Genomic DNA, 57,179 nt, shown 5'->3' with positions numbered 1-57,179 from the left:
CAGCTTGTTCTAAAGCCTCTAAATGACGACGGCGTGCCAAGAAACCGCCTTCCATACCGGTTTGATAGCCCATCGCCTGTTTTAAATGCTCACGCAATAAATCCACCCCTTGCTGGGTTTTCGCCGACAAATTCACCACCGTATAACCGTTATCCTCGTACAAACGCTCCGCTTCGCCGCTTAAATCCGCTTTATTACGGATAATCGTTACCGGAATATGATTAGGTAATTTCGCCAGAAATTCCGACCGCACTTTTGCCAGATCTTGCTCGCTGTCACTACTATCCAACATTAATAAAATACGATCCGCCTGCTCGATTTCGTGCCAAGCGCGGGAAATGCCGATGCGCTCTACTTCGTCGGTGGCATCGCGCAACCCGGCAGTGTCAATAATATGCAGGGGCATACCGTCCAAATGAATATGTTCGCGTAACACATCGCGCGTCGTCCCGGCAATGTCCGTCACAATCGCCGCATCCCGCCCGGCAAGGGCATTCAACAAACTGGATTTGCCCGCATTCGGGCGACCGGCAATCACCACTTTCATGCCTTCGCGCAAAATAGAACCTTGTTTGGCTTCGGCACGAACCTTATCCAGCTGCGCGATAATATCGTTCAAGTGCCCTTCAATTTTGCCGTCCGCCAGAAAATCGATTTCTTCATCGGGGAAATCAATGGCAGCTTCCACATAAGTGCGCAAATAAATCACCGAATCCACTAAGTGATTTACTTTATTAGAAAATTCGCCCTGCAAAGATTTCAGTGCCGAGCGCGCAGCTTGTTCAGAACTGGCATCAATTAAATCGGCAATGGCTTCCGCCTGTGCCAAATCCAGTTTATCGTTCAAAAATGCCTGTTCGGAAAATTCCCCCGGGCGCGCCAAGCGAATGCCGTCAATCTGCAAAATGCGTTTTAACAGCAAATCCAATACGACCTGCCCGCCATGTCCTTGTAGCTCCAACACATCTTCCCCGGTAAAAGAATTCGGGCCTTTAAAATACAGAGCAATGCCCTGATCCAAGACCGTTCCGTCTGGATCCTTAAACGGCAGATAATCCGCCATGCGCGGTTTCGGGCACTTACCTAATACGGCTTGCGCCACCTCGACGGCTTTCGGGCCGGACACCCGCAAAATACCGATACCGCCACGTCCCGGCGCGGTAGCTTGTGCTACGATTGTTTCTTTCATAAACCTATTCTCAAAACGTTTTATTTTGTGACCGCACTTTATGACTCAAAAGTGCGGTCGTTTTTTCATGTGTTTTTTTAACCTAAAATAAAAGGCACAAAAACGTGCCTTTTAATGAGAGTCGATTCAATTATTTTTTATGACGGGTATGTAACCCTTTCTTCTCTAAACCACGATAAATCAGTTGTTGCTGGATAATCGTGATTAAGTTGGAGACCAACCAGTAAAGCACCAAACCTGCCGGGAACCAGAGGAAGAACACCATGAAGATCAACGGCATGAAAGTCATCACTTTTTGTTGCATCGGATCGGCAACCGGGGTCGGTGACATTTTTTGCAACAGGAACATAGACGCGCCCATTAAAATCGGTAGGATGTAATACGGATCCTGTGCAGACAAGTCTTGAATCCAACCGAAAAACGGCGCATGACGCAACTCAACAGCTTCCATAAACGTCCAGTATAAGGCGATGAAAATAGGCATTTGTAACAATAACGGTAAACAGCCGCCCAGCGGGTTTACTTTCTCGTCTTTGTACAGTTTCATCATTTCCTGACTCATACGTTGACGATCTTCACCGAAACGTTCGCGCATTTCCTGCAATTTCGGTTGCAACATACGCATTTTCGCCATGGAGGTATATTGTGCTTTGGTCAACGGATATAAAATCGCTTTCACCACTAAGGTGACACAAATAATCGCCACACCCCAGTTATGCACCAATTGTTGAATGAAGGTCAGCAACCAGAATAATGGCTTCGCAATGAACCACGCCCAACCGTAATCAACGGTTAAATCCAAATGATTCGCCACTTGTCCCATTTCATTTTGTAATTTCGGACCGGTCCATAATTTACTGGTTAAAGTTTCCGTGGTATTCGGCTGAATAGCAACCACAGGACCGCGATAACCGATAGAACCGATGTTATTGGCTTTATCCGTTAAAGTATAAAGTTGGTTGTCAACATCTTGATTCGGAACCCAAGCGGAAACAAAATAGTGTTGTAAAATGGCGACCCAACCGGCTTTGGTGTTTACCGATAAGTTGGCATTTTCCATGTCGCTGAAACTGTATTTTTTGTAATTCGTTTCAGAAGAAGAATAAGCACCGCCGGTGTAAGTCGGCATGGCAACGCTACCGGAGCTATCCACCAAGGAATGTCTTAATTGACCATAAGGCTCCACTTCAATAGTTTTATCGCTTTGGTTATTGATTTCGTAGTTGACGGCAATATCATATTCGCCACGTTTTAATGTGAAGATTTTACGATAAGTCACACCGTCTTTTTGATAAACAAGAGGCACGCTTAATTCGTTTTGACCTGCGGCTAACGTGAAGTTATCGCCGTCCACTTGATAATCCGCACGACCGGCTTTGGTATCAATGCCATCTTTACCGATTAAACCGCTTTGCGCGATATACACGTGTTGCGGCGTGTTTTGCAGTAACACGAATGGCGTATTGGAATCTAACTCGGCATCGTATTTCAGTAATTCGGAACCTACAACATCACCGCCTGACGTATTGATTTTCAAGCGAAACACATCGTTTTCTAAGGTGATAATTTTGCCTTTTGCTTGTGCATCTGCTGCGATAACCGCATTGTTTCCATTAGAGGAAGCCGGCACATCGGATGCAGATGTGGCGGTTTGCTCGGTTGTTACAGGTTTTGGCGTGTGATAATCAAGTTGCCATTGCTGATAAACAATAAAAGACATAAAGAGTAGTGCAATGACCAACAGGCCGCGTCTTGAATCCATTATTTATTCTCTGTTTTGTTATTATTGATCTTCGGTGGAACGGGATCGTACCCACCCGCATGTAAAGGATGACATTTTAATATACGTTTAAGCGTAAGCCAACCACCTTTTACCACCCCATGCGTTTTTACCGCCTCAATGCCATAGCAGGAGCAAGTCGGGGTAAAACGACAGCGCGGACCAATTAGCGGGCTGATAACGATTTGATAAAAACGAATTAATCCGATGAGGATTTTTGCGCCAAACGAATGTGTCGTTGCCATAATTTATCCAGCGTTTGCCATAAAGTGCGGTTGTCTAACGCGCCGATTCCCGCTTTTGCCACAATCACAAAATCATAATGCGGTAACGCATGTTGCGCCAAACGAAAAGATTCACGGCATAACCGTTTGATACGATTACGATCATGGGCACGTTTTAAGTGTTTTTTCGCTACGGTTAAACCTAAGCGGGGATGCTCAAGATGATTTTTGCGGGCAAGAATGGTAATTTCAGGTGAACTGGCGCGGGACGGCTGTTGGAAGACGTATTTAAAATGTTCGGGAGTTAACAGACGTAACTCCCTGGAGAAGTTTAACTTAACCACATTGATATGCGATTATGCAGATAAACTTTTACGACCTTTAGCACGACGACGGGCTAAAACTTGACGGCCATTTTTAGTCGCCATACGGGCACGGAAACCGTGAGTACGGCTACGTTTTAATACAGAAGGTTGAAATGTGCGTTTCATTATAATGTACCTAAGTCAAATGGTTTAAGTAACTGTTTCTATTTTAAACGTTTAAAAAACATTTAAATAAACAAAGATTATGGAAAATAGGGAACGGAATTGTAATCGTAAATTCAACGTTCGTCAAATGAGATCAGGGAAAAAACGCGACAAACCGCTCAATTTTCCACCACTCACGGCATTTAAAAGCGTAGCGATTATACGGTTTTGATTAAAAATGGCAAGCAACCTTTTTTGCTTTTTTTAGAGGCGGATTGAAGATCTTTTTTCTCCTTTATTGTAAAATGACCGCCTTTCCAACCGCACTTTATTGCCGATAATTTGCGCGATAAATAATTAATACCTATGAAAAACAATGAGATAAAAGGTTGGCAAAGTAATCTAGGGAAAACCATAAACCAATCAACAAGGGATATATTAACGTGGAAAACCAGCCGAATTCTCTGTGGCAAAATTGCCTGCTGCAACTACAAGATAAAATTCCTGCGGACGATTTTAAAATCTGGCTCTATCCGTTACAGGCCGACGTAAACGCGAACGGCGTGTTGCTTTATGCCTCAAATGCGTTTGTGCAAAAATGGGTGATTGACAATTATCTTCCTTTAATCACCGACATTGCCCGTCAAACCAGCGCCAATCCGAATCTTAGCGTATCCGTTATCGAAGGCATTAAACCTGCCGGACCGAAAACGGAAAAACCGGCGAAGAAACAAAGTGCGGTTGGTTTTTCCGAAGAAAAAAATGCCGGCAAAACGCCTTACAATTCTAATTTAAATACCAAATTAGTCTTTGAAAATTTCGTTGAAGGGAAATCCAACCAACTGGCACGTGCGGTGGCGCAAAAAGTGGCGGATAATCCCGGCGAACAAACCGCCAACCCACTTTTTTTATACGGCGGTACCGGCTTGGGTAAAACCCATTTATTACACGCCATCGGCAACGGCATTATCGCCAATAATCCCAACGCCCGCGTGGTGTATATTCACTCCGAACGCTTTGTGCAACAGGTTGTGGCGTATATTCGCGATAATAAAATGGAAGAATTTAAGAAGTTTTACCGTTCGTTAGATGCCTTATTGGTGGATGATATTCAGTTTTTCAGCGACAAAGAAAAAACCCAAGAAGAATTTTTCCATATTTTCAATACCTTATTTGAACGTGGTCGCCAAATTATTCTTACCTCCGACCGTTATCCACGTGAAATCGAAAAAATTGAAGAACGCTTAAAATCCCGTTTCGGTTGGGGATTAACCACCGCGATTGAACCGCCGGATTTAGAAACCCGCGTGGCGATTTTAATGAAAAAAGCGGAAGAAAATAACGTGGATTTACCCCATGATGTGGCATTTTTCATCGGTCAAAAATTACGTACCAATGTGCGGGAATTAGAAGGCGCATTAAACCGCGTGAAAGCCATGCAGGAATTTAAAGGCGAACCGATCACCATTGATTTTGTGCGTGAAACCTTAAAAGATATGCTGGCGTTACAGGATAAACTGGTCACCGTGGATAATATTCAAAAAGTGGTTGCCGAATACTATCGCATTAAAGTATCTGATTTGAAATCCAAAAACCGCTCCCGTTCGGTGGCACGTCCGCGCCAAGTGGCAATGGCACTGGCAAAAGAACTTACCAACCGTAGTTTGCCGGAAATCGGTAAATCCTTCGGCGACCGCGATCACACCACGGTTTTACACGCCTGCCGCACTATCGCAGGTTTCCGCGACACCGATCCGAATATTCAAGAAGATTGGGCGAACTTAATCCGAATTTTATCCGTATAGGAGTCACCAGATGCAATTTATTATTTCCCGAGAAAATTTGTTAAAACCCTTACAACAAGTGTGTGGCGTGCTGAATAGTCGCCCAAATATTCCCGTTTTAAATAATGTTTTGTTGCAAATTGAAAATAATCAATTAAGCATCACGGGGACGGATCTGGAAGTAGAATTATCCACCCAAACGCCTTTACTCCATGCGGAACAAGACGGCAAATTCACCATTCCGGCGAAAAAATTCTTGGATATTTGCCGCAGCCTGCCGGACAACGCGGAAATTACCGTCACCTTTGAAGAAGATCGCGCCATTGTGCGTTCCGATCGCAGTAAATTCAATTTATCTACCTTGCCGGCCGAAGATTATCCGAATCTTACGGATTGGCAATCGGAAGTGGATTTCACCCTTGAACAAGCGACGTTGCGCCGTTTAATTGAAGCCACCCAATTTTCCATGGCAAACCAAGACGCCCGTTATTTCTTAAACGGTATGAAGTTCGAGACGGAAGGTAATTTATTACGTACCGTAGCGACGGACGGTCACCGTTTGGCCGTTTGTACTATTCCGTTGGAACAGGATTTGCAAACCCACTCCGTGATTTTGCCGCGCAAAGGTGTTTTAGAACTTGCCCGCTTGTTGGAACCAAGCGACCAACCGGCGCGCTTGCAAATCGGCACCAATAATTTACGTATTCAATTAAACAACATCACGTTCACGTCAAAACTCATTGACGGACGTTTCCCGGATTATCGCCGCGTATTACCACGCAATGCGACCCGCATCGTAGAAGCCGGCTGGGAAACCTTAAAACAGGCTTTCGTGCGCGCCGCCATTTTATCCAACGAACGTTTCCGCAGTGTGCGCTTGCAGCTAAGTGAAAACCAACTGAAAATCACTGCCACCAACCCGGAACAAGAAGTGGCGGAAGAAATTATCGACGTGTCTTACAACGGCGAAGAAATGGAAGTGGGCTTTAACGTAAGCTACATTCTGGACGTGCTCAATGCCCTTAAATGCAATCAGGTGCGTATGCGCTTAACCGATGCCTCTTCCAGTTGTTTAATCGAAGACTGCGAAGATGCCAGCGCAGAATATGTGATCATGCCGATGCGTTTATAATGTATGGCGATTTCACGTTTAACCGTCGAAAATTTTCGTAACATACAAGCCGTGGATCTGGAATTAGATCACGGCTTTAACTTTTTAGTCGGCAATAACGGCAGCGGAAAAACCAGTTTATTGGAAGCCATTTTTTATCTCGGGCACGGACGTTCCTTCAAAAGTGCGGTCAGTAACCGCATCATTTCTTACGATCAACCGCACTTCACTCTGTTCGGACAAATTCAAGAACAACAACATGAATGGTCGGTGGGGTTACAAAAACTACGCCAAGGCAATACGTTGGTGAAAATCAATGGCGAAGACGGCAATAAAATTTCCGATTTGGCACACCTGCTTCCCATGCAAATCATTACGCCCGAAGGCTTAAACCTGCTCAACGGAGGACCAAGCTATCGCCGCGCCTTTCTGGACTGGGGCTTATTTCATCATCATGTCAGTTTTTATACGCTGTGGGCGAGCTTAAGCCGTTTACTCAAACAACGGAATGCCGCGTTGCAACAAACCACTTCTTATTCACAAATGAAAATTTGGGATGTGGAACTCGTCAAACTCGCTGAACAAGTTAGCCAGCTTCGCGCCGAATACGCCCAAGCCTTGCAGCCTGAAATCGAACAAACCTGCCGCTTATTTTTACCTGAGTTGGACATTAGCGTCAGTTTTCATCAAGGCTGGGAAAAAGAACAGCCATATGCAGAATTATTGGAACGCAATTTTGAACGGGATCGCACGCTTGGCTACACGGTTTCCGGCCCACAAAAAGCGGATTTTCGCTTCAAGGCGAACGGTTTGCCGGTGGAAGATATTTTATCGCGCGGACAGCTAAAATTATTAATGTGCGCCCTACGCCTCGCCCAAGGGGAACACTTAATGCAACAAAAACAGCGTCACTGCATTTTCCTTATCGACGATTTCGCTTCCGAACTGGATCAAACCAAACGTAGTCTTTTGGCGGAACGCCTGCAAAACAGCGGCTCGCAAGTTTTCGTGACCGCCATCACCCAAAACCAACTCAACGAAATGCAACCGAAAAAACACCGCACTTTTAAGATCGAAGCAGGCAAAATAGAATTGTTATAAAAAATTAGGGCAGGTTATAAAACCTACCCCAATGACATCGTTACTTCTGACTACACACCGCAATAAAATGCAATTTATGTTCCGGATCATTAAAGGTCTTAAACATTTTCTTAAATTGCTCGCGATTTTCCGCTCTCATGGCGTTTTTCACGATTTTTAACGCACCTAACACGCCTTCGTCGTAAATCATGCCCTTCGGTGAAAGCAACGTCATCTCGCCGGAAAAGGTTTCGATATTGCGGAATCCGCTATCGGCAAAAACCTTTTTCCAACCGTCTTTGGTTAACGGCGTGACCGTGACATTAATGGCATCACGCATATTGTTCAAAATGGTCTGATGATCTTCTCCCACCAACATCACATCATGAGTCAGCAGAAAACCGCCCGGTTTTAACACGCGGAAATATTCGGTAACCGCTTTCATTTTCGCTTCCACCGGCAACATGGTAAGCATGGCTTCGTTAATCACAATATCAAAGGTATTATTGTCAAACGGCAGTTTCATGGCGTTAGCACGTTGTACATGGATTTTATCCTGCAAATTGTTTGCCGCGATATTGGCTTTGGCTTTTTCCAACGCATTTTCATCCAAATCTACACCTTCAATGTGGCACCCATATTGCTTCGCCAAACCGATTGCCGTGGTACACATATTGCACGCCACTTCGAGAACTTTTTTATTTTGATTAAAATCACCGCTGGCAATCAACCAATCCGTCGCTTTACGACCGCCCGGACGCAAACGGGTTTTGCCTAAACGCGCTAAAAAATTATGACCGACTTCTTCTTTGCCCATTTTGCTTTCTCCTTAATAACCGACAAATTAAGTACATTATAAATAAATCTGATTTTTATTAAAAATAAAAAAATTAACGAATAAAAATAGCAAATAATTTTAATAGCCAATATCTTTAATAAAAACATCGGTTTTCCGCTTAATTTTCGTTAGAATGGCGAAGATTTTTAACCTCAACACAAAGGAGATCATCATAATGAAAATAAAAACGCTTTTAGCCGTGACAATCGGCATGATCTGCGCTGCAGGTATCGCGAACGCGCATGAACACAAACACGACAACATGGCGCCTACCGGTGCCTCCATTGAAGTAAAAGTGCAACAACTTGATCCGGTTAACGGCGATAAAGATGTGGGTACGGTCACCATTACCGAATCAAACTACGGCTTGGTGTTCACCCCGAATCTGAAAGGCTTAACCGAAGGTTTGCATGGTTTCCACATTCACCAAAACCCAAGCTGTGAACCTAAAGAAAAAGACGGCAAACTCACTGCAGGTTTAGGCGCAGGCGGTCACTGGGATCCGAAAGACACCAAACAACACGGCTACCCATGGCAAGATGATGCGCACCTAGGCGACTTGCCGGCACTCACCGTATTACACGACGGCACAGCCACTAACCCGGTTTTAGCCCCTCGCATTAAACATTTAGATGAAGTTCGTGGTCATTCCATCATGATCCACGCCGGTGGCGACAACCACTCCGATCACCCTGCTCCACTTGGCGGTGGCGGTGCACGTATGGCCTGTGGTGTGATTAAATAATTTGATTTTTGAGAGATGAAAAGTGCGGTCGATTTTGACCGCACTTTTTTCGTTTATTTAGTTCACCACTTCCGCCGTATATTTCAACTTATGAATGGCTTCAAATAATTGTTCATTCGTCACTTTGGGATCTTCCACCACGGTCACTAAACCATCTTTAATAGATGCTTTAGTCGAAATCACACCATCAATATTACGCAACTCTTTGTTCACTAAATAAGCGCAAAGTTGGCAGTTCATTTCTTTCACTTTTAGCACGATTTGTTTGGTTTCATTGGCTTGCGCAAAAGACACGGCAAACCATGAAAGCAAAAGTGCGGTTAATAATTTCTTCATTTTTTCGTTCCTAATTAGCTAACTCTAAAATCCACGGCAAAATCGTCGGATAGGTTAAGAAAAATAGCATCACAATAAACACAATCCAATAAAGCACTACGAGTTTTTTGCGGGAAATATATTTGCTGCAGATGATCTTCTTGGAAAACATCAACAACCAAAAGCCGTAAGCAAAGGCGCATAATGATACAATGAGCATAGGAATGCGCAAATAATCGTACTCGCCCAAGCCAATCAACCAGGTGGACGACACGCCGAACACCAGATAAATCAACGGCGCAATGCAACACAAGGTCGAAGCCACCGCGGCACTCAGCGCGGTGGCAATCGCAACCCAAAAGGATTTATTAGAGCTTTTTGGAAACATAGTCATATTTGAATTCTTTCGGATCGAAGGAATTTAACGGATCACCACCCACTTCTGCATACGGATAGCCAAAGTTATTGATTGGCGCAAGTTCCGGTTGTGGGTATAAATCAAAGTCGCGCGCGTGGTTAAAGCCCACCCAGTTTGCTTCCCAGTTGCCGAATAAATATTTCGCCACGGCTTGGGTATCTTTATCTTCAACAGATTTTTTCTCCGCTAAACGCATTTTTGCTACATCCGCTGAATCCACCGGCACCCAACCAAAACCGGCAAGATAGAATTCTGCACGGCAATGCTGACCACCGCTCACATTCGCCACGCCATGTTCGTCCGCGCTACCAAATGCGCCTTTGGAATATTTGCCCATTTTGTCGGCAGCACCTAAACGAATACCGAAAATTTCACGCGCCGGAATGCCAGCTGCACGAGCAAGTGCCACAAAAACGGAGTTAATATCGGTACATTTACCTTTCAACACGCCGGTTGTAAGGATTTTTTCCACATCACCATCGCCACAGCCCAACACAGAATTATCACGTTCCATATTGTTCACGATCCATTGGTGAATTAACTCGGCTTTTTTCAATGGATTGATTTCCGCGCCCACAATTTTGTCGGCAAATTGTTTCACAATACCGTCGGTTTTAATGTGTTGCGTCGGCTTCAAATATTCCTGCACATCCACAGAATATTGAATCTCTTTCGGCGGTGTGTAATTGTCTAAGGCACCTTTTACCATCGGCTCGCGGTCTTTGGTTTCAATCACCATAGTGACTTTCAAATCGCGTTTTGGCGCGTCTTTATCCCAAGTGGCAAATAAGGTTTTCGCGCCGTATTTATTGTTTTCCGTCACATAAGCATCGGCATAATTGCCTTCAAAATGCAGGGATTTCACTTGTTGATATTCGCCATTAAACGGCAACGGCACCCACAAATTGGTTTGCCCTTGCGAGCCTTTCGGCACGACTAAATCATAGGTTTGCGTGAATTCGTAAAGATGGGAATCGGTGTTGTAGTTTGGCAGAGAAGTGTTGGCATAAGCCATTGCGCCACAAGAAAGCAACGCCGTTGCGATAAGATGCTTCATCCAGAAGACTCCTTAGTTAGATTAGATTGGTAGTTAAAACTTAACATCAATTCACCGAAGTGAACGGCACTATACTAATGAATTTGAGGTGTCAGCTCAATGTATTCCAACATTATTTTTTCAATAGAAAAAAACACTTGAAATTCTGACCGCACTTTTCTTTTGAAATTGAGAGAAAACATATAACGCCCGTTAATTCAATTTGTTATCGACTTCACGCAGGTTATAATGGTGACAAAAACGGAGAAATCATGGAATTTGACGGAAAACTCTTATTCAGCGTCATTGTATTCGCGCTTTTGGCAGTTTGTTTGCGTTTAGGCTGGCAACCTTATACCGAAATCGTGATTGCTGATTTTAATGATTTAAAACTGGAAGGGATGTTATTTTTCGGTACATTAGTCATCCAACTTTATTTAGCCGGCAGAAACCGAACCAATCCCTTTGACATCATCACTTTCCAAATTGAAGGGCGGGTCGTTTTTCATATTGCTTGTCTCCTACTGCCGTTTGTGCTCACCGCCTTCGGATATTTTACTAAACTTCATTATGTCATTCATCACGGCGAGGACGTTAAACCCGCTATTATGCAGGTAATAGGGAAAAAGTTTACACCGAGATCAAGAAGGGCATCCCCCCAATATACCACCTATTTCAAGCCTATCAGTGATTATAAGCCCTACCTTACAGCGAGTCAGCATCAAGACAGAAACCTGATTTCCGGCTTTCTATCAGGTGGGTTGTTTTATCACTCAAAAGAGGGAGACAACATACCAAAGGGCACCTTTTCTTACCGACAAACCGGGCCTGACATCAACTATAAACGTCATTTAGACATTCAAAAATTTTACGTTGATATGCCCGTGGGCGCGCTTGTTTCCTTTCGGGCAAAATCCATTCCGTGGCTCGGCTTTGTGGTGATGGAAGATGATGTGAATTTGGTGAAATCCAAATAAAAGTGCGGTGGGAATTTAAGGTGTTTTAAAAACGTCTAAAATTCTGACCGCACTTTCCTACGCTAAAACTTGATTTACCTCCGCTCAAACAACACTTCCCTCACTCTAAATTTTTTCCAAATTTGAAACAATCCTCATATTTTGATAAAATTACCCACACAAACAGAAATAATCTTTATATTCCACAACTTATTTCTCTCAAATTGCTCATTTAACGAGCTATCCATTCGTTAGCATTAACGTTTATTTTTTATACCAATTTTAATGGCTTATTTTTGTTATTTTGACTTTTTATAGGAGAGTATGCTTTGCCTTTATCGCGCTTTTTACACAAAAAATCTTCCTTTAATCCCTTGGTGATTTCGGTCACGCTGTGCTTTGTGTTGTTGGTGGTTGGCATTACCTTGCTTGCACCGGAACAATCCAATACGTTGTTAAACGCAGCCAAAAGTAGCATTTTCAAAAACTTCAGCTGGTTCTATATTCTGGCGTTTTCGGTGTTTCTGCTCTTTTTGATTGCGCTTTCCATCAGCAGCTTCGGAAATATTAAATTAGGTATGAACGAAGAAGAGCCGGAATTCGGTTTTTGGTCGTGGCTTGCCATGTTATTTGCCGCCGGTATGGGGGTCGGGTTAATGTTCTTTGGTGTTGCCGAACCCTTGACACACTACCTTTCATCCATTACCACAGGAGGCAACGAACACAAACAACAGGAAGCGCTGCTACACACCCTGTTTCACTGGGGCATTCATGCCTGGGCAGTGTATGCGGTGATCGCGCTGGCACTCGCCTATTTTGCCTTTCGTTACAAACTCCCGCTGGCATTGCGTTCTTGTTTTTATCCCTTATTAAAAGAGCGTATTAACGGCAAAGCGGGTGATGTGATTGATATTTTAGCGTTGGTCGCTACCCTGTTCGGGATTATTACCACCTTGGGCTTTGGTGCGACACAGCTTGGCGCCGGCTTAGAACAACTGGGCTGGATAAGTGAAAACCGTTTTTCCATTCAGGTTATCATTATTTTTGTGGTAATGGGGATGGCTGTAACCTCTGCCATTTCCGGCGTAGGGAAAGGTGTGAAAATGCTGAGCGAGCTAAATCTCAGCCTGGCTTTTTTATTGATGGTATTTGTATTGATTGCCGGTCCGACGCTCTATTTATTCTCCGCCTTCAACGACAATCTCGGCACCTATTTAAGCAACTTAATCCAGCTAAGCTTTAAAACCTATGTGTATGAACCGAATAACACCGAGTGGTTTAGCGGTTGGACGATTTTATACTGGGCGTGGTGGTGTTCTTGGGCGCCTTTTGTAGGCTTGTTCATCGCCCGCATCTCACGCGGACGCACTATTCGTGAATTTATTTTCGGCGTGTTGGCGATTCCGTCATTATTTTGTGTCATTTGGTTCACCATTTTCGGCGATGGCGCCATTTGGATTAACGAACATCTGGCTAACGGCGCATTAGGTGAGCTGGTAAATGCCCCGGAAAAACTGTTATTCCAATTTCTGACCTATTTGCCGTTGCCGACCGTCACAGGGCTCGTCAGCTTGGCAGTGATTTCCTTATTTTTTATTACCTCGGCGGATTCCGGTATTTATGTGTTAAACAATATCGCCTCGCGCGATAAAAGCCTGTCTGCACCACGCTGGCAAGCCATTATGTGGGGCTTGCTGATGTCAATCGTGGCAATCGTGTTGTTACGTTCGGGCGGTTTGCCGACGTTGCAAACCATGACGTTAATCGTGGCGCTGCCTTTTGCCCTGCTTATGCTAATCATGTGCTTCGGTTTGTGGAAAGGACTAAATGCAGACCATAAATACTTCACCACCAAAGTGACGCCAACCAGCGTCTATTGGAACGGTGAAAACTGGCAGGCACATCTGGAACAAATCCTCAACCAGACACAGGAAAAAGACATTCTGAAGTTCCTCAAAAAAACCGCCTTGCCGGCAATGCGCGAATTACGTCAGGAGCTCATCGGCAAATACGGTTTAAGCGTGCATATCAACACCTATTTTGAGCAGGAAGAACCGGCGGTGGAACTTATCATTCAGAAAGAATCCTTGCGTGATTTTATGTACGGCATTAAATCTGTAGGGCGCGAAGTGTCGGCACAGCTGATTAATGACGAACATTTGCCGCACATTCAACATAGCATGACTTATGAGCCTTATACCTATTTCTTTGACGGGCGTCGCGGTTACGACGTGCAATACATGAACAGTCAGGAACTGATCGCGGACATTTTGAAGCAATATGAACGTTATTTGACGTTACTCGCCGACGTGGGACAGGAATTGATGTCCCACCAGCAAACGGAACTTGCCGAATAAGCCGTGCCAAAAACAACAATGCCGTCAATTATGACGGCATTTTTTATGTTTTCGTAGCAATCGCCTGCGCACAAGCATAGGCGGAACTCCATGCCCATTGGAAGTTATACCCGCCAAGCCAACCCGCCACATCCAGCACTTCGCCGATAAAATACAAGCCGCGCACCGCATTGCTTTCCATGGTTTTGGAGGAAATATCACGGGTATCCACGCCGCCCATGGTCACTTCCGCAGTACGGTAACCTTCCGTGCCATTAGGCACAAACTGCCAGTGGTGAATTAAATTTACCAAATTTTCTAACCGCACTTTGCTGAGTTGAGCAATGACTTCATCTTGAATCAAGCCCTGTTCAAGCCATAACTCCACCAGCTTTTTCGGTAATAATCGGGATAAGGCGGTTTTTAGCTGCAATTTCGGCGACGATTGACGCAGTTCCTTTAAATGATGGCGAATGTCATTATAGGGCAATAAATCAAGATGAATGCTTTCGCCCGGCTGCCAATAGTTAGAAATCTGCAAAATTGCCGGCCCTGATAAACCACGATGGGTAAATAGCATTTGATGGGTAAAGGTTTTGTGTTGGCTGGTTGCCGCCACATCTAAAGAAATGCCCGACAGCGCGGCATAAATCTTATCGCTCTCCCGCCAGGTAAAGGGCACGAGGCTCGCACGAGGGGCGATGACATTGATGCCGAATTGTTCGGCGAGCTGATAGCCGAACGGCGTTGCGCCCAAGCCCGGCATGGATAAACCGCCGGTGGCAACCACTAGATTGGTACAATGTAATGTTTCGCCGTTTGTCACCACAGAAAAACCGCTTTCCGTTTTCTGAACGGAAGTAATCGTTTGTCGTAACGCGATTTCTACCTCGTATTTTTTACATTCCGCCAACAGCATATCGACAATATCTTGCGCGCCGTTGTCGCAAAACAACTGCCCAAGCTCTTTTTCATGGTAAGGAATACCGTATTCCGCCACCAAGCCGATAAAATCCCATTGCGTAAAGCGTTTCAACGCCGATTTCACAAAATGCGGATTTTGGCTGAGATAGCGCCCCGAAGACATTTCCATATTGGTGAAATTACAAAACCCGCCGCCGGACATGAGAATTTTGCGCCCGACTTTTTTACCGTTATCCAAAATCCTGACTTTTCCACCGCACTTTGCCAGCTGCGCCGCACAAAATAAGCCTGCCGCACCGGCACCGATAATGAGCGTTTCAATGTGCCGGCTCATTGCAATTCTCCTTTCTGCATAAAATCCACCATTTTCATTTTCTGGATAATGGCACGGCGATCCACGGCAGAATTGCCCGAATCCAAAATTTGCTGCCAATAATCAAGTGCGGTGGAATAATTGCGCGTTTTTAAGGCTTCCGCCGCCAACAATGACAAAGCAGACACTTCTTTACTATCCTGCGCTAAGGCTTCATCTAACAACTGCTGCACTTGCGGCGTAATTTGTTGATTGGCTTGCAAATATAAGGTCATCGCCATCAAACCTAAGATCGTCGGTTTACGCCCATCGATTTTTTCCGCATTGGTATAGCAAATTAACGCGCTGTCGAAATCGTCATTTTGCATATAGGCGTCGCCCAGCTTAATCCAGTTTTCTGCACTGTTAGGATTCTGGCGCAATTTATCCTGAATTTTGCCGATAATACTTTCAGTTTTGTTTTCTTGTGGCGTTTCGATTTGCCGATTCTGCTGTGCGATTTGTTCCTGCTCGCCCAGTTGCGCGCGGGAGAAGCGTTCCAGAGAAAAATAGTAAATTAAGGGAACGGCGAGCAATAAAGTAAAAACGATGAATGCCGATTTAAGCTCAAATTTAACCGCACTTTTCTCTTGTGCAATATCAAAGTGCGGTGAATTTCCCGCGTGTTTTGCAGATTCCACTTGTGACGGGCTACGGGCTGAACGCCAAATCAATCCAAACGCTGTCAGCAACAACCCCACCGGCAAAAGCCAAAGCAATGCCGTGTTCCATTGAAACGGCGGTTTATAATTGACGAAATTACCGAAACGCGCAGTCATGGCATCAATAATTTGCTGATTGGTTTTGCCCTCATTGACCATGTTATACACTTCAAGGCGCAAGTCATAAGCGATAGGCGAATTGGATTCCACCAGATTCTGATTCTGACATTGCGGGCAGCGCAGGGATTTTGCCAGTTCCACGGCACGGACGCGATCTGCCTGATTATGGAATTCAAACGTATCTACCATTTCGGCAAAAGCAATTCCGCTGAACAATAAAAAAATTAACGCGAAAAATCGTTTCATGGTTGCAGTAATTGATTAAGTTGAGGCATAAAGGTGTTTTGCCAAGTTTCCCGATCCAACAAGCCGGAATGACGATAACGAATAATGCCGTTGGCGTCCACTAAATAGGTTTCCGGTGCACCGTCCACACCGAGTTTTAATGCCAGTTCACCACGGCTGTCATCAATTACTAACGCATAAGGATTACCCATCCGTTTTAGCATTTCAATGCCGTTTTGCGGTTTATCGCGGTAATCCACGCCGATAATGGGAATGTCCTGTGCCAGCTCCATCAATAGCGGATGTTCCTGCCGACAATAACCGCACCAGCTGCCCCAAATATTCATCAGAAACGGGCGTTTCGGGAAATCTTTCGGGCTCAGTGTTTGGCGGCTATCCAATAAATTCGCCTGATAAAACTCCGGCACGGGCTTGTCAATTAAGGCGGAGGCGATTTTTTTCGGATCCTGATGCAATCCCGCCAACAATAAAAGACACACGCCGAGCAACAAGATTAACGGCAGAAAAAAAATCACTTTTCTATTCATCACGCTTTCCTTTTCGCTTCGTGGTCAACACGGAGCACAACGCCCCGAGCGCCATCAATACGCCGCCGAACCATAACCAGCGAATCAACGGCTTGTAATGCAGGCGGAAGGTAAACTCACCTTTGCCGAGCGGGTCGCCCATCACAATATACAAATCGCCCCAAAAGCCGCCCGCCAGCCCCACTTCACTCATGGTCATGGTGCGCACATCATAATAACGGCGTTCCGGCTGCAATGTGGCGTAATCTTTACCGTTCTCCGTGACGTTAAAGGTTGCCACTTCGGCAGTGAAATTCGGCCCGATTTCATTGGAAAAACGTTCGTATTGAAATTCAAAAGCACCGAGTTGTTGGCTTTGTTGCGGTGCTAAACGCACGCCGATTTCGCTGCCGAAATAACTGCTCATCACCGCCCCCATGGTGGCAATGGCTACGCCGCTGTGGGCAAAAATCATCGCATAATGGGAAAGGCTTATCTTGCGCCAGTTTTGCCATAAGGTCGCTAACAACAGCCAAATCGCCAGCGTGAGCAGAAAATACGCCGTCCACTTGAAGGTTAGCGCGCTGTCGTTCTGCATAAAATGACGAATCGCCCCATAAGAAAGCAACAAAGACGGCAGCAATAATGTCGCGCGTTTAAGCAAAATACCTTTGTCCGCTTTTGCCCAATGTAACCCGAGGGAAAGCACCATGGCGATTAACACCAACGCAATCAGCGGCAGGAAAATGCTGTTGAAATAAGGCGCGCCGACGGAAATGGAGCCCCAGTTCATGGCTTGGAATAACATCGGATAAAACGTGCCGAGAAAGGTGCTGACGGTGGCGATGCTCAATAAAACATTCAAAAAAAGCACCGCACTTTCTTTGGATAACAGCGTTAATTTGACGCGACGTTGCTGTAAATTGGCTTTGAAGGCGAATAAGCCGAGGGCGCCCACCGCCAGCAGGAAGAAAATCACCAATAACGCCGTGCCGCGTTGGCTGTCCACTGCAAAGGCGTGCACCGAGGTAAGCGCGCCCGAGCGCACGATAAAGGTGCCGAGTACGCTGAAAGCGAATGCCAATAAGGAAAATAAGGTTGTCCAGTAGTTAAAAATCCCGCGTTTTTCGCTAACGATTAAACTGTGCAGCAATGCCAAACCGAGTAACCACGGCATGAGGGAGGCATTTTCCACCGGATCCCAGAACCACCAACCGCCCCAGCCCAATTCGTAATACGCCCACCAGGCGCCCAGCACGATGCCGAGGGTTAAAAACAGCCATGACACCAACACCCAAACCCGCATGATTTTGGCGATTTGGCTTTCCAAATGTTGGTGTAGCAAGGCGGTAATGCTGATGGCAAAATTCACGGCAAAGCCCACATAACCAAGATAAAGCAACGGCGGGTGGAAGATTAAGCCGACGTCCTGCAACATCGGATTCAAATCCCGCCCTTCTAACGGCGCAGGGAAGATCCGCCCGAAAGGATTGGAGAAAAAGACGATAAAAACCGCAAAGCTAAAACAAATTAAGCCTAAAATCACCAAGCTCTGCGCCACAAAAGTGCGGTCATTTTTTCGGTTAAATAACGCAAATAGCACCACCCAAACAGACAGCGAAAACAACCAAAACAGCATGGAACCCTCATGCCCCCCCCAAGTTGCAGCGACTTTAAAAAAGGTCGGCAGTTGAGAGTTGGAATGGGCGGCGACATATTCCAAGGTGAAATCATCCGTCGTAAAGGAATACGCCAAAATCGCAATCGCGGCTAAGGTGAACAAACCAAAACAATAACTTAACCCCCAAGCCAATTGGGTAAGCGCAGGCTTACGCAACCAAAGCCCAAGTTGCGGCACCACGGCGAGAAGCAACGCGCTCATGGTGGCGAGAAGAAGGGAGATAAAGCCAAGTTCGGGGAGCATAATGTTTAGGTTCTGTGTTTGTTAGTTAATTATTTTGTTCAGTGGTTTTATTCCCCCTCTTTAATAAAGAGGGGAAAGTTAGATAAAAAATGTATTAAATTTTAACCGCACTTTTTGATAATACTCGGATAAAACGGGGTCCCCGTTTAAATCGCCCGACCGACTTGGCATTTTTAGGAAATTTTCGCTTTGTTTGAGCGTAGCGAGTTCGAAAATTTCCGTGAAGAAAATGACAACAAAGGACGGAACAGCGATTTATCCGGGGTGTGCTTTCTTTTTGCCTACTTTTGCTTTGCACAAGCAAAGAAAAAGTAGGTCGCCAAGGGCGAAAGAAAAGGCGTACATTATACGCCTTTATCAATAATAAAAAACCAATCCCTACGCGACGGTTAACTGCCCACCATACAAAATAAAATACCGCAAGCACAACACCCCGATCAAATCAAACACCGATACCAGAATGATAAAACTACGGTTATATTTTAATTTATCGTTCACCAGCAGATTACCGGCAAGCGGGATCAGGATGCCGATGAGCATGACGCCGACCCAGAAGATCGTTCCCCAGAAGCCGCTTAGGGCATTTTGCATGGCGACCACTTTTTGTCCACCGCCGAAATAGAGTCCGGCAAAGAAACAGACGATGCAAAAGAGTTCGGCGAGCATAATCGGCACTTCAAATTTGTGCATGAAATGCACTTCATCGGAATGCCCTTTTAATTTGCCGACGATTAAGATGGTCAGGAATACCGCCGCGATACCGGAGGATGTCCCCGAGGCAAGGAACAACGCCGGTAATACCGGGTTGTTTAACATTGGGTAGCTGATTAATGCCGACAATAAGAAACCGGTATAAGCGCCCAACAACACGGCAAGGAGCAACAGGAATAATTCCAGCGGATTGCTGAATCGTTCACAGGCGCTAATCCATTTCACGATAAACTTTAATTTTGGGAAAAAGCGGTCGAGCAAGGCGGCAATTTCATGTTTGAAAAGAATGGCAATCCAGAGGAATACCGCTGCCATGTACACTTGGAATAACAACACCCCCATGGACATCACGGAGTTGAACTGGTAGTTAAACATCAGATACCAGAACGTCCAAGGACGCGCCAAGTGGAAAATCAGCAATAATAAACCGATAATCACCGTGCCCGGTGCGAGGATCGCGGCACTGCGAATGATCCAGTTTTCGCTCGGTTTTTCCAATTTACGATTGCGTTTGTAAAGCACCGCAAGCAATAAAGAACCGGAAGAAATACCCAGTAAAAACAAATAAATGGCAATACTGGAATCCCACACCAAATTCGGCGTATGAAACGGAACAGGATAATCTAATGTCATCTTCTCGGTTCTCCATGTTGGAATGGAATGTGGTAAAGATTCGGTTGGGTTCCCAATTCCACTTTCGTGCGGTAAACAGGTTTTTCTTTTACCTTGCGAGCCACTGCGCTGGTCGGATCGTTCATGTCGCCAAAGGTTAAGGCTTGGGTCGGGCACGCTTCAACGCAAGCCGGTTGTTTGCCTTTCGCCAAGTTGGTGTCGCGACAGAAGTTACATTTATCCGCCGTTCTATGCACCGGATGAATGAAACGCACACGATACGGGCAGACGGCAATGCAATATTGGCAACCGACGCACAAGTCTTTATGCACATCCACAATGCCGGTGTCTTTATCAATAAACGAGGCGCCGGTCGGGCAAACCGCCACACAAGGCGCATTGGTACAATGCTGGCAAGATTGACGGAAAAACTCGTATTCCTGATTCGGGAATTCCCCGTAAGGTTCGCTACGCAAGATTTCTAAGCGTGAAACGCCTTCCGGTACTTGGTTGGTTTCACGACAGGCATCCATACACGCAGTACAGCCAATGCACGCGTTTTCATCGTGCACCATGGCGTAGCGTTTCGGTTTATCCGCCTTTTCCTCTTTTGCCAAAGAGGTGACTGATGTTCCCGTCATAAGGATTAACGCCCCCATGCCGGAAACAAAGTTTCGGCGTGAGCAGGCTGTCATTGTTTATCCTTTTGTTCGGTTGACGGAGTTTGTTGTTGTGCTTTGCGTTTTTGCTGTTCACCGTGACAATCCACGCACAGTTTTACGCGATTTTTCGGCTCAATGCCTTTCATTGCGTCATCTTTCGGGTGCAATGTGTGGCAACTTGCGCAAGGCAATTTCATGGCGTGCACATCATGCGCCCAGAATTTTTCGCGTAATTTGTCCGGTTGGTGGCAAGAGAAACACACTTGGTTTTGTTCTTGTGCGCTATACATCGGTTTTTTCTCACCGAAAATATCGCCTTCAAAACGCATGACATCTTTCGCACCACGACGGTGATCTTCGGAGATATTGCCATGACAATTTACACAATTAATCGGTTTGCCGTTATTCGGATTCTTTTGACTTAAATGCGCTCCGTGGAATTTACCGAAATGCAATTCACCGCCCGATTGATCCAACGTCTGATTTTTATCCACCTTGTCGAATTTGTGGCATTTCGCACAATATTGGTTTGGATCCCGTTGATTGTCCAATTGTGGCTCATAAGTCAGCTGATGATTATCCGCCGGCTGTGTTTCTGCCTGTGCAACCATCGGCAACGCTGTAAGCATGACAAACAATGCCAATGCTTTTGCCGGTTTGCGGAGTAAGGAAGTTAAATTCATTCTGATTACCTCAAATTTGCGTTTGAAAATGACCGCACTTTTCTCTTTCACTGCAAAAGTGCGGTGCTTTTTTCTATTGTTTTGTTACGGTATCTTCAGCTAATTTGCCGGCGGCTTTCGCTTCTTTTTCCCATTGAGGTACAACAGTTTTTAAGAATTCTTCTTTGGCTTTACGTTCTTTCTCGATGTCAATGCCTACCGCTTTCCAAGCTTTTTCCGCAGTAGAAATATCCGGCACTTCAATCGGGGTTTTCACGCCATGTTTGGTTAAGATGGTAGCAAGTTTGGCTCGGGCATCGGCGGCGCGGTCAAGACCGGAACCTAACACGCGTAACATCACATCCGGTGCGTGCATGTGACCGCCGTGGCTTGCTGCCGCGTAGTCCCAACGCCATTGTGCGTGACGAATATCCATTAAAGCCGGTTCCATTTCTTCTTTGGTCGCACCGGCATCCCATGCGGCTTTCGCTTCAAAGTGCAAACGTACAACTTGGTCTTCTAAACGACCCATGATGTCTTTCACTTCTTTTTTGCGGGAAGCCACAATGTCTTTTAACTTCTCTTTGCTTTGATCATGGCAGTTTGCACAAGTGGTATCGAAAGCATCAAACGGGTTTTGAATTTGGTGATCGGTATAAACTTTACCGTCTGCGCCTTGTACTTTCGGCATGTGGCAGTCGATACAGGTCACGCCGTTTTTACCGTGCATACCTAAAGACCAAATTTCAAAATCAGGGTGTTGCGCTTTTAAGATTGGCGCTTTGGATAAGATATGAGTGAAATCAGTGAACCCGATATCATCGTAGTATTTTTCGATGTCATCCACGGTTTGACCGTTATCCCATGGGAAGGTCACTTGTTTTAAATCGCCTGCAAAGTAGTACTCAACGTGGCAGTTTGCACAGATTTCCGCACGTTTTTCGGTACGGGCGGCAGTGCCGAAACTTAAATCAGCTTGGGTTTTGCCTTCTGCTTTTGCTCTGGCTTGAAGGGCTTTATTCAAATGATCCAAGGCACGCAGAACATGAGGGCGGGCAATGCGTAACGCCGGTTTGCCTTCGGCAAAGTCTTTGGAGGTCGTATCGTGACAGTCGGCACAACCGATGGAGTTCACCACTTCCGCACCGCCTTTCGCCCATTTGCCGCTAAAGTAACCTTCTTCACCCCATTCCGCAATTAAGCGTGGTACATCCGGACCTTTACAGGTCCAACACGCCATCGGCTGCGGGCCGTCATTGGCAGTTTTCGGCGCACCGGTACGCAAAATATCGCGTAAGTCTTTGATGGCATAAATATGCCCGCGCGGTGCGTTATATTCCTTCGCAAACGCATAACCGCCCCACAAAATGATTAAACGCGGGTTTTCTTCATCGGCATAAACGAGCTTGTCGCCTTTTTCAGTGGCTTTCCAAGACTCAAATTGTTTAGGGTATTTGGCTGCAAATTGTTCATTCACCGCCTCAATTTTCAAATTCGGATTAGGGGCTTCTACAGGTTGCTCAACCGGTTTATACACCAATTCCGCGGCAGCCGAATTAAAGACGCCGAAAGCTGCGAAAGAAGCTGCCATAAGTAGGCTTTTTCTCAATGCGTTCACGATAATCACTCCAATCAGGTTAAATATGACTTCTTACAGAAGGTTACAAATGCCCATCACATTATAAAAATGAGAATTTTTATCATTAAAAACAATGCGATAGAAGACATAAAAAGGGTTTTAAACGAGCCTAACATAATCAAATATCCGCGCATATTCCATGGTTATTTTATGTTTTCTTGTTTTTGATCAATATTTCTCAATTTAATTGGTTATTTTGTGACATTTTGTAGCATGTACTTCCTTGTTTAAAATACACAAAATACCCATTTATTAGTAGGTTAAGCGCATTTTTAACAACAAAACATAATGAAGCAGATAATAATACCTATAAAGAGTTATTTAATTTTTTCATGCTACAAAAAAGAATCGTTCTTATTTGGAGGGTTTATTGAAAAGAAACGGGAAAAAATATGCCTCGATCAACAGCAAAAAAGCCGAACTCAGATGAATTCGGCTTTTATTTTTTGATTTTCGCAACAGAAAGTGCGGTCGTTTTTAGAAACGTTTTACCAGTGATGCCAACCGCGATAATAACCGATACTCGGCGCAACCACGAATCTTGGCTGACGTTCACGATAAATAACCGCCTTCGGTTCGGAATCGCTGGCGTTTAGTACGTTATCTTCCGGCTTATTGTCTTTTACCTGATATTTTTTCGAAACTGTATTGCCGCTATACACTTTCGCCTGATATGCCTCAACCGCCTGCGTATCCAAAGGGGCACGATTAGCCTGCGGAGCCTTGGAAGAACAAGCGGTTAAGCAACCGCCGACGACTAAAATAAGTAATAATTTTTTCATAATTTGCCTTCTTATTTTATTTACAAACCACGTTAGACAGAATTTCTTTGTTTTTTTGCAGATTTTTGTTTACTAACGTTTTACCGTTTCGTTGCTCTTCCGATTTCACTTCTTTTTCTAAATCGGGATCTTGAATATTAAACACTGGCGCATACTGCACGTTTTTCGGATCAACATCAGAAGAAACCGTCGCGCCGATAATACTGGCGTAATATTGTTGCTTGGATTTATCCACATAATAGGTTGTGGAGTCGGTGAACGCTACGCCGTCAGTATATTTAAAGCCATAACAAATACCGGCGCCGGATTCAAATACCGAATGTGAGTCTTTATTTTCTTTAATTTCAAACACTTCAAATGCAATACTTTTACCCAGTTCACTTACATCAGCGGCATTTTTAGGATCGAATTTTTTACGCCCGCTCTGGGTAATATAAGTGGTTTTGCCTTGCTCATTATTATCGGAAAACGAAAAACGTGATTCCTGCGTTGCACCGGCATATCTTGCCTGGTTTGGCTGTTGAGGGATTTTATCGGTGGTCACACCATCTTCGGAAATGTGCATCGACCAAGACTCTGCAAAGCTCAGCGGCGAGAGAAAAATCACACTGAGACCGAGCGCTAACTTTTTGAAAAACATACTTGGAACCTCTTAAGAATGGATTTGAGCGGAATAGTTATAAAATTGTATAAATCTCAAGCGGTAAGTTATCAGGATCGCGGAAGAAAGTAAATTGTTTTCCCGTTAAGGCATCAGTGCGCACAGGTTCGCAAATCACGCCTTTTTCATGTAAAAAAGCCACCGCACTTTGCATGTGATTGACTTTAAATGCCAAATGTCGCAAACCGCAGGCTTCCGGTGCAGAAGGTCTGGAAGGAGGAGAAGGGAAGGAAAATAACTCGATTTGACTGCCGTCGGCAAAACATAAATCCAATTTATAACTTTGCCGTTCGGCACGGTAGGTTTCTGCGATAATCTGCGCGCCCAGAATTTCGGTATAAAAGCGTTTTGATTTCGCATAATCGGAGACAATAATGGCTATGTGATGAAAACCTAAAATCGGGGTCATTCCTTTTCCTGTTGCGGAGTAAGTTGTTGATGTTTTTCCTGCTCCTGCGCCGCCAGCGCATCACGGGCAGAGCGAATACTGCGTTCGATAATCGGAATGCGCGGGTCATCTTTTGGCAACAGTTTCAACATCATCGCCCAACTGACCGCCGCCATTTTGTAATCTTCCGTTTCAAAATAACGGAATGCCAATAAACTCAAGGCTTCGACATTGGCGTGATCCTCACGAATCACCTCGCGCAATAAATTGTCCCCTTTCAATTTGTCCGTTTCATCTTCGGAGAACATCAAAATGCGGGCATACGCCAGCTTATATTGGGTATTTTTCGGATCCAGTTTATTGGCGCGGGCGAAGCTGTCCAATGCCATTCTCGGTTGTTCCAGATTCATGCCGATTTGTCCCAACAGCCACCAGTTTTTTGCATTCGTCGGATCTTTTTGCAAATCCACCCGCAACGCCGTAGCAAATTGTTGCATTTCGGCATCACTCAGCGGATTCGTCTCCTCGGTTTTTATGCGTTCATAAAAGTGCGGTAGTTTTTCCGCGCTTTTTTCCAGCATGATTTCCGCCTGCCAAGAACCCACCACAAAGTACGCTGACACCGATAAAATCACTAATGCCAGAAAGCCGGAGACAAACCATAATTTGCCGTAATTTTTCTCGTGGCGAACCGTCAGTTCTTCCTGCTGCGGAATATCTTCCAATAAGGATTTTTGCAACTCCACTTTGAGCTGTTCGGCGTTTTCCAGTAAGCCTTGTTTTTCATCCCGCTCCAGCTCTTTTAAGCGCTCAAAATAAAACGCTTTATTCAAGTCATCACGACGGGTTGATTTTTTCTGCACGAAACGCGACGACAACAACGGAAAAAAACAAATTAACGCGGCAATCAGCGTTAACAACAAAATGCTTATCCACAAACTCATTGATTATTTTCCTTATTTAACAAAGCATTAAGCCGTTGTTGTTGCGCCTCGCTTAACGACTGTGACGGTTCATGTTCGGTCACTTTCGGCATAGATTTTTTGCGTCCGAAAAGCCATAACAATCCGAATAAAATCAAAGCGAAAGGGGCAATCCATAAAATAACGGTGGCAACCGTCAGAGGCGGATCATAGGTGACGAAATTGCCGTAGCGATCCACCATATATTGCACCACATCCTGCTTGGATTTGCCTTCCTGCAACAATTCAAACACTTTGCCGCGCATATCTACGGCAATCACGGCGTTGGAATCGGCGATATTGTTATTTTGACATTGAGGACAGCGCAGCTCCTGCGTCAAGGCATGGTAGTCGTCTTCCTGTTGCAGCGAGCTGAAATTCAGCGCATCAATGGCAGCAAAGGCGTTTATACTGAAGAAAAGTGCGGTTAAAAAAAACAACGTTTTTTTCATTACTGTGCTCCACCTAATTTCTGATAAATCGGCTGCAAGGTTTCCTGCCACACCTTCGCATTCACATCACCCGCATGACGATAATGAATCACGCCGTTGCCATCCACGATGAATGTCTCCGGTGCGCCATACACGCCCAAGTCCAAAGCAAACGAGCCTTTTTCATCTTTCAACACAACCTGATAAGGATTGCCCAAATCTTTTAGCCATTTCATCGCTTTAGCACTGTTGTCTTTGTAATCCAAACCGATAATCGGCACACCTTGTTTTGCCAGTTGATTCAAATATTGATGCTCCGCATAACAAGTCGGACACCAGGTCGCCCACACATTCAACAAGAGCGGCTTGCCTTGTTTGAACAGGGATTCGTCATAGGTTTTATCTGCGGCTAATAAATCCTGTAAGGTTTTAGGCGGCACCGGTTTTCCCACCAATGCAGATTCCAAGGTTTTCGGATCATCACCTTGCGCATTACGTTGCAACTGCACCAAAAATGCCGTCACCAAAATGAAGAAAATAATTAAAGGTAAATATAATTTTTTATTCATTATCAATACTCTATTATTTGAATTCAGATTTATTGCACATTTTCTTTAACTAAAATCTTACTAAACCGATAGCGACGGTCGAACATACATAATACTCCGCCGAGCGCCATAAACAACCCGCCGAGCCAAATCCAGCGGATAAACGGTTTGTAATATAAGCGTAGTGCCCATGAATCGTTGTCCAGTTTTTCTCCCAACGCCACATACAAATCGCGGCTGAACCCCCAATCGATAGCCGCTTCGGTCATCGGCATTTTACTGACCGTGTATAAGCGTTTTTCGGCGAACAACGTGGTTTCTTTTTTGCCATCGCGGGTAATATCAATTTGCGCTTTGCCGCCGATGTAGTTTGGACCGTTGGCATCACCGATGCCTTTAAAAGTGAAATCGTAGCCCGCAATTTGCACGGTGTCGCCCACGCTCATACGTACATCCCGCTCTACGCTGTAATTTTGGCTGAACGCGATACCCCAAACTGTCATGGCGACGCCCAAATGCGCCAAAACCATGCCCCAATGTGAGCGGGATAATTTAGTGATGCCGCGCCAAAAAGATTCGCGATGGGTTGCCCGTTGGTGCATTTCATACAGGCTTAACAACACGATAATCACTGCCATCATCGTGCCCAAGACGGCACTGACCGTGAGTTTGTCTTGCAAGGCATACGGCAGGGCAAAACCGGCAATCGACATGATAATTAAGCTGATAATCACCGGCATGCGAATAGCAGAAAACTGATCACGACGCCATTTCACCAACGGCCCGATCCCCAATAACAAGGCGAACGGGGTCATGATAATCAGGAACATTTGATCGAAGAACGGCGCACCGATGGAAATGGAGCCCAAACCGAGCTGTTTATGCACCAGCGGCAACAGTGTACCGAGCAACACCACGCAAAGTGCGGTCATTAATAAAATATTATTTAACAACAACAGGCTTTCGCGGGAATAACGCTCCGCATTGTCGCGCGAACGGATTTGACTGCCTTTGTAGGCATATAAGGTCAGCGAGCCGCCGATCACCACGATGAGATACGCCAACACGTATAACCCGCGCGTCGGGTCGGACGCAAAGGCATGGACGGAAACCAAAATGCCCGAACGCACTAAGAATGTGCCGAGCAAACATAAAGAGAAGGCCAGAATCGCCAGTAATACTGTCCAGGCTTTGAAAGAACCGCGTTTTTCCGTCACGGCTAAGGAGTGCAGTAATGCCGTTCCTGCTAACCAAGGCATGAAAGAGGCATTTTCGACCGGATCCCAGAACCACCAACCGCCCCAGCCGAGTTCATAATATGCCCACCAAGAACCCAGTACGATACCGAGGGTTAAGAAAACCCATGCCGCCATCGTCCAAGGACGGGACCAACGCGCCCAAGCGGTATCCAGTTTGCCGGTCATCAGGGAGGCGATGGCAAACGCAAAGGCGACGGAGAATCCCACATAGCCCATATATAACAACGGCGGGTGAAAAATCAGCCCGACGTCCTGTAACAACGGATTCAATTCTTTGCCGTCCACCGGAAAATCGGGGAACGTGCGGCTGAAGGGGTTGGAGGTAAATAGGACGAAAAGCAGGAAACCGATGCTGATAACACCCATAATGCCAAGCACGCGGGCAGTGGCTTCTTGCGGTAAGTGTTTGCTAAACAAGGCGACCGCCGCGCCCCACAAAGACAGCAACCAAATCCATAATAACAACGAACCCTCGTGGGAGCCCCACACGGCGGATAAGCGATAATAAATCGGTAGCGTGGTGTTGGAGTTGTTCACCACATATTGCACGCTGAAATCATTGACGGCGAACAAATAAAATAAGGCACCGAAAGAAAAGGTCAGCACGGCAAACAAGCCGTAAGTCATCGGGCGCGCCAAAGACATCAGCTGTACGTTGCCTTTTTCCGCCCCCCATAACGGGAAAATCGCCAATAAAATGGCGATTGCCAAGCTTAACGCTAAAGCATAATTTCCTAATTCCGCAATCATTACTGACCTTCTTTCATTTTCTCTTGGCGATCGCGCTCGCTTTCGCCTTTCAGATCAGAAACGCCCATCGGTTTATGGACTTTTTGCATTTGTTTTTCCAGATCCGGCGGCACATAGTTTTCATCATGTTTCGCCAACACTTCCGTCGCTTCTAATAAAGTCGGTTCTTTTAGCACGCCTTGTGCCACAATGCCCTGCCCTTCACGGAACAGATCCGGCAGAATGCCTTCATATTCCACGCTGATAGACGGGCCAATGTCGTTCAAATCGAACCGCACTTTTAAGCTTTTCGGATCGCGCTGCACCGTGCCGGCAACCACCATGCCGCCCACGCGGATACGTTGCCCCACTTCCGGTTTTTGATCCGGATCCTCATTCTTACCATGCACCACTTCCGATGGCGTATAGAATAAGTCGATATTTTGGCGCAATGCGTACAACACCAAAGCGGACGCCACCGCAACACCTAGCAACACGAACAGGACAACGGATAAACGGGATTTGCGTCTCGGGTTCATAGCGTGTCTCCTTTTTGTTTCATTTGTTGTAAACGGGCTTCGCGCTGTTGTTCACGTTTGATGGATTTTAGCACCGCACTTTTGCCTGCCAGGCTTTGTACGATAAGCACGACAATCGCCAATAAACTCAAACCATAGGAAAGCCACACATAAAAACCGTAGCCGCCCATGTCAATGAAATCACTCCAAGATTGAAAAAACATCATGTCTCCCACCTAATATTAAAGTTTTTCCGCCAACGCCTTTACCCACGGGCGTTTGGCATCTTCTTTCAATAATTCGTTGCGATAACGCACCAGCGTTAACCAAATAGATAAGGTCATAAAACCGAAAATACATAAAATCAACGGAATCAACATCGGCGTCGCAATGGACGGACGTTCCAATTTGGTAATACTCGCGCCTTGGTGCAGGGTATTCCACCACTCCACCGAGAAGTGAATAATCGGCAAATTCACCACGCCCACAAGACACAAGACACACGCGGCTTTTGCGCCGATGTTGCGATCCTGAAACGCGGAATACAACGCCAACACGCCTAAGTATAAGAAAAACAGAATGAGTTCGGCGGTCAAACGGGCATCCCACACCCACCAAGTGCCCCACATGGGTTTGCCCCAAATCGCACCGGTTACCAAGGCAAGAAAGGTAAATAACGCGCCGATAGGCGCCATGGCGATCATCGCCAGTTGCGCCTGCTTAATTTGCCACACTAACGCCACCAACGCGGCAATCGCCATAGAGCCATACACGCCCATCGACCAAATCGCCGTCGGCACATGCACATACATAATGCGGAAGCTATTACCCTGTTGATAATCGGCAGGCGCAAATGCCAAGCCCCAGACGATACCCACGCCTAATAAAAGTGCGGTCAGTATCGCGAAGAAAGGGCTGAACTTACCGCATAATTGATATTGTGTTTCCGACTTTGCATAAGGATGCAACCACTTCCACATAAACTATCCTCTATTGATCCAAACTAATTCGCAATGCCGTTGCAATGGCAAAAGGCGATAAGGTCACCACGGCGGCTAAAATGGCGCCGAGAATGGCCAATTGACCGCCGTAAGGTAAATTTAACGCGGCGGCATCTAATACCGACGCGGAAAAAATCAGCACCGGAATAAACAGCGGCACCACCAATAAACTCAATAACACGCCGCCTTTGCGTAACCCGACAGTCAGCGCCACGCCGATAGCGCCGAGGCAGCTCAGCACCGGCGTGCCCAATAATAAAGTCAGCACCAATGCCCACCAAATCGGTATTTCCAATGACAGTAATAATGCGGCGACCGGCGACAACAAAATCAACGGCAAGCCTGTCAATATCCAATGGGCAAATACTTTCGCCAACGCCGTTAACATCAACGGTTGCGGCGTGAGCATAAGCTGTTCCAAGGAACCGTCGACGAAATCATCACGAAACAAGCGCTCAAAAGAAAGCAATGCAGACAGCAACGCCGCCACCCAAGCCACACCCGGCGCAATGCGTGAAAGCAGTTTCGGGTCAGGGCCGATCACCAAGGGAAACAACGTAATCACGATAAGGAAAAACCACAACGGATTTAAAATTTCCGCTTGTTTGCGCATGGCGATTTGTAATTCGCGTTTAATAATCTGCCAAAAAATCATGCCGTCACTCTGCACATTTAAACTGTTCTAAATTGACTTTTTTCAACTGCGTACTCGGGACTTCCTGATGACTGGTTAACATCACAATGCCGCCGTTTTGCGCGTGTTGCTCAAAAAGTGCGGTCAAAATCGCCACCCCTTTTTTATCGATGGCATTGAACGGCTCGTCTAAAATCCACAAAGGGGCTTCCGATAACCACAAGCGCGCCAACGCAATGCGTTTTTGCTGCCCGGCGGAAAGTTGTGCCGCCGGAATATCCTCGCGCCCTAGCAAACCCACGGTTTGCAGCACGTCCCAAAGAAGCTCGTCGCCCTGCCGGCAATGCCCGATTTGCTGATAAAAACGCAGGTTTTCCCACGCCGTTAATTCGGGCTTAATGCCGCTTTGGTGGCCCAAATACAACAAATCATAATGGAATGCCTCGCGCTGTTTAAAAATCACTTCGGAATTCCACCGCACTTTTCCTTCCAAAGGCGTGGCAAGCCCGGCGATAATGCGCAGCAAACTGGTTTTACCGATGCCGTTATGTCCTTCAATTTGCACGAAATCACCCGCCTGAATGTGTAAACTCAGGTGACGAAAGAGCACTTTATCGCCACGTTGGCAGGCAAGATTTTCGAGGGTTAATTGATGTTCCATAACAGATTGTTGCGCAGACCGATTTTTGCGGGGCATTCTATCATAAGGAAATTGAATGGCGGGGTGAAATCACATAACTCTTTAGCGGTACTTTGAGGTATTTTTGACTTAGAACAAATTTATTCTTCCGTTGCAAATCGCAATGACTCGCAATCGTGCAGTATTCGGCATCGTTCACCGTTTGGTGCTTATAAATTGCGTGCAGTTAAAAAATAGTAGCACGTTACCGCCATCACGGAACAAGCCGCCATGGTTAACAACATCGGCGTCGCGCTGGTCATGTTCATCAATGCCACCAAAGAGCCCACGCAAGCACCCGTACCGAAACGCACGCTACCCACCATGGAATTCGCCGAACCGGCGGCATTCGGGAATTTTTCTAAAATAGATGCCATGGCATTAGAAGAAATTAACGAATTTTGCCCCACGAAAATCGCAATGCCGAAAGTCATCGGCCATAAGCCCAAATCAAATAACACCACAATAACCAACCAGATCGCCGCCAGAAATTGAACGCCCAAGCCTAATCGCAACATGGTTTCTGCACCGAGTTTCGCCACAAAGCGTCGATTCAGAAACGAACCGAAGGTCATCACAATCACATTCAACATAAAGAAGTAACCGAAATTTTCCGGTTTAATACCGTAAACGCCGATATACACGATGGAACCCGCAGTAATACAGGCAAATAAGCCACCAAATCCGAACGAAGCGGAGAACATATATCCCAACACCGGTTTCTGTTTCCATAACGCCATAAAATTACGGGCAATCACACTTAACCGAAGAGGAATACGTTTTTCTTTGCTATGGGTTTCCGGCACGATAAAAAAGACCAATAGGATACTCAACAATCCCATAAACGAAATAATGTAGAAAATGGCATGCCAATGAAAAAAGTGAACGACATAACCGCCTAACACCGGTGCGATCAACGGCGCTATCATAAATACCAACGTAATGGATGACATCATTTGCGATAGCTCATTCTTATCAAACAAATCCCGCAACAAAGCGCCCACCAACACCACCGGTGCCGCGCCGAAAAAGCCTTGCACAAAACGAAGTGCGGTGAAATTTCCGATTGAATGAATCTGGGTCAATATGAGAGCAGCAACGGCTGCCACCGTTACACCTAATAAAATAATCGGTTTACGCCCGAAACTGTCGCCGAACGGTCCCCAGAATAATTGCCCGAGCGCCAAACCATAAGCAAATGCGGTTAAGGTATATTGCACCTGCTCATTCGTCACCCGAAGATCCTGCGCAATATTCAAAAACGCCGGCAGATACATGTCCACGCTAAACGGCGGTAGCATGGACAAAATGCCTAAAGCGACAACAAAAATAAAATTGTTTTTAATGACTTTGCCTGAATTCAATGGACTATTCTCCGTTAAAGTAAGCGATTTCTTCCGGCGTCAGGCTGCGAAATTCTCCTTCCGCTAAATCGTCGTCCAATGTCAGATGACCGATTTTCCAACGATGCAACCCGACGACTTTATTGCCCAAGGCGGCAAACATGCGTTTCACCTGATGATAACGCCCTTCGCTGATAGTTAAATTGACGTTGTAATCGTCTAAAATTTCAAGCTCCGCAGGCTTGGTCGGTTCTTTCTCGCCACGCAACAAAATGCCTTCCGCACAGGCTTGCGCATAATTGGCTTCCACGGGATCCGCCAACGTCACCAAGTAAGTTTTCGGCTGATGATGTTTCGGCGAAGTAATGCGATGCGACCACTGCCCGTCATCGGTCAACAACACCAAGCCCGTGGTGTCCACATCCAACCGCCCCGCACTGTGTAAGCGGGCGGATAAAGGATAATCGAAAAACTGATAAATGCTGGGGTGGTCGCCGTCTTCATGAGAACAAACATACCCCTGCGGCTTGTTAAACATCAGGTACTGTCCTGCTTCCAGCCAAGTCAACAATTCGCCGTCAAAATAAATCTCATCCTGCGGCGATACTTTGGTCGCCCCGCTCTTTTCGATTTTACCGTTAATTGTGACCGCACTTTGGCGCAACGCCTTCGCCGCCTGCGAACGGGTCAGCCCCGTATGCTCCGCTAAAAATTTATCTAAACGCATAATTTTCCCTTGATATTCTCTACCCGCATTATAAACCCAAATGGATTTTTCTGCCCGATGAAAAACGTTGGGGAAAAGGACCGCACTTTTACTCACCGCCGGCAGCTATCAAAAAAATTGCCAAGAATGTGTGAAATATCACAGAATTCTTTTGGAATTTAATTATAATGCTTGATGTTTTTTTCACCCTGTTATTCAAAAGAGGATTTATTTTATGGATGAACAACTCAAAAAAGCCGCGCTTGATTTTCATGAATTTCCGATTCCGGGGAAAATTGAAGTTACCCCGACCAAATCTCTTGCCACACAACGCGATTTAGCGCTGGCATACTCGCCGGGCGTAGCGGCGCCTTGTTTGGCGATCCAAGCGGATCCTGCCGATTCCTATAAATATACCTCTCGCGGTAACTTGGTTGCCGTAATTTCCAACGGGACGGCGGTGCTCGGTTTGGGCAATATCGGCGCTCTTGCCGGTAAACCGGTAATGGAAGGGAAAGGCGTACTGTTTAAAAAATTTGCCGGCGTGAATGTGTTCGACATTGAAATTAACGAGCATGATCCTGACAAACTGGTAGATATTATCGCCTCCCTTGAACCGACCTTCGGCGGGATTAACTTAGAAGACATTAAAGCGCCGGAATGTTTCTACATTGAACGCAAGCTGCGCGAAAGAATGAACATTCCGGTCTTCCACGACGACCAACACGGCACCGCGATTATTTCTGCTGCGGCGGTGTTAAACGGTTTACGTATCGTGGATAAAAAAATTGAAAATGTGAAACTGGTCGCCTCCGGTGCGGGTGCGGCATCTATCGCCTGTTTGAATTTGTTGGTTTCCCTCGGCATGAAACGGGAAAATATCACGGTGTGCGACTCCAAAGGGGTGATTTATAAAAACCGTGACGATCGCATGGACGAAACGAAAAAACTGTACGCCATCGACGACAACGGCAAACGCACCTTAGCCGATGCCATTCCGAATGCGGATATTTTCTTGGGCTGCTCTGCGGCAGGCGCGTTAACGCAGGATATGGTGAAAACCATGGCGGCGCACCCGTTAATTTTGGCGTTGGCAAACCCTGAACCGGAGATTTTACCGCCGCTTGCCAAAGCCGTTCGCCCTGACGCCATTATATGTACAGGTCGCTCCGACTTCCCGAATCAAGTGAACAATGTGCTTTGCTTCCCGTTCATTTTCCGTGGTGCGTTGGATGTGAGCGCCACCACCATTAACGAAGAAATGAAACTTGCCGCCGTGCGCGCGATTGCCGATTTGGCGCTGGCGGAACAAAGCGAAGTGGTCACCTCCGCTTACGGCGATAGCGAACTCTCTTTCGGTCCGGAATACATCATTCCGAAACCGTTCGATCCGCGTTTGATCGTACGCATCGCACCTGCCGTAGCGAAAGCGGCGATGGATTCCGGCGTAGCGACCCGTCCGATTGAAGACTTCGATGCTTATATCGAAAAACTGACGCAATTCGTTTACAAAACCAACCTGTTCATGAAACCGGTGTTTGCACAAGCCAAACAGGACAAAAAACGCGTCTTGCTTACCGACGGCGAAGAAACCCGCGTATTACACGCCGTCCAGGAAATCGCCACATTGGGCATTGCTTATCCGATTTTATTAGGACGCCCGAGCGTCATTGAACAACGCATTAAGAAACTCGGCTTACACATTCAGGCAGGGCGCGATTTCGATTTGATCAATATTGAAAACGACCCACGCTACGACGAATGTTGCACCACCTACTACAATATGCTCAAACGCGCAGGCATCACGCCGGACATTGCCAAACGCGAAATGTTTAACAATCCGACCGCTATCGGTTCCGTGTTGTTACATTTAGGTCATGCGGACGCGATGTTGTGCGGTCTGGTGGGACATTATGCGTCGCACTTAAAAACCATCAAAAACGTCATCGGCTTACGTCCGGGCGTACGCACGCCGGCAACGGTGAACGGTTTGGTGTTACCGACCGGCAACCTGTTCTTGACCGATACGTTCGTGAATAACGATCCGACGGCGGAAGAACTTGCCGAAATCACGATTATGGCGGCGAAAGAGGTGAGTTTGTTCGGTATCGAACCGCAAATCGCGTTGATTTCCCACTCCAATTACGGCAGCAATAACAGCCCAAGTGCGGTCAAAATGCGCGACGTTTTGGCATTGGTAAGAGAAAAAGCGCCTGAACTCAGTATTGACGGCGAAATGCACTGCGACGTAGCGTTATCACAACGTTTACGCGATAACGTGATGCCTGACAGCCCGTTAAAAGGCGCAGCGAATCTGCTTGTGATGCCGAACATGGAAGCGGCGCGCATCAGCCTGAATTTGTTGCAAGGCACAGCGACACCAACTACCGTGGGTCCGATTTTAATGGGCTTGAATAAACCGGCGCACATTTTGACCTCCGTGTCCTCCGTTCGCCGTATTATTAACATGGTGGCGATTGCTGCAGTCAAAGCGCAATAATCGCGAATAAACTAACGAAAGAAGATGGCAATTTGTCATCTTCTTTTTGTTAACAAATTGTAACGTTTAATGATTCCAATCAATCTTTGTGCTATCATTTTGACGATTTATACATCAATCAACCCCAAGAAAAGGAAAACATTATGGCTTATACTTTACCTGAATTAGGCTATGCCTATGACGCATTAGAGCCGCATTTTGATGCGCAAACCATGGAAATTCACCACAGCAAACACCACCAAGCCTACGTGAACAACGCAAACGCAGTGTTAGAAAACTCCCCTGAATTAAAAGAACTTTCTGAAGGCTACCCGGGCAAATTATTGGCGCACTTAAGCGAAATTACGCCGGAAAAACGCCCTGCGTTACGCAACAATGTGGGCGGTCACTTAAACCACAGCTTATTCTGGAAAAGCCTGAAAAAAGGGACGACTTTGCAAGGTCCATTGAAAGAGGCTATCGTACGTGATTTCGGTTCCGTGGAAAACTTCAAAGCGGAATTTGAAAAAGCGGCGGCAACCCGTTTCGGTTCCGGTTGGGCGTGGTTAGTGTTGGAAAACGGTAAACTTTCCGTGGTCTCCACCGCCAACCAAGACAACCCGATTATGGGCAAAGAATATGCCGGTTGTTCCGGTGTACCGATTTTCGGTTTAGACGTTTGGGAACACGCTTACTACTTGAAATTCCAAAACCGCCGCCCGGATTACATTAAAGAATTCTGGAACGTATTGAACTGGGATTTCGCCAACGAACGTTTTGAAAAAGTATTAGCCGGTGCACACCACCACTAATTCGGTAAATCGATAAACAAAAAGTGCGGTCAAAATTTTAGTTATTTTTTTGACCGCACTTTTTTTATTGCCTCGCGTTAAAAGGTATTACATTGCGCCGGATCCGCCGTATTCACACCGCGTTTAAACCATTGCAAACGCTGCGCCGAGGTGCCATGGGTAAAACTGTCCGGCACCACATACCCCTGACTGCGCTTTTGCAAACGATCATCGCCCACGGATTCCGCCGCATTAAACGCCTTTTCAATATCGCCGCTTTCAAACAAGCCCTTTCTGATCGCCTGACTCGCCCACACGCCCGCATAGCAATCCGCCTGTAATTCCAATTTCACGGAAAGCTGATTCGCCTCCGCGCGGGAGGTTTGTCGTTGCAGGCGATGAACCTGCGATAAGGTGCCGAACAGATTCTGCACATGATGCCCGACTTCATGAGCAATCACATACGCAAATGCCGCTTCGCCCGCAGCACCCAGCTTATTTTTCATGTCGTTATAAAAGGATAAATCTAAATAAACACGTTGATCGTTCGGGCAATAAAACGGCCCCATCGCCGATTGACCGGTGCCGCAGGCGGTGTGCGTCACGCCGTTGTACAACACCATGGTCGGCTCAATATATTGTTTACGATTTTTGGCAAAATAGGCATTCCATACATCTTCCGTATCGCCCAACACCACTTTGGAAAGCCCCGCCAGTTCTTGTTCCTGCTGTGACTGCAATGGCGAACTCTGCGTCGTACCCACATCCACTTCACCGACCAGCCCCGATAAATCCACGCCGTAATAAGCGCCCACTAAAATAATAATTAACCCGAGAATGCCCGTGGGTTTACCGCCGCCCGATGAACGTCTGTCTTCTACATTTGAACTTTCTCTACGACCTTGCCAACGCATAATGTTTCCTACATTTCAGTTAAATTCGCGCTATTCTAATCCATAACCATTTTTTCCGTCTAACATTTTATTCCTAGACTTATCCCACTGAATTGGTTATGTTGTTCTTCCTTTTATTCATCAACAAGGAGAGAAAAAATGGGCCTATTTGATTTTGTCGGCGATATCGGTAAAAAAATCTTCAGCAAAGAAGAAGAGGCATCCGCCGCCGTAACTAAGCACATTAATGAAGACAATCCCGGCGTTGCCGATGTAGAAGTAAAAGTAGAAAACGGCGTAGCGAAAATCGCTGGTGTCGCCGGTTCCGCTGCGGCATTGGAAAAAGCCGTATTAATGGCGGGTAATATTGTCGGGATAAGTTCGGTGAACATCGATGATGTCACTGTAAAAAGTGGCGAAAGCCTTGCCGGTGATGACGAATTTTATGTCATTCAAAAAGGCGACACCCTTTGGAAAATCGCCGAAAAACATTACGGCAACGGCAGCAAATACACGGCAATCGTGGCGGCGAATAAAGAAGTGATTAAAGACGCTGATAAGATTTTCCCGGGACAAAAAATTCGCTTGCCGAAGGGATTATAATTTCAGTTAAAAAACGATTGGAAAAATGACCGCACTTTAGTTTTTAAACTAAAGTGCGGTTTTTTATTGTTACTTTTCTTTGCTTGTGCAAAGCAAAGTAACCAAAAGAAAGCACACCCCGGATAAATTGCTTTTCCTCTCTTAGCATTAATTTTCTTCACGGAAAATTTCGAACTCGCCACTACGTGGCTCAAACAAAGCGAAATTTTCCTAAAAATTAACGCACGTTCGGGCAATTTATACGGGGCCCCATTTTCCCGAGCGTTATTCGTGATGAAAAGTGCGGTCAGTTTTTTTGGTGTTTTTACTCTTCGCCCCTCCGTTTACTGGGGAGCTAACGAAGGCTGAGGGGGAAAGAAACTAAAAAAGTGCGGTCATTTTTTTAAGTGTTTTTAAGCGACTCACTTCTTAAACTTATCCCACATTTTGTCCTCCTGTCCGCGCCAGAGGCGTTGGATGTTTTCATGGTGGCGGTAGATGAGCAGGCAGCAGACTAAGGCGACGGGGAAGGTAAATTCAGGTTTGAACCACCAGACGTAAAGCGGCACTAATAAGGCGGTGACGACAGCGCTGAGGGAGGAATAACCGCTAATGAGAAATACTACTAGCCAAGTACCGAGGGTGGAAAATAATACGCCCCAAGCAATGGGGGCTATAGCACCAAATGCCGTGGCGACACCTTTCCCGCCTTTAAATTTAAAGAAAATCGGGAAGATATGCCCCAAACATGCCCCTAATGCCACCATGCCCAACTCAAACTGCGTTAAACCAAGATAATACCCCAGCCACACCGGCAACATGCCTTTCAATATATCGCAAATCAGGACCGCCAAAGCAATCCAACGCCCTCCGATACGCAAGACGTTGGTTGCGCCCGGATTGTGTGAGCCGCTGGTTCGGGGATCCGGTAAACCGGTGAGTCGGCATAATAAAATCGCACTGGAAACGGAGCCGAGCAAGTAGCTCAATAGCATATAAAAAAGGGCGAAAAGGCTCATTGGACTTCCTATGACTGGAGAAAAAGAGTTCGTCTATTGTACCCAAAGTTGGTAGTATAAGCCCACAAAAATTTTAGCGATAACAAGTGATAACGATGGGAACACAATGAAAGATCTGATTTTTATTGAAGGTTTAACGGTATTTGCGCAAATCGGTATTTATGACTGGGAACAACAAATTAAACAAAAATTGATTTTTGATGTCGAAATGGCGTGGGATAGTCGTCAGGCGGCAGCGACCGATGACGTCCAATTTGCATTAAATTATGCGGAAGTTAGCCAATTCATCATTGATTATGTGCAATCCAAGCCGTTTTTATTGATTGAGCGGGTTGCCAATGAAGTGGCGGAACAATTACAACAACAATTTAAAATCACTTGGCTTCGACTCAAATTAAGCAAACCGAAAGCCGTAGCACAAGCGGAAAATGTGGGCATTATTATTGAGCGAAGCCGCTAAAATTCAGAGAAAAAGACAATTTGAAAGGTTTATTTTTACGCATTATTGCAGGCTTATGCTTATTATTATGGGCGATTGATATGGTGTTTCCGTGGCAGCAAATGATGCATTCGGAAGAAAACCCTTATCACGCTATTCAGGATCGCGGTAAGTTGGTTGTGGGGACAATTAATAACCCGGTTTCTTATTTTATCAATGCGGAAGGCGAATCCGGTTTGGAATATGATTTAAGCAAATCCTTTGCCGACTATTTGGGCGTGGAGCTTGAAATGAAACCGATGAATAGCACGGACGATCTGTTTGCCGCGCTAAATGATCACCAAATTGATATTGCTGCCGCCAATTTATTTTATCACCCGACCAAAGCGGAGCATTTTCAGCTCGGTCCTTCCTATTATTCCGCCTCTTGGCAACTGGCTTATCGCAAAGGAAAAAATCGTCCCCGTTCATTAGCGCAAATCAACGGCAACCTTGTGATTCCGGACAGCTCGGAGTTACAACAAATCTTAAAAGAGGCGCAACAAAAGAATCCGAAATTAAACTGGACGGTGGACAGCAAACTCACCCAAGAAGAATTATTGTTGCAGGTGGCGGAAGAAAAGATTGATTATACTATCGCCAATTCAATGGATATTTCCGCCACTCAGCAAATTAAACCGCAAATTGCCGTGGCATTTGATTTAACTGATGAAATGAGCGTGCACTGGTATTTGCCGAACAACTCTTCAAGCGAATTGCAATCGGCATTGCTCGATTTTATGAACGGTGCCATCGATTCGGGTTTAATCGCCAATATTGAGGAAAAATATTTTAATCATTTCCGTCAATTCGATTATGTGGATATTAAATCTTATCTGAATTCCATTGAAACGATTCTCCCGAAATTTGAACCGCTCTTTACCAAGCATAAAGGTGATTTGGACTGGCGTTTACTGGCGGCAATCGCTTATCAGGAATCTCACTGGAATCCTGATGCCACCTCGCCGACAGGTGTGCGCGGCATGATGATGCTCACTAAAGATACCGCCGAGCGCATGAAGATCAAGGACAGAACCGATCCTGAACAAAGTATTAAAGCCGGCTCTGAATATTTACATTGGTTAATTGAACAAATTCCCGATAGCATTAACAGCGAAGATCGTATTTGGTTCGCCCTTGCCGCTTACAATATGGGATTGGGACATTTGCTGGATGCGCGCCGTTTAACCAAAAATTTAGGCGGCAATCCGGATAATTGGCTGGATGTGAAAAATAATTTGCCTTTATTGGCGGAAAAACGTTATTACCGTAATCTGAAATACGGCTATGCACGCGGTTATGAAGCGTTTCAATATGTGGAAAATATTCGACGTTACATGAACAGCATTATGAATTATTATCGCATTCAGGAAAACCAAAGTGATAAGACCGCAGAAAGCGGCATGGGACAATCGGAACAACAAGGAAAATAAAGGAGGAATCATGCATAAAAGACGTTTTTTAAAACCGGCAAAGAAAAAATTTTTCCATCAACAACAAGCCCGTTCTTTGCGTTTAAAACATTTAAAGCAACGCAAAGCCAAACTCTTTGCCCGACATGCATTGCAATTTGTCGTACAGGATATCTAAAACAAAAATGGTGTAGTTTTAAGCTACACCATTTTTTATGTCTTTATTAATTAAATAAACGTCTTCTACCTCGGGTATCCAAACGTTTAAACTGGCTAGCCAATACCAATACGAAAACCACTAAATACACCGCAAACATTACCACAATCCACTGCGCCATGGATAATCCCAGCCATGTCCAAACCACATCATCACAAGAACCGGTCGGTTGAAACAATGCCGGGAACCATTTATCCAACGGCAGGGTTTGCGGAAATTCCGGCAAATAGGAACATTGATTCCACGGTGCCGGATGCAGTTGATAATCCACATGTTTAAGCGAAATCAACAACCCTTTCACGGTGCTGAAAAACGCGATCAGCAACGCCAATAAACGAAAGACCAGAAAGCGTGGTGCGATAAAGCCAACAATACCAGCCAATAGAATACCAAATAAAGCAACCCGCTCATAAATACACATAACACAGGGCTGTAAGTCCATGCCGTATTGGAAATAAAGTGCAGCGCCTTCTAACGCTAATGCCGAAATAATCAACAACAACCAACCGGTACGTTGCACGGAAAGTGTTTTGAAAAATTTTAGCATAGCCTTCGTTCTCCCTAAAAAATGTTAAATCGGCATGATTAAGCCTAAATTCGCCAACCAAATGGTCATCGGCGGTAAAATATATTCCACAGCGAATAAGCCGACTAACGACATGACAATCGTATAAGGCAACGCCATATAAACCATTCTACCATAAGACAAGTTAATTAGGGGCGCCAAGGACGAAGTTAAGAGGAATAAGAACGCTGCTTGTCCGTTTGGTGTCGCCACAGAAGGCAGGTTGGTACCGGTATTAATCGCCACCGCCAACAATTCAAATTGATGCGGCGGAATCACATTCGCCGTTAACGCATTTTTCGCTTCGTTAATATAAACGGTGGCGACGAACACGTTATCGGAAATAGCAGATAACAAACCGTTAAACGCATAAAACAGGGTAAGCTGAGTACTTTCTTCGGCTGACAACACGTAATGAATAATCGGTGCAAACAGTTTCTGGTCGATAATCACCGCAACGATGGTGAAAAACACGACCAACAACGCAGTAAAAGGCAATGACTCTTGGAAGGCTTTTCCTAAAGTATGTTCACTGGTGATGCCACAAAGTGCGGTACAAAAAATAATGACGGTTAAGCCGATTAAACCGACAGAAGCCAAATGGAACGCTAAACCGATAATCAACCAAATTCCGACTATCGCCTGCACCATAAGTTTCAGCCGCTCTTGTTTGGTCAGTTTTTTCATGTTGGCTTTATCAAATTCCGCTAACACTTCCCACACTTTTGTAGGTAATGTTGCACCATAGCCGAACAGATGAAATTTTTCTACCAAAACACAAGTCAGCATACCGCAAACAAACACAGGTACGGTCACCGGCGCCATTCTGAAAAAGAATTCCACAAAGTTCCAACCGGCTTGATCAGCAATAATTAGGTTTTGCGGTTCTCCGACCATGGTCATCACACCGCCCAATGCGGTTCCCACGCCGGCATGCATCATTAAGCTACGTAAAAATGCACGAAATTCTTCCAATGTTTCGCGATCTTTACCGATTTTTTCATCATTAGTAATATCGGTAGAATCATAAAATGTCCCACCCGATGCGACCTTATGATACACACCGTAAAATCCCATCGCCACGCTGATAATCACCGCGACCACAGTTAAAGCATCCAAGAAAGCAGATAGAAACGCAGCGCTAAAACAGAAAGCTAAAGATAAAATAAGTTTTGAGCGAATATTCAAAAGCAGTTTGGTAAACACAAAAAGCAACAGTTGCTTCATGAAGTAAATCCCGGCCACCATAAACATCAGCAACAAAATCACTTCAAAGTTTGCCAACACTTCCGCTTTAATATGTTCGGGGTGCGTCATACCGATAAACACTGCCTCAATGGCAAGCAATCCGCCCGGTTGCAGCGGATAGCACTTCAGTGCCATGGCTAAGGTGAAAATGAATTCGACGACTAACAACCAACCTGCCCAGAACGGGGTGATATAGAACAAGATAGGATTAATGACAAGAAAGGCGACAATCGTTATTTTATACCAATCCGGACTGGAACCCAGAAAGTTTTTAAGAAACGCCTGTGTGTAATTATTATCCATAAAAGCTGACCCTAATTTCTTAATTAACAATATATTAACCTACGCCATTCGAGGTAACTCCGCGCTAAACTGTGTCAAAAATAGCCCATGATGTCAACGAATTTAAAAAATAATTATCTAATTGTAATGTATAGCCGTTTCAACGATAATAAAGCCGATTTTTTGTTTGATAACCACTCACGAATACCGAATTATTATGAATAACGATTCCACCCTTCTGAAAGCACAAAGCCCTGCGGCGTTAGCGGAAGAATACATTGTCAAAAGTATTTGGAATAACCATTTTCCGCCCGGCTCGGATTTGCCGGCAGAACGTGAATTAGCCGACAAAATCGGGGTAACCCGCACCACCTTGCGTGAAGTTTTACAGCGTCTGGCGCGTGATGGCTGGTTAAATATCCAACATGGCAAACCCACCAAAGTGAATGACATTTGGGAAACGTCAGGATTAAATATTCTGGAAACCATGATCCAACTTGACGGCACCCGCTTGCCATCCTTGCTTGCCAATATGCGTTCCGCGCGTACCGATATTTCCATGATTTACATTCCGAAAGCGTTTAAACGCGCGCCCGAGCGTTCCTTGAACATTCTGCATCCGATGGACAATTTGGAAGACACGGCGGAAGCCTATACCAAATTCGACTACGATGTGTTCCGTAACTTGGCATTCGCCTCGGATAATCCCGTTTACGGCTTGATTTTAAATAGCTTTAAAAGCCTGTATGCGCGACTGGGTTTATTCTATTTCCAAAGTGCCGAAGCCCGCGAATTGGCAAAACGTTTCTACCTCAATCTGCGGGATATTTGTCAGCGCCAGGCAATTGAGGAAGTCGCCCCTTGTATTTTGCAATACGGTAAAGACAGCAATGCGCAATGGACAAAAATGCAGGAGTTCTTCCCGAAAGATTTCGGTGAATAACATATAAAAGTGCGGTTGTTTTTTCCGGCGTTTTTCGTTCGCTCTGAAAAATATCCCCAAAAAGCACCGCACTTTACAAACGGAAAGCCAAGAAAAAGCCCCGAACTTCAGGGCTTCTTTTTTTATCGTTCTTATTGATGATAGTGAGACAAGAATCTGGCAAATTTACCCAACGCTTCCTCAATTTGATGCACATACGGCAACGTCACGATACGGAAATGATCCGGCGAATGCCAGTTGAAACCGCGCCCATGCACCAACAACACCTTTTCCTGCGCCAACAAATCGAACACCATCTTTTCATCGTCATACATATTGAATTTTTTAATATCGATTTTCGGAAACATATACAACGCGCCCATCGGCTTGGTACAACTGATACCCGGAATTTGATTGATTAATTCATAGGCTTTATTGCGTTGCTCCAACAAACGCCCGCCCGGCAGGATAAATTCGTTAATACTTTGATAGCCGCCGAGCGCCGTTTGAATAGCGTGTTGCATCGGCACATTGGCGCACAAACGCATAGACGCCAACATATCTAAACCCTCAATATACCCTTTCGCATGTTTTTTCGGCCCGTTTAAAATCATCCAACCTTGGCGGAAACCGGCAACGCGATAAGCTTTGGATAAGCCGTTTAGGGTAACGGTCAGCAAATCCGGTGCCAATGCGGCAATATGATGATGCACTGCGCCGTCGTATAAAATTTTGTCATAAATTTCATCGGCGAAGATAATCAGATTATGTTGGCGCGCCACTTCGACAATATCCAATAACAAGTCTTTGCTATACACCGCGCCCGTCGGATTATTCGGGTTAATAATCACGATAGCCTTGGTGCGGGAAGTGATTTTACTTTTGATGTCTTCCACGTCAGGGAACCAATCCGCCTGTTCGTCGCATAAATAATGCACGGCTTTGCCGCCCGCCAAGGTTGCCGCCGCCGTCCACAGCGGATAATCCGGCATCGGAATCAGCACTTCGTCGCCGTCGTTCAACAACGCCTGCATCGCCATGGTAATCAACTCGGACACGCCGTTGCCGATATAGACATCGTTTACCGTCACGTTGCGAATATCTTTCGATTGATAATATTGCACGATGGCCTTGCGCGCCGAATACAGTCCTTTGGAATCGCAATAACCTTGCGCCGACGGCAAATTACGTAACACGTCCACTAAAATCTCATCGGGCGCTTCAAAGCCGAACGGCGCGGGATTGCCAATATTCAGTTTTAAAATTTTATGCCCTTCTTCTTCGAGACGCAGTGCCTCTTTGTGCACGGGTCCGCGAATATCGTAACAAACGTGCTCTAATTTATCGGATTTCGGAAAGCGTTCCATAGTTTCGACCTTAGTGATTAAGAAATGAAATATTTTGTGAAAAATTCCCGCAAAGTGCGGTAGAATTGCGACCTATTTTTAACTTATTTTCCTGTTAAAGACAATGCTTTTTCAAAATGGATAGTTTGCAATCAATTAAAACGCAATTAATTAGTCAAATTAATGAATTACCTTTGGAACAAAATGCGATTTCGGTTTGCTCGGCGCAAACGGAATGCACCGTTAATTTATTAAGCTGGCTAAAAGCCCAACCGCACTATCCGCAATACTATTTTAAATGCCAACAAAGCGAACAAGCCTTTGCCGCGCTCGGCGAAGTGCGCGTGTTCGATCAATTATCCGCCGCACAACACTTTGTCGAACAATTTGACCTGTCTTTATTCGGCGGCATGAAATTTAACGGCGATACCTATTTCTTCCTGCCTCGATTATTGTTGGAGCAAACGCAACATCGGCTTACGGTGAAGGTGTTTATTGATCATGCGAATCTCACCGAAAGTAAACGTCTGGCACTCGACACCTTAAAAACGTTGGAAAAAATGACCGCACTTTCGACCGTCCAAAGCCAACCGACGCTCGCTCATCAGCAGGCAGACCAACCCCGTTGGCAACATTGGGTGGAACAAGCCTTGGCACAAATTCGTAGCGGTTATGTGGGCAAATTGGTATTGGCAAACGAAACCACATTTCGCCTTAGCGCGCCGTTAAATGCGCAGGATTTTCTGGCCCAAAGTGAAGCCCATAATCACGGTTGTTATCATTTTCTGTTGGCACAACATCCGAATTCCGTTTTTCTTGGTTCAACGCCGGAACGGTTATATGCACGCCATGAGCGCAACCTTACCACCGAAGCCTTAGCGGGCACGGCGTTAATGACCGACGATCCGCAGCAAAATCAACAACAGGCGCAATGGCTCTTACAGGACGCGAAAAATATTCATGAAAATCAGCTGGTCGCCGAAGGCATTTGCGCCAATTTAAGCGCATTCGCCAAACAAATTCAGCTCAGCGAAGTGGGCTTGAAACAACTTCGTCGGGTGCAACATTTACGTCGGGAAATCACTGCACTTTTAACGGAAAACTGCACCGATCTAGATTGCTTGAAAGCCATTCATCCCACCGCCGCCGTTGCCGGTTTGCCGCAACAAAGCGCGCGCACCTTATTGGCACAAATTGAAAACTACGATCGTAGCTGGTATGCGGGCACACTGGGCTTTTTTAATCAAGCGCGCGCCGAATTTTGCGTAACCATTCGTTCCGCCTTTATTGAAGCGGACAAAATTCGCGTTTTTGCCGGTGCCGGTATTGTTGAAGGGTCTGTTCCCTTGCTAGAATGGCAGGAAATTGAGCGTAAAGCCACCGGTTTAATCTCATTGTTACAAATAACGGAATCTAAAAACGGAGAGAAAAAATGTCAGTAAGCGTCTTTAATCGTTGTTGGTCGAAAGTGATCTTGGAAACCCTTGTGCGTCAAGGCGTATTCCACTTTTGCATCGCGCCCGGTTCGCGCTCTACCCCGCTGACATTGGAAGCCGTGCGCCTGCAAAATGCCAATCGTGCCGTTTGTCATACGCATTTTGACGAACGCGGTTTGGGCTTTTTTGCCCTCGGTGTCGCGAAATCCACCAAAAAACCCGTTGCCATCATCGTCACTTCCGGCACTGCCGCCGCCAATTTGTACCCGGCGATTGTTGAAGCCCGTCAAAGCCATATCAATCTTATCGTACTCACTGCCGATCGTCCGCCAGAGCTATTGGAATGCGGTGCTAACCAAGCGATTTTACAAGAAAATATGTTCGCCGATTATCCGTTGGCAAACCTGAATTTACCGCGTCCAAGTCAGGATTATGCGGCAGGTTGGTTAATCTCCAAAATCGAACAGGCGTGTCATAAACAAACGGAAGAGGCGGGCGTGATTCATATTAACGTCCCTTTCGCCGAACCGTTATATGACGCCAATGTGGAAGAAATCGACGTGCACCCTTGGCTGGCTCAGGTTCAACGCTGGCTAAGTCAAAATAAAAGTTGGACGACTTATCCTGAATTACACCAAGAAGTCGTCATTCACGAACATTGGGATCACTGGCGCACCAAACGCGGGATTATCGTAGCGGGCAGAATGCCGGCGGAGCAAGCCATGGGTATCGCCGCCTGGGCAAATACTATGGGCTGGGTGCTGCTCACCGACATCCAATCCGGCGTGGAAGCCACTTTGCCTTATGCGGATATTTGGCTTGCCAATCAAACGGTGAAACAAAAAATGTTGCAGGCGGATATTGTCATTCAACTCGGCAACCGTTTTATCAGCAAACGCATTAATCAATTCTTAGCGGAATTTAAAAACGAATACTGGATTGTGGATGAACATCCGCAGGCGGTAGATCCGTATCATCATGCCCACACACGTTTCGTGGCTAAAATTCACCACTGGCTGCGCGCCCATCCGCCGTTAAGACAAAAACCTTGGTTATTGGAGGCCTTGGCGTTATCCAAATTCTGCGCCACTTTCATTGAACAACAAGTGGGCGGGAATTTAAACGAAGCCTCTTTGGCTCATCATATTGAACGTCTATTGCCGAACAACGGCGCGCTTTTCCTGGGCAACAGCTTATTCGTGCGCTTGGTGGACGCGCTGACCAAATTACCGGAAAGCTATCCGATTTACACCAATCGCGGCGCCAGCGGCATTGACGGCTTGCTCGCCACCGTTGCCGGCATCGGTATCGGATCCAATCAGCCGGTTGTGGCATTAGTGGGCGATACGTCGGCATTGCACGATTTAAACTCGCTGGCGTTATTCAAAAAAATCACCCAACCGACGATTTTATTTATCATTAATAACAACGGCGGCGCGATTTTTGATATGTTGCCGGTGGACGCGGAAGTAAAAGACAAATTCTATCGCATGCCGCACCACACGGAATTTTCCCAAGTGGCGTCCATGTTCGATTTAAAATACGCCCGCCCTTACACCTGGGCGGATTTAAGCTCCGTGCTGAAACAAGCTTACTCTCGCCGCGAAGCCACTATCATTGAAATCAAAGTGGCACCGAATGACGGCAGCACGATTTACAAACGCCTGATTGATCAAATCAGTTATGCCGTCGTCGGCGAATAAACAACACAATCAAAAGCAAATTATTTCACGGTAATTTGCTTTTTTCATACGATGAAGCCTTACCTCGTTTTTTTACACGGTCTGCTCGGCACTCAAACCGACTGGCAAAAACTCTCGGAAAATCTACCGCACTTTTATTGTGTCGCCTTGGATTTACCTTGGCACGGCAGCGCGAAACATTGCCATGCGCAAGATTTTGATGACACCTGCGCTTATGTGGCGCAACAAATTCAAAGTGCAGTGAAAAACCAGCCTTATTTTTTAGTCGGTTACTCCCTCGGTGGCAGAATCGCCTTGTATTACGCCCTTTACAGCCAACTGGACAAATACAATCTACAAGGCCTAATTATTGAGGGTGGCAATCTTGGTCTGAGTGATGAACAAGAGAAAAAAGTGCGGTGGAAAAATGATGTGTTTTGGGCACAACGTTTTCGCACCGAAACGCCGCAATCCGTGTTGAACGATTGGTATCAACAAGCGGTGTTTGCGCATTTAACGGAAATTCAGCGCAAAGCATTAATTGAACAACGCCAAGCCAACTGTGGCGATAATATCGCCCAAATGCTGCTGGCAACCTCTCTCGCCAAGCAACCGGATTTACGTCCTTATGTGAAAAACAGCCCTTATCCCATTTATTATTTTTGCGGCGAGCAGGATGATAAATTCAAACACATGGCAGTGGAAAATCAACTGAACCTGAGCATCATTCCTCACGCTGGTCATAACGCCCATCAGGAAAATCCTACGGCATTCGCCGCGCAATTAAATGCGTTGTTACAGGATAAATCCATTGCTTTTTCGCCGCGCAATGGCTAGAATTTGCATTCCTTGTTGTCGTAGCTGAATTAGAGATCGGCTAACGATGTATCATTAACCCGCTCATATTAGGAGTTATTATGTCTCTAAGCACAGAACAAAAAGCAAAAATCGTTGCTGAATATGGTCGCGATGGTAAAGACACCGGTTCTTCCGAAGTTCAAATCGCTTTATTAACCGCTCAAATCAACCATTTGCAAACGCACTTTGCGGAACACAAAAAAGACCACCACGGTCGTCGCGGTTTATTACGCATGGTTTCCCGTCGTCGTAAACTTTTAGATTACCTAAAACGTACAAATCTTGAACTTTACAGCAGTTTAATCGCTCGTTTAGGTTTACGTCGCTAATCTTTTTAGTTGTTGTTTTAATTGAAAACCCTCAACCTTTGTTGGGGGTTTTTCTTTTTTCTCCGTATCATTATTTACACCAAACTGACAAAATTCCCCACCTCTCAAGTTGCATTTTTAAGTTAAACGCGTATTATAGCCGTCTAGATGGAAATACTTCCAAATACCCTTACATTTACGCCCTATAACATTATTCCGGAGCAAGAAAATGAGCCACTATTTATTTACATCCGAATCCGTTTCCGAAGGACATCCGGATAAAATCGCCGATCAAATTTCCGATGCGGTATTAGACGAAATCATCAAACAAGATCCGAAAGCCCGCGTTGCCTGCGAAACTTACGTCAAAACCGGCATGGCATTGGTGGGCGGTGAAATCACCACATCCGCTTGGGTGGATATTGAAAATTTAGCCCGCGAAGTGATTTGCGACATCGGCTACACCAGCTCCGAAATGGGCTTTGACGGTCGTTCCTGTGCGGTGTTAAACGCCATCGGTAAACAATCTTCCGACATTAACCAAGGTGTCGATCGCGAAAGCCCGTTAGATCAAGGCGCCGGCGACCAAGGTATTATGTTCGGCTACGCCACTAATGAAACCGACGTATTCATGCCCGCCGCCATCACTTATGCCCACCGTTTAATGGAACGCCAAGCACAAGTGCGTAAAAGCGGAAAATTAGATTGGTTGCGCCCTGATGCAAAAAGCCAATTAACCTTCAAATACGAGGATAACAACATCGTCGGTATTGATGCCGTGGTGCTTTCCACGCAACATTCCGAGGCCATCAGCCAAAAAGATCTGCACGAAGGCGTGATGGAAGAAATCATCAAGCCGGTATTGCCGGCACAATGGTTGTCCAAAGAGACCAAATATTTCATCAACCCGACCGGTCGTTTCGTTATCGGTGGGCCGATGGGCGACTGCGGTTTAACCGGTCGTAAAATCATTGTGGATACCTACGGCGGCGCAGCACGTCACGGTGGTGGTGCGTTCTCCGGCAAAGATCCGTCTAAAGTTGACCGTTCCGCCGCTTATGCCGCCCGTTATGTGGCGAAAAATATTGTTGCCGCAGGGCTTGCGGATCGTTGCGAAATCCAACTTTCCTACGCCATCGGCGTTGCCGAACCAACTTCCATCATGATCGAAACTTTCGGCACAGGCAAAGTTGCCGATGAATTATTGGTGAAATTGGTGCGTGAATTCTTTGATTTGCGTCCGTATGGCTTAATCAAAATGTTAGATTTAATCCAACCGATTTATCGCCAAACAGCAGCTTACGGACACTTCGGTCGTGAGCAATTCCCATGGGAAAAAATCGATCGCGCGGCAGATTTGCGTGCGGCGGCAGGATTAAAATAATACTTTAAATCATCAATTTGTGATAAAGTGCGGTTAAAAAATAAAGCGTTTTTTGACCGCACTTTTTTCTATGCAAAATAAACAAACCGACGATAACTTCCGTATTCTGAAAATGCAGATTCTGCGCCGTTTACAACATGGTTTGCAGCTTGCGGAAGCCTATTTCAAACAACCTTTTTCCATGCCGCAAATTAATTATGAATTAAGGGGCAGCAAAGCGGGACTGGCGTATCTGCAAGAAAACACCATAAAATTTAACCGAACTTTACTGCAGGAAAACACCGAAGAGTTTATTCATCAAGTGGTCTTGCACGAACTGGCGCATTTGGTGGTGTATCAACATTACGGCAAAGTGCATCCCCATGGCAAAGAATGGCAGTCTGTGATGACGGACGTGTTTCATTTACCGGCGGAAGTGCGTCATCAGTTCGATTTAACTTCCGTGCAAGGCAAAACATTCACTTATCGCTGCGCCTGCCAAACCCATCAATTAAGCATTCGCCGCCACAATAAAATTCAGCGTGACGGTGCGGTGTATTTTTGTCGCAAATGCAAAACTCAATTGAATTGGGTTGTTTAAATATTAACAAGCTATATTAAAAACTTGTTACAAAACTCTCAAAATTCGCCGTAAAAGTTATACGCCGATCACAAATCTTCCAAATTCCTTTTGCAGCGTCTCCTCAACCGCACTACTATGCGCGCCGAATAAATATAACTTATAAAAGGAGACAACATGTCTAATTATAATGAAAAAAAATGGCGTAAATTCGATATTGTTTGGATGCTCAATTTGTTCGGCACTGCCGTGGGCGCGGGCGTGCTATTTTTGCCGATTAATGCCGGCATGGGAGGATTTTGGCCGTTAATCGTGATGGCGATTTTAGTGGGACCGATGACCTATTTGGCGCACCGCGGTCTTTCCCGCTTTGTACTGTCGTCCGCCAAACCGGGCAGCGATATTACCGAAGTGGTGGAGGAACATTTCGGGAAAACGGCGGGGAAACTCATTACCTTATTGTATTTTTTCGCGATCTTTCCGATTCTGCTCATTTATGGTAACGGCATTACCAACACCGTGGATTCATTCATTGTGCACCAACTTGGGATGCCGTCGCCGAATCGGGTGCTGCTCTCTTTCGTGCTCATCGCCACGCTGATTTCCATTATGCTGATGAATGAAAAAGTAATGCTGAAAATTACCGAATTGCTGGTTTATCCGTTGGTGATCATTCTTTTTGCCTTATCCGTGTATCTCATTCCGAACTGGAACACGTCCATGTTGCAGGAAATGCCGACGGCACAGGGATTCATCGTGACTTTATGGCTCACGATTCCGGTGCTGGTGTTTTCTTTTAACCACTCGCCTGCCATTTCCGCCTTTTCACAATCTCAACAACGGGAATACAAAGACCCGATATTGGCGGAAAAACATGCCGGCAAAACCTTAAAAGGCACGGCGACAATCTTGCTTTTCTTCGTGATGTTCTTTGTATTCAGTTGCGTGCTCACCTTAACCCCGGCGGAACTTGCCGAAGCCAAAGCACAAAATATCAGTATTCTGTCTTATTTAGCCAACAAATTTGATAATCCGTACATTTCCTATTTTGGTCCGTTAGTGGCGTTTTTAGCCATCACCAGCTCCTTCTTCGGGCATTATTTGGGGGCGCGTGAAGGCTTGGAAGGCTTGTACTTGAAAATGACCGACAACAAAACCATCAATCGTAAAACACTCAATTATGGCACCGCACTTTTCTTTCTTATCACCCTTTGGTTAGTGGCGATTCGTAACCCGAGTATTCTCGGTTTAATCGAATCCCTGGGCGGTCCGATTATCGCTATGATTCTGTTCATCATGCCGATGTATGCCATTCGTAACGTGCCTGCTATGCAACGCTACAGAGGCAGACTCAGCAATGTGTTTGTGGTGGTCATGGGCACCATTGCGATTTCCGCCGTGGTCTATGGATTATTTTAAAATTTCGCGTAGAATGCGCTTCCTTTAAAATTCAACCCTATGCCTCACTTTCAGGCGTGAGGCATTCTGATAATGAAAAATGATGAATGAAATATGATCAGTGTTTTTGATATGTTTAAAATCGGCATCGGTCCGTCCAGTTCTCACACGGTCGGTCCGATGAAGGCGGGAAAACAGTTTATTGATGATTTAATTGCGCAACATCTGCTGGAAAAAACGGACAAGATCCAAGTGGATGTGTACGGTTCACTCTCCATGACGGGTCTTGGGCATGGCACCGATACGGCGATTATTATGGGGTTGGCGGGCTATTTGCCGCATAACGTGGAAATTGAACGCATTCCCGGCTTTATTGCGGAGGTGAACAAAACCGCACTACTGCCCCTTGCCGAAGGCAAACGCACGGCAAAATTCGATCCCGCAACGGACATGATTTTCCACCAAACTTTCCTGCCGTTGCACGAAAACGGCATGAGCATTACCGCCTTCCATCACGATCAGGCATTGTATAAACAAACCTACTATTCCATCGGCGGCGGTTTTATCGTGGACGAAGCGCATTTTCATCAAACCGAAAAAAATGATGTGCAAGTGCCTTATCCATACCGCAGCGCGGCGGATATTTTACGCAACTGCCAGGAAAGCGGCTTATCCATTTCCAGTCTAATGATGCAAAACGAATTGGCGCTACATGGCAAAGAGGCGTTAAAAAACCATTTGCACCAGGTGTGGCAAACCATGAAAGATTGCATTGAGCACGGTTTACATACAGAAGGCGTGTTACCCGGTCCGCTGAAAGTGGCGCGTCGTGCCGCAACGCTATATAGAATGTTGAAGGCTAACAGTGAACTGTCCAAAGATCCCATGAGCGTCATTGACTGGGTGAATATGTTCGCCTTGGCGGTAAATGAAGAAAACGCCGCCGGCGGACGGGTGGTCACCGCGCCGACTAACGGCGCTTGCGGCATCGTGCCTGCGGTGTTGGCATATTATGAAAAATTTGTCGGCCCGCTAACCGACGAAATCGTCGAACGCTATTTGCTCGCCTGCGGCATGATCGGATCGTTGTACAAAATGAACGCCTCCATTTCCGGCGCGGAAGTGGGCTGTCAAGGGGAAGTGGGCGTCGCTTGCTCCATGGCGGCTGCAGGCTTATCGGAAATTCTCGGCGGCAGCCCGGAACAGGTGTGTATCGCGGCGGAAATCGCCATGGAACATAACCTCGGTCTAACCTGCGATCCCGTGGGCGGGCAAGTGCAAGTGCCGTGTATTGAACGTAACGCCATCGCCTCCGTCAAAGCCATTAACGCCAGCCGTATGGCATTACGCCGCACCACCAGCCCGCGCGTGACCTTGGATAAAGTCATCGAAACCATGTACGAAACCGGTAAAGACATGAACGCCAAATACCGCGAAACCTCCCAAGGCGGCTTGGCGATTAAAGTGGTTTGCTCGTAAAAGTGCGGTCGTTTTTTTCGGCGTTTTTAAATGTAACCCCATACTTCACGTATGGGGTTATTCGTCTTTAAAATCCAAGATAACGCGTTAGAAATCATCAAAATACTGCTGAATTTCTTTCACATCTTTGGTTTTGGTTAACGCCAACTGCAACAACACGCGGGCTTTTTGCGGATTCAATGAGCCTGAAGTCACGAAGCCGTATTTGCTGTCATCCACTTCCGCATCGCGGGTAGTGTAACCGGTCGGCACGCGGGAAGAGCGTACTACCACCACGCCGTCTTTCGCCGCTTTTTCCAATAAATCTAAATTTGCCTGATTCACATTGCCATTGCCCACGCCCGCGCTAATCACGCCCTGATAACCTGCGCTCAACAAGGCCTGTAGCGGTTCTGTCGGCATATTGGAATAAGCATACACAATGCCTACTTTTGGCAACGCATCCAATTTCGACACATCAAACGGCGTATTTGTGGTGTGTTTACTTTCCGGCGAACGTTCGTAATCTACTTTACTGTTATGAATATAACCCAGCGGACCGAAATTCGGCGCCACAAAGGTTTGCACTGCGGTGGTGCTCATTTTTGTCACATCACGGGCGCCCAACACTTCGCCGTTCATCGCCACCAACACGCCGCGACCGGCAGATTTTTTATCTGTCGCCACCACCACGGCATTGTATAAATTCAACGGACCGTCGGCGCTTTTTTCCGTCGCCGGACGCATTGCCCCCACCAACACCACCGGCTTGTCACATTTAACGGTTAAATCCAGAAAATACGCGGTTTCTTCCATAGTGTCCGTGCCGTGGGTAATCACAAAGCCGTCCGTATCGGCACATTGCTGATTGATGGTTTTGGCTAATTTCAGCCAGACCTCATCGTTCATATCCTGCGAGCCGATATTCACCACTTGTTCACCCTTGATTTCCGCCAGATTTTTCATTTCCGGTACGGCTTCAATTAAACGTTCTACCGTCAACTGCCCTGCTTTATAAGCGGAACTGACCGCCGTTTCCCCTCCGCCGGCGATGGTTCCGCCGGTTGCCAAAATGGTAATGTTCGGCAAATTTGCCGCATAGGCGGCGGAACAGGCTAAACTGAATACGGTAAGTGCGGCTAATTTTCTTAATTTCATAATGACTCCTCTTAATCAACATTTAACTCCGTTTTGATTCTACTTATAAAGAAGTGAAAAGAAGAACCAACCAGTACGATTTACTGATATTTCAGCGAAATTCTGTCAATTTTTTTCCAATTCTTCGATCCCGATCACAAAAAAGTGCGGTCGTTTTTTACAACGTTTTTTCGTCACGTGTAAAATCGCTGGCTTAATAAGACCGAAATCTGTACAATCGCACCCTATTTTTATCCTCTCGTCGCGTCAATAACATTCGGAACGACGAGAATTTCGGTTTCCGCCGCAATGTGTAATAACGAGGCTCCCATGCTAGAACAACCTGTTGCCGAATCGGCAAAAAAAGTCAATTTAATGAATTTAACCCGTGCGCAAATGCGTGAATTTTTCGCCGAATTGGGCGAAAAACCGTTCCGCGCCGATCAGTTGGTGAAATGGATTTACCATTTCGGTGAAGACAATTTCGACAATATGACCAATTTAAACAAGCAGTTACGGGAAAAATTGAAAACCGTGGCGGAAATTAAAGCGCCGGAAGTGGCGGTGGAACAACGCTCTGCCGACGGTACCATTAAATGGGCGATGCAAGTAGGCGATCAGCAGGTAGAAACTGTGTACATTCCCGAAGCGGATCGTGCCACCTTATGTGTGTCTTCGCAGGTGGGCTGCGCTTTAGCTTGCACCTTCTGCTCCACCGCACAGCAAGGGTTTAACCGCAATTTAACGGTATCGGAGATTATCGGTCAGGTGTGGCGTGCCTC

General features: G+C 45.9%; 59 protein-coding genes (2 of these 59 cut by a window edge). 22 read left to right on the top strand and 37 right to left on the bottom strand.

The features are described 5' to 3' along the window. The 5 genes from mnmE to rpmH form a co-directional block, all read right to left on the bottom strand. Positions 1-1,189, bottom strand: partial view of a tRNA uridine-5-carboxymethylaminomethyl(34) synthesis GTPase MnmE gene (gene mnmE / locus DK430_RS05920; protein ID WP_109078170.1) — the 5' portion only. 167 nt of this gene lie to the left of the window's left edge; only the first 1,189 of its 1,356 coding nucleotides appear in the window; the start codon lies at positions 1,187-1,189; the stop codon falls past the left edge of the window. 130 nt (positions 1,190-1,319) lie between these two features. Further along, complete coding sequence (gene yidC / locus DK430_RS05915) at positions 1,320-2,951, bottom strand: membrane protein insertase YidC (protein WP_109078169.1); 1,632 nt, start codon at positions 2,949-2,951, stop codon at positions 1,320-1,322. Beyond that, positions 2,951-3,214, bottom strand: a complete 264-nt coding sequence (yidD, locus tag DK430_RS05910) for a membrane protein insertion efficiency factor YidD (RefSeq protein WP_109078168.1) — start codon at positions 3,212-3,214, stop codon at positions 2,951-2,953. Before yidD ends, yidC begins: the two co-directional genes overlap by 1 nt. Then, the gene (gene rnpA, locus DK430_RS05905) at positions 3,169-3,537 is read right to left on the bottom strand and encodes a ribonuclease P protein component (protein WP_109078167.1); all 369 of its coding nucleotides are present in this window, start codon (positions 3,535-3,537) and stop codon (positions 3,169-3,171) included. Before rnpA ends, yidD begins: the two co-directional genes overlap by 46 nt. A 12-nt stretch (positions 3,538-3,549) precedes the next feature. Then, a complete protein-coding gene (gene rpmH / locus DK430_RS05900) occupies positions 3,550-3,684 on the bottom strand; it encodes a 50S ribosomal protein L34 (protein ID WP_005539760.1) in 135 nt (44 codons plus the stop codon). 422 nt (positions 3,685-4,106) lie between these two features. On the opposite strand from rpmH, the gene dnaA reads away from it, so the two are divergent. Genes dnaA through recF form a run of 3 tightly spaced genes read left to right on the top strand, consistent with a single transcriptional unit; the run spans position 4,107 to position 7,659 of the window. Beyond that, positions 4,107-5,468 carry a chromosomal replication initiator protein DnaA gene (dnaA, locus tag DK430_RS05890; RefSeq protein WP_109078165.1) on the top strand — a complete coding sequence of 454 codons (1,362 nt, stop codon included), beginning with the start codon at positions 4,107-4,109 and terminating at the stop codon, positions 5,466-5,468. Positions 5,469-5,478: 10 nt separating this feature from the next. Continuing rightward, positions 5,479-6,579, top strand: coding sequence for a DNA polymerase III subunit beta (gene dnaN, locus DK430_RS05885; RefSeq protein ID WP_109078164.1), 1,101 nt, complete (start codon positions 5,479-5,481; stop codon positions 6,577-6,579). 3 nt (positions 6,580-6,582) lie between these two features. Continuing rightward, positions 6,583-7,659, top strand: a complete 1,077-nt coding sequence (recF, locus tag DK430_RS05880) for a DNA replication/repair protein RecF (RefSeq protein WP_109078163.1) — start codon at positions 6,583-6,585, stop codon at positions 7,657-7,659. Positions 7,660-7,699: 40 nt separating this feature from the next. Here recF and DK430_RS05875 read toward each other — a convergent pair whose 3' ends face one another. Continuing rightward, a complete protein-coding gene (locus tag DK430_RS05875) occupies positions 7,700-8,455 on the bottom strand; it encodes a class I SAM-dependent methyltransferase (protein ID WP_109078162.1) in 756 nt (251 codons plus the stop codon). Positions 8,456-8,651: 196 nt separating this feature from the next. On the opposite strand from DK430_RS05875, the gene sodC reads away from it, so the two are divergent. Beyond that, positions 8,652-9,221: a superoxide dismutase family protein gene (sodC, locus tag DK430_RS05870; RefSeq protein WP_109078161.1), complete on the top strand. Its 570-nt coding sequence runs from the start codon at positions 8,652-8,654 to the stop codon at positions 9,219-9,221. A 57-nt stretch (positions 9,222-9,278) separates the two neighbouring features. Here sodC and DK430_RS05865 read toward each other — a convergent pair whose 3' ends face one another. The 3 genes from DK430_RS05865 to DK430_RS05855 are packed head-to-tail and all read right to left on the bottom strand — an operon-like array spanning position 9,279 to position 11,011. After that, on the bottom strand, positions 9,279-9,557 hold the full coding sequence (locus DK430_RS05865; protein WP_109078160.1) for a heavy-metal-associated domain-containing protein: 279 nt from the start codon (positions 9,555-9,557) through the stop codon (positions 9,279-9,281). A gap of 10 nt (positions 9,558-9,567) precedes the next feature. Next, on the bottom strand, positions 9,568-9,930 hold the full coding sequence (locus tag DK430_RS05860; protein WP_162616815.1) for a mercuric transporter MerT family protein: 363 nt from the start codon (positions 9,928-9,930) through the stop codon (positions 9,568-9,570). Next, positions 9,905-11,011, bottom strand: a complete 1,107-nt coding sequence (locus tag DK430_RS05855) for a transglutaminase-like domain-containing protein (RefSeq protein ID WP_109078159.1) — start codon at positions 11,009-11,011, stop codon at positions 9,905-9,907. Before DK430_RS05855 ends, DK430_RS05860 begins: the two co-directional genes overlap by 26 nt. Before the next feature lie 251 nt (positions 11,012-11,262). On the opposite strand from DK430_RS05855, the gene DK430_RS05850 reads away from it, so the two are divergent. Both DK430_RS05850 and DK430_RS05845 read left to right on the top strand, forming a co-directional pair. Further along, entirely contained in the window at positions 11,263-11,967 is a 705-nt protein-coding gene (locus tag DK430_RS05850; protein ID WP_109078158.1) for a hypothetical protein, read from the top strand. 308 nt (positions 11,968-12,275) lie between these two features. Continuing rightward, on the top strand, positions 12,276-14,303 hold the full coding sequence (locus DK430_RS05845; protein ID WP_109078157.1) for a BCCT family transporter: 2,028 nt from the start codon (positions 12,276-12,278) through the stop codon (positions 14,301-14,303). Positions 14,304-14,346: 43 nt separating this feature from the next. Here DK430_RS05845 and DK430_RS05840 read toward each other — a convergent pair whose 3' ends face one another. The 22 genes from DK430_RS05840 to rsuA form a co-directional block, all read right to left on the bottom strand. Further along, positions 14,347-15,540 carry a BaiN/RdsA family NAD(P)/FAD-dependent oxidoreductase gene (locus DK430_RS05840; RefSeq protein ID WP_109078156.1) on the bottom strand — a complete coding sequence of 398 codons (1,194 nt, stop codon included), beginning with the start codon at positions 15,538-15,540 and terminating at the stop codon, positions 14,347-14,349. Further along, positions 15,537-16,586, bottom strand: coding sequence for a heme lyase NrfEFG subunit NrfF (gene nrfF / locus DK430_RS05835; RefSeq protein WP_109078155.1), 1,050 nt, complete (start codon positions 16,584-16,586; stop codon positions 15,537-15,539). The genes DK430_RS05840 and nrfF overlap by 4 nt, the downstream gene beginning before the upstream one ends. After that, positions 16,583-17,113 carry a DsbE family thiol:disulfide interchange protein gene (locus DK430_RS05830; protein ID WP_109078154.1) on the bottom strand — a complete coding sequence of 177 codons (531 nt, stop codon included), beginning with the start codon at positions 17,111-17,113 and terminating at the stop codon, positions 16,583-16,585. Before DK430_RS05830 ends, nrfF begins: the two co-directional genes overlap by 4 nt. After that, on the bottom strand, positions 17,106-19,016 hold the full coding sequence (gene nrfE / locus DK430_RS05825; protein WP_109078153.1) for a heme lyase NrfEFG subunit NrfE: 1,911 nt from the start codon (positions 19,014-19,016) through the stop codon (positions 17,106-17,108). The genes DK430_RS05830 and nrfE overlap by 8 nt, the downstream gene beginning before the upstream one ends. A 378-nt stretch (positions 19,017-19,394) precedes the next feature. Further along, positions 19,395-20,360 (bottom strand): cytochrome c nitrite reductase subunit NrfD, encoded by a 966-nt coding sequence (nrfD, locus tag DK430_RS05820; RefSeq protein WP_109078152.1) that lies wholly within the window; start codon positions 20,358-20,360, stop codon positions 19,395-19,397. Beyond that, a complete protein-coding gene (nrfC, locus tag DK430_RS05815; protein WP_109078151.1) occupies positions 20,357-21,034 on the bottom strand; it encodes a cytochrome c nitrite reductase Fe-S protein in 678 nt (225 codons plus the stop codon). Before nrfC ends, nrfD begins: the two co-directional genes overlap by 4 nt. Further along, positions 21,031-21,684, bottom strand: coding sequence for a cytochrome c nitrite reductase pentaheme subunit (gene nrfB / locus DK430_RS05810; RefSeq protein ID WP_109078150.1), 654 nt, complete (start codon positions 21,682-21,684; stop codon positions 21,031-21,033). Before nrfB ends, nrfC begins: the two co-directional genes overlap by 4 nt. A 73-nt stretch (positions 21,685-21,757) precedes the next feature. Continuing rightward, positions 21,758-23,281 carry an ammonia-forming nitrite reductase cytochrome c552 subunit gene (gene nrfA, locus DK430_RS05805; protein WP_204352521.1) on the bottom strand — a complete coding sequence of 508 codons (1,524 nt, stop codon included), beginning with the start codon at positions 23,279-23,281 and terminating at the stop codon, positions 21,758-21,760. Between the two features lie 509 nt (positions 23,282-23,790). Then, positions 23,791-24,084: a hypothetical protein gene (locus tag DK430_RS05800; protein WP_109078148.1), complete on the bottom strand. Its 294-nt coding sequence runs from the start codon at positions 24,082-24,084 to the stop codon at positions 23,791-23,793. Between the two features lie 16 nt (positions 24,085-24,100). Beyond that, positions 24,101-24,724, bottom strand: coding sequence for a DUF8095 domain-containing protein (locus tag DK430_RS05795; RefSeq protein ID WP_109078147.1), 624 nt, complete (start codon positions 24,722-24,724; stop codon positions 24,101-24,103). 37 nt (positions 24,725-24,761) lie between these two features. After that, on the bottom strand, positions 24,762-25,154 hold the full coding sequence (gene gloA2, locus DK430_RS05790; RefSeq protein WP_109078146.1) for an SMU1112c/YaeR family gloxylase I-like metalloprotein: 393 nt from the start codon (positions 25,152-25,154) through the stop codon (positions 24,762-24,764). After that, positions 25,151-26,077: a c-type cytochrome biogenesis protein CcmI gene (gene ccmI / locus DK430_RS05785; RefSeq protein WP_109078145.1), complete on the bottom strand. Its 927-nt coding sequence runs from the start codon at positions 26,075-26,077 to the stop codon at positions 25,151-25,153. Before ccmI ends, gloA2 begins: the two co-directional genes overlap by 4 nt. Then, on the bottom strand, positions 26,074-26,547 hold the full coding sequence (locus tag DK430_RS05780) for a cytochrome c-type biogenesis protein (RefSeq protein ID WP_109078144.1): 474 nt from the start codon (positions 26,545-26,547) through the stop codon (positions 26,074-26,076). Before DK430_RS05780 ends, ccmI begins: the two co-directional genes overlap by 4 nt. Continuing rightward, positions 26,547-27,095 (bottom strand): DsbE family thiol:disulfide interchange protein, encoded by a 549-nt coding sequence (locus DK430_RS05775; protein ID WP_109078143.1) that lies wholly within the window; start codon positions 27,093-27,095, stop codon positions 26,547-26,549. Before DK430_RS05775 ends, DK430_RS05780 begins: the two co-directional genes overlap by 1 nt. Positions 27,096-27,124: 29 nt before the next feature. Next, a complete protein-coding gene (locus DK430_RS05770) occupies positions 27,125-29,083 on the bottom strand; it encodes a heme lyase CcmF/NrfE family subunit (RefSeq protein WP_109078142.1) in 1,959 nt (652 codons plus the stop codon). Then, positions 29,083-29,601: a cytochrome c maturation protein CcmE gene (gene ccmE, locus DK430_RS05765; RefSeq protein WP_109078141.1), complete on the bottom strand. Its 519-nt coding sequence runs from the start codon at positions 29,599-29,601 to the stop codon at positions 29,083-29,085. The genes DK430_RS05770 and ccmE overlap by 1 nt, the downstream gene beginning before the upstream one ends. After that, positions 29,598-29,804 carry a heme exporter protein CcmD gene (ccmD, locus tag DK430_RS05760; protein ID WP_109078226.1) on the bottom strand — a complete coding sequence of 69 codons (207 nt, stop codon included), beginning with the start codon at positions 29,802-29,804 and terminating at the stop codon, positions 29,598-29,600. The genes ccmE and ccmD overlap by 4 nt, the downstream gene beginning before the upstream one ends. Before the next feature lie 18 nt (positions 29,805-29,822). After that, positions 29,823-30,560, bottom strand: a complete 738-nt coding sequence (locus tag DK430_RS05755) for a heme ABC transporter permease (RefSeq protein WP_109078140.1) — start codon at positions 30,558-30,560, stop codon at positions 29,823-29,825. 10 nt (positions 30,561-30,570) lie between these two features. Continuing rightward, the gene (gene ccmB / locus DK430_RS05750; RefSeq protein ID WP_109078139.1) at positions 30,571-31,236 is read right to left on the bottom strand and encodes a heme exporter protein CcmB; all 666 of its coding nucleotides are present in this window, start codon (positions 31,234-31,236) and stop codon (positions 30,571-30,573) included. Between the two features lie 4 nt (positions 31,237-31,240). Further along, positions 31,241-31,876 carry a cytochrome c biogenesis heme-transporting ATPase CcmA gene (gene ccmA / locus DK430_RS05745; RefSeq protein WP_109078225.1) on the bottom strand — a complete coding sequence of 212 codons (636 nt, stop codon included), beginning with the start codon at positions 31,874-31,876 and terminating at the stop codon, positions 31,241-31,243. Positions 31,877-32,064: 188 nt separating this feature from the next. Then, positions 32,065-33,258: a Bcr/CflA family multidrug efflux MFS transporter gene (locus tag DK430_RS05740; RefSeq protein ID WP_109078138.1), complete on the bottom strand. Its 1,194-nt coding sequence runs from the start codon at positions 33,256-33,258 to the stop codon at positions 32,065-32,067. A gap of 4 nt (positions 33,259-33,262) precedes the next feature. Then, a complete protein-coding gene (gene rsuA / locus DK430_RS05735; protein ID WP_109078137.1) occupies positions 33,263-33,964 on the bottom strand; it encodes a 16S rRNA pseudouridine(516) synthase RsuA in 702 nt (233 codons plus the stop codon). A 214-nt stretch (positions 33,965-34,178) separates the two neighbouring features. Between rsuA and DK430_RS05730 the strand changes: the two genes are divergently transcribed. Next, entirely contained in the window at positions 34,179-36,443 is a 2,265-nt protein-coding gene (locus DK430_RS05730; RefSeq protein WP_109078136.1) for an NADP-dependent malic enzyme, read from the top strand. 143 nt (positions 36,444-36,586) lie between these two features. Further along, positions 36,587-37,234, top strand: a complete 648-nt coding sequence (locus tag DK430_RS05725; RefSeq protein ID WP_109078135.1) for a Fe-Mn family superoxide dismutase — start codon at positions 36,587-36,589, stop codon at positions 37,232-37,234. A gap of 77 nt (positions 37,235-37,311) precedes the next feature. On the opposite strand, the gene ypfJ is transcribed toward DK430_RS05725, so the two are convergent. After that, on the bottom strand, positions 37,312-38,127 hold the full coding sequence (ypfJ, locus tag DK430_RS05720; protein ID WP_109078134.1) for a KPN_02809 family neutral zinc metallopeptidase: 816 nt from the start codon (positions 38,125-38,127) through the stop codon (positions 37,312-37,314). Positions 38,128-38,265: 138 nt separating this feature from the next. Between ypfJ and lysM the strand changes: the two genes are divergently transcribed. Beyond that, positions 38,266-38,709: a peptidoglycan-binding protein LysM gene (lysM, locus tag DK430_RS05715; protein ID WP_109078133.1), complete on the top strand. Its 444-nt coding sequence runs from the start codon at positions 38,266-38,268 to the stop codon at positions 38,707-38,709. Between the two features lie 401 nt (positions 38,710-39,110). Here the strand turns inward: lysM and plsY are convergent, their stop codons facing one another. Continuing rightward, positions 39,111-39,707, bottom strand: a complete 597-nt coding sequence (gene plsY, locus DK430_RS05710) for a glycerol-3-phosphate 1-O-acyltransferase PlsY (protein WP_109078132.1) — start codon at positions 39,705-39,707, stop codon at positions 39,111-39,113. Between the two features lie 106 nt (positions 39,708-39,813). On the opposite strand from plsY, the gene folB reads away from it, so the two are divergent. The 3 genes from folB to DK430_RS13265 are packed head-to-tail and all read left to right on the top strand — an operon-like array spanning position 39,814 to position 41,775. After that, positions 39,814-40,167 carry a dihydroneopterin aldolase gene (gene folB, locus DK430_RS05705; protein ID WP_109078131.1) on the top strand — a complete coding sequence of 118 codons (354 nt, stop codon included), beginning with the start codon at positions 39,814-39,816 and terminating at the stop codon, positions 40,165-40,167. A 20-nt stretch (positions 40,168-40,187) separates the two neighbouring features. Beyond that, positions 40,188-41,618: a membrane-bound lytic murein transglycosylase MltF gene (mltF, locus tag DK430_RS05700; RefSeq protein WP_109078130.1), complete on the top strand. Its 1,431-nt coding sequence runs from the start codon at positions 40,188-40,190 to the stop codon at positions 41,616-41,618. A gap of 10 nt (positions 41,619-41,628) precedes the next feature. Continuing rightward, positions 41,629-41,775 (top strand): hypothetical protein, encoded by a 147-nt coding sequence (locus tag DK430_RS13265; RefSeq protein WP_204352520.1) that lies wholly within the window; start codon positions 41,629-41,631, stop codon positions 41,773-41,775. Positions 41,776-41,821: 46 nt separating this feature from the next. Here DK430_RS13265 and dsbB read toward each other — a convergent pair whose 3' ends face one another. Then, on the bottom strand, positions 41,822-42,361 hold the full coding sequence (gene dsbB / locus DK430_RS05695) for a disulfide bond formation protein DsbB (RefSeq protein WP_109078129.1): 540 nt from the start codon (positions 42,359-42,361) through the stop codon (positions 41,822-41,824). Positions 42,362-42,385: 24 nt separating this feature from the next. Then, positions 42,386-43,930 carry a Na(+)/H(+) antiporter NhaB gene (nhaB, locus tag DK430_RS05690; protein WP_109078128.1) on the bottom strand — a complete coding sequence of 515 codons (1,545 nt, stop codon included), beginning with the start codon at positions 43,928-43,930 and terminating at the stop codon, positions 42,386-42,388. Between the two features lie 196 nt (positions 43,931-44,126). Here nhaB and fadR point away from each other — a divergent pair, with 196 nt between their 5' ends. Continuing rightward, positions 44,127-44,852 (top strand): fatty acid metabolism transcriptional regulator FadR, encoded by a 726-nt coding sequence (gene fadR, locus DK430_RS05685; protein WP_109078127.1) that lies wholly within the window; start codon positions 44,127-44,129, stop codon positions 44,850-44,852. A 131-nt stretch (positions 44,853-44,983) separates the two neighbouring features. Here the strand turns inward: fadR and DK430_RS05680 are convergent, their stop codons facing one another. Beyond that, positions 44,984-46,198 carry a pyridoxal phosphate-dependent aminotransferase gene (locus DK430_RS05680; protein ID WP_109078126.1) on the bottom strand — a complete coding sequence of 405 codons (1,215 nt, stop codon included), beginning with the start codon at positions 46,196-46,198 and terminating at the stop codon, positions 44,984-44,986. Between the two features lie 116 nt (positions 46,199-46,314). On the opposite strand from DK430_RS05680, the gene DK430_RS05675 reads away from it, so the two are divergent. The 8 genes from DK430_RS05675 (at position 46,315) to DK430_RS05640 (ending at position 55,281) form a co-directional block, all read left to right on the top strand. Continuing rightward, complete coding sequence (locus tag DK430_RS05675; RefSeq protein ID WP_109078125.1) at positions 46,315-47,619, top strand: isochorismate synthase; 1,305 nt, start codon at positions 46,315-46,317, stop codon at positions 47,617-47,619. Beyond that, entirely contained in the window at positions 47,610-49,316 is a 1,707-nt protein-coding gene (menD, locus tag DK430_RS05670; protein ID WP_109078124.1) for a 2-succinyl-5-enolpyruvyl-6-hydroxy-3-cyclohexene-1-carboxylic-acid synthase, read from the top strand. Before DK430_RS05675 ends, menD begins: the two co-directional genes overlap by 10 nt. 51 nt (positions 49,317-49,367) lie before the next feature. Next, positions 49,368-50,132, top strand: a complete 765-nt coding sequence (gene menH / locus DK430_RS05665; RefSeq protein ID WP_109078123.1) for a 2-succinyl-6-hydroxy-2,4-cyclohexadiene-1-carboxylate synthase — start codon at positions 49,368-49,370, stop codon at positions 50,130-50,132. A gap of 80 nt (positions 50,133-50,212) precedes the next feature. Then, on the top strand, positions 50,213-50,482 hold the full coding sequence (gene rpsO, locus DK430_RS05660; RefSeq protein WP_109078122.1) for a 30S ribosomal protein S15: 270 nt from the start codon (positions 50,213-50,215) through the stop codon (positions 50,480-50,482). Between the two features lie 208 nt (positions 50,483-50,690). Beyond that, positions 50,691-51,845, top strand: coding sequence for a methionine adenosyltransferase (gene metK, locus DK430_RS05655; RefSeq protein ID WP_109078121.1), 1,155 nt, complete (start codon positions 50,691-50,693; stop codon positions 51,843-51,845). Positions 51,846-51,915: 70 nt separating this feature from the next. After that, the gene (locus DK430_RS05650; protein WP_109078120.1) at positions 51,916-52,425 is read left to right on the top strand and encodes a SprT family zinc-dependent metalloprotease; all 510 of its coding nucleotides are present in this window, start codon (positions 51,916-51,918) and stop codon (positions 52,423-52,425) included. Between the two features lie 156 nt (positions 52,426-52,581). Continuing rightward, on the top strand, positions 52,582-53,823 hold the full coding sequence (locus DK430_RS05645) for an HAAAP family serine/threonine permease (protein ID WP_109078119.1): 1,242 nt from the start codon (positions 52,582-52,584) through the stop codon (positions 53,821-53,823). A gap of 93 nt (positions 53,824-53,916) precedes the next feature. Further along, positions 53,917-55,281: an L-serine ammonia-lyase gene (locus tag DK430_RS05640; RefSeq protein ID WP_109078118.1), complete on the top strand. Its 1,365-nt coding sequence runs from the start codon at positions 53,917-53,919 to the stop codon at positions 55,279-55,281. An 87-nt stretch (positions 55,282-55,368) separates the two neighbouring features. On the opposite strand, the gene ansB is transcribed toward DK430_RS05640, so the two are convergent. Further along, a complete protein-coding gene (gene ansB / locus DK430_RS05635) occupies positions 55,369-56,418 on the bottom strand; it encodes an L-asparaginase 2 (RefSeq protein ID WP_109078117.1) in 1,050 nt (349 codons plus the stop codon). A gap of 309 nt (positions 56,419-56,727) precedes the next feature. On the opposite strand from ansB, the gene rlmN reads away from it, so the two are divergent. Continuing rightward, on the top strand, positions 56,728-57,179 hold the 5' portion of the coding sequence (gene rlmN / locus DK430_RS05630; protein ID WP_162616814.1) for a dual-specificity RNA methyltransferase RlmN. The gene runs 688 nt beyond the window's last position; 452 of the gene's 1,140 nt are visible here — the first part of the coding sequence; the start codon lies at positions 56,728-56,730; the stop codon falls past the right edge of the window.

The sequence above is a fragment of the Aggregatibacter kilianii genome (genome assembly GCF_003129965.1).
Classification (GTDB): Bacteria; Pseudomonadota; Gammaproteobacteria; order Enterobacterales; family Pasteurellaceae; genus Aggregatibacter; species Aggregatibacter kilianii_A.
The sequence above is the reverse complement of the archived record's forward strand: the minus strand, read 5'-3'. Positions and strand labels throughout refer to the sequence as shown.

Bases quoted from the DNA above. Each gene is read 5' to 3' on its own strand.
- DK430_RS05650 (WP_109078120.1), top strand. From the start codon at position 51,916: ATGCAAAATAAACAAACCGACGATAACTTCCGTATTCTGAAAATGCAG.
- DK430_RS05675 (WP_109078125.1), top strand. From the start codon at position 46,315: ATGGATAGTTTGCAATCAATTAAAACGCAATTAATTAGTCAAATTAAT.
- nrfC (WP_109078151.1), bottom strand. From the start codon at position 21,034: ATGACAGCCTGCTCACGCCGAAACTTTGTTTCCGGCATGGGGGCGTTA.
- plsY (WP_109078132.1), bottom strand. From the start codon at position 39,707: ATGAGCCTTTTCGCCCTTTTTTATATGCTATTGAGCTACTTGCTCGGC.
- DK430_RS05865 (WP_109078160.1), bottom strand. From the start codon at position 9,557: ATGAAGAAATTATTAACCGCACTTTTGCTTTCATGGTTTGCCGTGTCT.
- rpmH (WP_005539760.1), bottom strand. From the start codon at position 3,684: ATGAAACGCACATTTCAACCTTCTGTATTAAAACGTAGCCGTACTCAC.
- folB (WP_109078131.1), top strand. From the start codon at position 39,814: ATGAAAGATCTGATTTTTATTGAAGGTTTAACGGTATTTGCGCAAATC.
- rpsO (WP_109078122.1), top strand. From the start codon at position 50,213: ATGTCTCTAAGCACAGAACAAAAAGCAAAAATCGTTGCTGAATATGGT.
- DK430_RS05725 (WP_109078135.1), top strand. From the start codon at position 36,587: ATGGCTTATACTTTACCTGAATTAGGCTATGCCTATGACGCATTAGAG.
- sodC (WP_109078161.1), top strand. From the start codon at position 8,652: ATGAAAATAAAAACGCTTTTAGCCGTGACAATCGGCATGATCTGCGCT.
- ccmA (WP_109078225.1), bottom strand. From the start codon at position 31,876: ATGGAACATCAATTAACCCTCGAAAATCTTGCCTGCCAACGTGGCGAT.
- menH (WP_109078123.1), top strand. From the start codon at position 49,368: ATGAAGCCTTACCTCGTTTTTTTACACGGTCTGCTCGGCACTCAAACC.
- DK430_RS05875 (WP_109078162.1), bottom strand. From the start codon at position 8,455: ATGGGCAAAGAAGAAGTCGGTCATAATTTTTTAGCGCGTTTAGGCAAA.
- ypfJ (WP_109078134.1), bottom strand. From the start codon at position 38,127: ATGCGTTGGCAAGGTCGTAGAGAAAGTTCAAATGTAGAAGACAGACGT.
- nrfF (WP_109078155.1), bottom strand. From the start codon at position 16,586: ATGAAACGATTTTTCGCGTTAATTTTTTTATTGTTCAGCGGAATTGCT.
- DK430_RS05850 (WP_109078158.1), top strand. From the start codon at position 11,263: ATGGAATTTGACGGAAAACTCTTATTCAGCGTCATTGTATTCGCGCTT.
- yidD (WP_109078168.1), bottom strand. From the start codon at position 3,214: ATGGCAACGACACATTCGTTTGGCGCAAAAATCCTCATCGGATTAATT.
- ccmE (WP_109078141.1), bottom strand. From the start codon at position 29,601: ATGAACCCGAGACGCAAATCCCGTTTATCCGTTGTCCTGTTCGTGTTG.
- dnaN (WP_109078164.1), top strand. From the start codon at position 5,479: ATGCAATTTATTATTTCCCGAGAAAATTTGTTAAAACCCTTACAACAA.
- ccmD (WP_109078226.1), bottom strand. From the start codon at position 29,804: ATGTTTTTTCAATCTTGGAGTGATTTCATTGACATGGGCGGCTACGGT.
- DK430_RS05755 (WP_109078140.1), bottom strand. From the start codon at position 30,560: ATGTGGAAGTGGTTGCATCCTTATGCAAAGTCGGAAACACAATATCAA.
- DK430_RS05645 (WP_109078119.1), top strand. From the start codon at position 52,582: ATGTCTAATTATAATGAAAAAAAATGGCGTAAATTCGATATTGTTTGG.
- rsuA (WP_109078137.1), bottom strand. From the start codon at position 33,964: ATGCGTTTAGATAAATTTTTAGCGGAGCATACGGGGCTGACCCGTTCG.
- DK430_RS05795 (WP_109078147.1), bottom strand. From the start codon at position 24,724: ATGTTTTTCAAAAAGTTAGCGCTCGGTCTCAGTGTGATTTTTCTCTCG.
- dsbB (WP_109078129.1), bottom strand. From the start codon at position 42,361: ATGCTAAAATTTTTCAAAACACTTTCCGTGCAACGTACCGGTTGGTTG.
- nrfB (WP_109078150.1), bottom strand. From the start codon at position 21,684: ATGAATTTAACTTCCTTACTCCGCAAACCGGCAAAAGCATTGGCATTG.
- ansB (WP_109078117.1), bottom strand. From the start codon at position 56,418: ATGAAATTAAGAAAATTAGCCGCACTTACCGTATTCAGTTTAGCCTGT.
- DK430_RS05800 (WP_109078148.1), bottom strand. From the start codon at position 24,084: ATGAAAAAATTATTACTTATTTTAGTCGTCGGCGGTTGCTTAACCGCT.
- DK430_RS05855 (WP_109078159.1), bottom strand. From the start codon at position 11,011: ATGAAGCATCTTATCGCAACGGCGTTGCTTTCTTGTGGCGCAATGGCT.
- DK430_RS13265 (WP_204352520.1), top strand. From the start codon at position 41,629: ATGCATAAAAGACGTTTTTTAAAACCGGCAAAGAAAAAATTTTTCCAT.
- recF (WP_109078163.1), top strand. From the start codon at position 6,583: ATGGCGATTTCACGTTTAACCGTCGAAAATTTTCGTAACATACAAGCC.
- nhaB (WP_109078128.1), bottom strand. From the start codon at position 43,930: ATGGATAATAATTACACACAGGCGTTTCTTAAAAACTTTCTGGGTTCC.
- DK430_RS05840 (WP_109078156.1), bottom strand. From the start codon at position 15,540: ATGAGCCGGCACATTGAAACGCTCATTATCGGTGCCGGTGCGGCAGGC.
- DK430_RS05780 (WP_109078144.1), bottom strand. From the start codon at position 26,547: ATGAAAAAAACGTTGTTTTTTTTAACCGCACTTTTCTTCAGTATAAAC.
- DK430_RS05830 (WP_109078154.1), bottom strand. From the start codon at position 17,113: ATGAATAGAAAAGTGATTTTTTTTCTGCCGTTAATCTTGTTGCTCGGC.
- DK430_RS05775 (WP_109078143.1), bottom strand. From the start codon at position 27,095: ATGAATAAAAAATTATATTTACCTTTAATTATTTTCTTCATTTTGGTG.
- ccmB (WP_109078139.1), bottom strand. From the start codon at position 31,236: ATGATTTTTTGGCAGATTATTAAACGCGAATTACAAATCGCCATGCGC.
- ccmI (WP_109078145.1), bottom strand. From the start codon at position 26,077: ATGAGTTTGTGGATAAGCATTTTGTTGTTAACGCTGATTGCCGCGTTA.
- DK430_RS05680 (WP_109078126.1), bottom strand. From the start codon at position 46,198: ATGGAACGCTTTCCGAAATCCGATAAATTAGAGCACGTTTGTTACGAT.
- yidC (WP_109078169.1), bottom strand. From the start codon at position 2,951: ATGGATTCAAGACGCGGCCTGTTGGTCATTGCACTACTCTTTATGTCT.
- DK430_RS05770 (WP_109078142.1), bottom strand. From the start codon at position 29,083: ATGATTGCGGAATTAGGAAATTATGCTTTAGCGTTAAGCTTGGCAATC.
- DK430_RS05860 (WP_162616815.1), bottom strand. From the start codon at position 9,930: ATGACTATGTTTCCAAAAAGCTCTAATAAATCCTTTTGGGTTGCGATT.
- DK430_RS05730 (WP_109078136.1), top strand. From the start codon at position 34,179: ATGGATGAACAACTCAAAAAAGCCGCGCTTGATTTTCATGAATTTCCG.
- nrfD (WP_109078152.1), bottom strand. From the start codon at position 20,360: ATGACATTAGATTATCCTGTTCCGTTTCATACGCCGAATTTGGTGTGG.
- fadR (WP_109078127.1), top strand. From the start codon at position 44,127: ATGAATAACGATTCCACCCTTCTGAAAGCACAAAGCCCTGCGGCGTTA.
- metK (WP_109078121.1), top strand. From the start codon at position 50,691: ATGAGCCACTATTTATTTACATCCGAATCCGTTTCCGAAGGACATCCG.
- lysM (WP_109078133.1), top strand. From the start codon at position 38,266: ATGGGCCTATTTGATTTTGTCGGCGATATCGGTAAAAAAATCTTCAGC.
- DK430_RS05640 (WP_109078118.1), top strand. From the start codon at position 53,917: ATGATCAGTGTTTTTGATATGTTTAAAATCGGCATCGGTCCGTCCAGT.
- nrfE (WP_109078153.1), bottom strand. From the start codon at position 19,016: ATGCTCCCCGAACTTGGCTTTATCTCCCTTCTTCTCGCCACCATGAGC.
- menD (WP_109078124.1), top strand. From the start codon at position 47,610: ATGTCAGTAAGCGTCTTTAATCGTTGTTGGTCGAAAGTGATCTTGGAA.
- gloA2 (WP_109078146.1), bottom strand. From the start codon at position 25,154: ATGACCCCGATTTTAGGTTTTCATCACATAGCCATTATTGTCTCCGAT.